The sequence below is a fragment of the Galbibacter kalidii genome (assembly GCF_026241135.1).
GTDB lineage: Bacteria > Bacteroidota > Bacteroidia > Flavobacteriales > Flavobacteriaceae > Galbibacter.
In genome coordinates, this window is the sequence record NZ_JAPFGA010000001.1 from 519,043 (window position 1) to 564,653 (window position 45,611).

The window sequence follows — 45,611 nt, forward strand, 5'->3', positions numbered from 1 at the left end:
TAGAACAAAAGGATATAAGAGAGCTGTTAAAAGCTCGCATTTATGGAAAAGTGATAGATAAGAATACCCGTGAACCACTTGCCGCAACAACAATCATTTTTTTTACTGATGAAGGTAAAGCAATAGAGATCCATACTGACAATGAAGGAAGGTATGACCAAGAGACCGATAGATATCAAATATACCGGTTAAGGGCAGAAAAGGAAAATTTCAGTACCGATGAGGCCATTTCCCAAAAAGATGTACCAGAACAGGAAATCAATTTCGAATTGCAAAGGGATAGATTCCCAATAACTGAGGGACTCGATCTTGCAGAATATTTAGGAATCAAGGACATTTACTTCGATTTTGATAAATGGAACATAAGACCTGATGCAGAAGTGGACTTACAGAAAGTATTAGTCGTATTGCAACAATTTCCGGATATGAAAATTTCAATACATTCTCATACAGACAGCAGGGGGAATGATGCCTATAACATGCAGCTGTCGGACAAACGGGCAAAAGCAACCATGCAATATTTAATCGATAAAGGAATAGCTCCTGAAAGATTATCTGCTAAAGGATATGGAGAGACTCAATTATTGAATGATTGTGGTAATGGGGTAAAATGTAGCAAGGAAGAACATCAGCTGAACAGAAGGAGTGAGTTTATAATTATTAAGTAGACGTTCTAGTTACTTTCATCCTTCTGGTTATACTCATTTTTTATATCTAAAAAATTCCTCGAGGCTCTGCCTCGGGGATAGCCGGTTTCAAGAAATTTTTTATTACTCCCAAAGGTTATTTATACTGCGATGAAAATACAGGAAGCCCCAGAAAAAATTAGTTGCCCATTATCTTCCTTAAAAAGCGGATGACCTATGAAATACGTGTCTAAATCAGTATCTTTATTGTCCTAAAAAGCTGGATAGTGGAAAACAAGGGCCTGATATTTATACCGGACATTAGCGGGTTTTCACGTTTTGTGAGCGAAATGGAAATTGAGCATAGCCGCCTCATTATAGGCGAACTATTGGAAATTCTGATCGATGCCAACCACACAGGTCTTACCGTTTCCGAAATCGAGGGCGATGCCATTTTATTCTATAAATTCGGAGAACGCCCGCCTTTGAAAGAAGTTTATGGGCAGGTAAAGGGAATGTTCGAAGCATTTCACAAAAATCTGATGACCTATGAAAATAGGCGTTATTGCCAATGTAAGGCCTGCATGTCCGCCATTGGACTTACCTTAAAAGTCATTACCCACTACGGGGAATTTACCGGATATAAGGTCAAGGATTTTAATAAGCTGATCGGCAAGGATATCATAGTGGCTCATCGGCTCCTTAAAAATGATATAGCAAACCACGAGTACTGGTTGGTTACGGCCGAGCTTGCAAAAAACAATCCTCTATCTGATCTGGACGAATGGATAGCATGGCGCGATAGTAAAAAGCTTACTGAAGAAGGTCCGATAGCGTTCCGCTATGCCCAACTAGGCCCCCTTAAAGAGCAACTTCCCCAAGACCCGATCCAAAAACTAGACCTGACCGAAAAAACCAAGGTACTCACATTTACAAGGGAATACAAAACAGATATCATTACCTTATTGCATGCCGCAGCGGATTTCAATTACCGGTCCCGTTGGATGCAGGGTGTAAAGAACGTGCAGGTCGAAAACCATTTTCTCCCCAGAATCGGTTTGCGATGTAAGATTATTTCAGACCGTGGGGAAGCTTTCACCTATGCTAACCATTATTCCTATCAAAAAGAAAGGATAGAATTCAGTGAAGTAGAAGAGGGAACGGAAACACTCTCACATTACACTTTGAAAAAACTAGGCGACCGGAAAACAAGACTGACCCTCGACTATTATATCAAAAAAAATCTGTTCTCGAAACTCATGTTCGATTTGAGAAATAAGGATAAGGTAAAGTCCACCATTACTAAGTCATTGCAAAATCTCGATGGGCTTGTCGGGAAAATAAGGGTACCGGAAAGCTCTGTAAGGATTTAAAATCTTCATTTTACCGGACAGGGAGTTCAGTCAAGTTTATGGTTAGAAACTATATATTCTTATTGTACTTGTTTCGGTATTCAACTGGGGTCAAACCCGTTATTTTCTTGAACACATTGCGGAATGCCTTGGTATCGGTATATCCCGCATCGAACATCACTTCAGTAATGTTCTTGCGGGTGGATTCAAAGCTGCGTTTGGCGGCCTCTACTTTTACCCGTTGATGGTATTGAATGACCGTGTTGTTGGTAGCCTGTTTAAAACGCCGTTCAAAACTCCTGCGACTTACGGCCACCATTTCGGCCAGTTCGTCCACAGTTATCTTTTCCTGATAATTTTCCTCTATGTATTCCTGTGCTTTTTTCACTTCTTCATCGTTATGACCTTTCTGTCCCGTAAACATCATAAAGGCAGACTGGCTTTCCCTGTCGATATCGATGGCAAAATATTTGGAGGCCAATATTGCCGTCTCCCTGTCCGTATATTTTTCCAGTATATAAAGCAATAGGTTCCACAATGAGTTCGCCCCACCACTGGAATAAATACCGTTTTCTTCGGTAATAACGCCTCCATCCACTACTTCCACTTCGGGAAACCGTTCCTTGAACTCGTTGTAGTAGGCCCAATGCGTAGAGCATTTTTTTCCGTCCAAAAGTCCGGTGGAAGCCAACAAAAAAGCACCTACACATAATGAGGCCACTTCCGCCCCGTTTTTATATTGATGGGCTATCCATGGAAGGGCGGCTTCGTTCAGCGTGATCGAATTTTCCATATCACCAAAAACAGGTGGCACGATGACAAGGTTGGCTTGTCCTGCATTTTCCAAAAGCACATCTGTTGAAATGGAATAGAACCCGTCTTGCACCCGTACCTCCTTTTGGCTACCTACCAATTGCACATTAAATAAGGCTTTCTTTCCAGCGGCCTGTAAAAATTGATTCGCCGTGGTAAATAGGTAACGGGGACCGGTTACACCTTCGGCGACTGCCGATTCGGGGACTAATATGGCTATGTTTTTCATACTTCAAATATAAAAAGTTTGGCGGGATCAACCCTCAGATTAGCCGTTATCATACCCGAATACTTTAAATTAATGTTCGCAAATTTGTACTGTAAACATTTAAAAACACATATCATGGAACGAATTACAGTAAAAAACACAGTAAACACATCTGCAAAAAAGGTATGGGATCTATGGTCGGGTCCAGAACATATTGTAAAGTGGAACACACCATCAGAAGACTGGCATACTCCCCATGCGGAAAATGATTTGAGGGTTGGTGGAGCATTTCTTTCAAGAATGGAGGCGAAGGACGGGAGTTTCGGTTTTGACTTTGGAGGCACTTATGATGAAATAGTACCACATAAACGAATTGCTTACACTCTTGGCGACGGGCGAAAAGTGGAAGTGGACTTTAAGGAACAGGATGGGCAAACGGAAATAGTCAGCACCTTCGACGCCGAAACCCAAAACCCCATTGAAATGCAGCGGGACGGTTGGCAGGCCATTCTGGACAATTTTAAAAAGTATGCAGAAGGCATTGACTAAAAAATAAATATTAACATAAAAAACAATAGCAAAATGAAAACTAACAAAATTATATTTTGGACGGCAACAATCATTATCTTCCTTTTTGAAGGTGTAATGCCGGCACTGACCTCTCAAACGGAACTTGCAAAAGAAGGCGTCCGCCATTTGGGTTACCCTGAATATTTTGGTACTGCCCTTGTAGTTTTTAAAGTACTCGGGGCTTTGATCCTGGTCATTCCAATTGTACCTAAATGGTTAAAGGAATGGGCATACGCGGGTTTTACTTTTAACTTCTTATTTGCTTGTATCAGTAATTGGGTCGTTGACGGGTTCGGATTTAATGCGATTTTTCCATTGATTATACTGGCAATTTTGTTGGTCTCCTACCGCTATTACCACAAAATCAATAAAGCCGTCAGTCCAGAGGTCGATGCGGTTAAAGTCGCACCATAAATTTAAACAGCCAAAAAGGTCAACCAACAAAAAATGTAGTGCAAGAAAACAATGACAGAAAGAACATGGGACAACTGATCATATACCTTACGTTTAATGGAAATTGCAAGGAAGCGATGGAATTTTATCAGGAATGCCTTGGTGGGGAATTGCATTTTCAGACGTTGGGAGAATCTCCTAAAACGGAAAAGCTGCCCGAGGGTATGAAAGTTTATATCGTACAGGCATCCCTAAAAAAAGATGATTTGATTCTGATGGGCACCGATATGGTGGATAAAGAAGTATTGCGGGGCAATTCGGTTTCTATTTTATTGGACTGTAACGATGAAGATGGGATCAAAACCTATTACAAAAACCTGAAAGCTGGTGGAAATACGACCCACCCCTTGCAGGAAACCCCTTGGGGAGAACTGTTTGGCGGGCTTACCGATAAATACGGGCACCATTGGCTGTTTCATTGCAAAAAAAGTTCCGCCCAATCGTTTAACAAAATTTGAAAACAAAAATCATAACGTTATGGACACTTTTAAAACAACACAGAAAATCACGCCATTTCTTTGGTTCGATGATAGAGCGGAAGAAGCGGTGAACTTTTATGTTTCCATTTTTCCAAATTCGTCAATTACTCAATTGAAAAAATGGCCGGAGAAAACACCATTTCCACCCGAATCTACCAAACCCGATACTGTACAACAAGCTGTATTCACCTTGGACGGATTACAGTTTTGTGCTTTCGACGCAGGTCCATTGTTTAAATTCAATCCCTCCATCTCTTTTTTTGCTGTCTTTGAAACCGATGCCGAAGTGGATACAGTATGGAACCGACTAATAGATGGCGGGCAAGCCTTGATGCCTCTTGACAGCTATGACTGGAGCGAGCGTTATGGTTGGGTCACCGACCGATTTGGGGTTTCATGGCAATTGATGAAAGGAAAATTGGAAGACGTGGGGCAGCGTATTTGTCCGCTCGTGATGTATTCCGGACAACAGCGTGGAAATGCTGAAGAGGCGATGAACCACTATATGTCCATTTTTAGGAACTCATCCTCGGATGGAATAGCAAAATACAATGCGGGCGACCCCGCTCCCGAAGGAATGGTCAAGCACGCTCAATGCCGGTTGACAGGTCAGACCTTTATGCTAATGGACAACGGTACCGAAAAGGATATGCCTTTCAGCGAGGCCATCTCGTTCTATGTAAATTGTAAGGACCAGAAGGAAGTAGATTATTTCTGGGATAAATTTACCGAAGAAGGCAGTGAATCTGTATGTGGTTGGCTCAAGGACAAGTTTGGGGTGTCTTGGCAAATTGTGCCCGAGTTCCTTACCGAAAAATTGGCTCTCGACGAACCTGAAAAGTGGCAAAAATTGTTTGAAGCCATCAACCGTATGAAAAAGTTGAATGTGGACGAATTGAAGGCAGCCTACGACAAGTAAAATAGTTTAAACTTTAAAAATGAAATTTACTGCAAAGGGATTATTAGCATGATCCTGACAGGTAATCCTGAGCAAGCATGAAAACCACACGCACTACGTGCGCTGGTTTTTTTGTTTTCCTCCACAAACAAATGGAAACAAGTTTCCTTTGTTTTGAAAAACAAAAAACCCGCACCTTTTTGGTGCGGGTTTTCTTTTGCGGAGAAAGAGGGATTCGAACCCCCGGAGGTGTGACCCTCAACAGTTTTCAAGACTGCCGCATTCGACCACTCTGCCATTTCTCCAGTAATTTTGGCCTTTTTAACGGAATTTCCCGCCAAAGCAATAGTATTTTGCGTAGGCGGGTGCAAATATAGAAACCTTTTTTTAATTCGAAAAGACGAAAACGGACTTTTTTTGACTAAAAAATATTTTTAGCTGTAAATCAGCACTATAATTTTTTTGAAAGCTAAGAATGTGAGGCATCAATAAATTTAAAATGTATTTTTGTGTAAAACAGATTGAAAATGAATATCATCAAAGCGTTAGAATGGCGCTATGCCACCAAAAAGTTTGATCCGAATAAAGCATTGCCTAAAAATAAACTGGAAATTTTAAAAAATGCATTCAATTTAACGGCAACTTCATACGGATTGCAGCCGGTTAAATTACTTATAATAAATGATAGGGCTTTACAATCGAAATTAAAAGAACACTCGTGGAATCAACCGCAGGTGGAAGACGCGTCCCATCTTTTGGTGTTTTGTGTAGAACAAAATATTGGAGCTGATTATATTAAAAAATATTTCGAAAGGGTAAAGAACATTAGGAATACGCCCGAAAAGGTTCTTGAACCTTTTCAGAATTTCCTGATTGAGGATTTTGAAAATAAAACTGCAGAGGAGATACAGCAGTGGGCAGAAAAGCAGGTTTATCTCGCAATGGGAAATTTACTCACGGTTTGTGCGGTGGAAAACATAGATGCCTGTCCAATGGAGGGATTCTCCTCGGAGACTTATGACAAACTTCTGAATTTAAATGAGAAACATTTAAGGTCGGTTTTGGTTATGCCGGTAGGCTACCGTGCAGAAGACGATATGTTTGCCGAATTTAAAAAAGTACGTAAACCGATGAGCGATAGCGTTGTGGAACTATCTTGATCTTTTCAGTTTGCCAAGAGGCAAATAACAAACATCAAAATAGCTTTATAAAACGCTTGCTTTTCCATAATTTTGTTTCTTTATTTAATCAATTACCTCAGGAATAAGCCTGTTTGCTGACAAAGAACAGGTTAGCGAGGTATTAAAATGGACAAACCTTAATTCATTTCGACGCAGGGCGTCGGGGAATTAAACCCACTTAGTGGGATTAAAAAATACTGATATGCCTGGATTTGAACTTTTTGGTGATTTAGAGAGAAAACATGTAAATGATGTCTTGGAAAGTGGCGTTTTGATGCGCTACGGATTTGATGGCATGCGAAACGGACATTGGAAGGCTGTGGAGTTGGAAAAAGCCATCTCTGAACGTATGCAAGTTAAACATACGCAATTAGTGAGCAGTGGGACTTCTGCATTGACTATAGCACTCGCGAGTGCCGGAATAGGGGCAGGGGACGAGGTAATCATGCCTACTTTTACCTTTGTTGCCAGTTTTGAATCCATTATCGCTTTGGGGGCTGTGCCCGTTTTAGTGGATATAGATGATACGCTTACACTTGATCCTGAAAAGGTGGAAGAGGCCATTACGCCAAAAACTAAAGTGGTGATGCCTGTACACATGTGTGGTTCTATGGCACAGCTGAAAGAACTGAAAGCCATTTGTGAGCAACACGATTTGTTGTTGTTGGAAGATGCTTGTCAGGCCATCGGTGGAAGTTATGACGGAAAACCATTGGGAAGTTATGGTGATTTAGGCTGTTTTTCTTTCGATTATGTAAAGACCATTACTTGTGGAGAAGGAGGGGCGATTATAACAAATAATGAGACTTATGCTACCCATGCCGATCATTATTCAGATCACGGACATGATCATGTGGGAAAAGACCGTGGTGCGGAAACCCATCCTTTTTTGGGTTATAATTTTAGGATTTCAGAATTGAATGCGGCGGTTGGTTTGGCTCAAATAAGCAGATTGGATGATTTTTTAGCTATTCAGAAGAAAAATTATACTATTTTAAGAGAGGCTTTAATTGATATTCAAGGAGTTACGATGAGACGTGTTCCCGATGAAGGAGAAGAAAACTATTCTTTTTTGACCTTCTTCCTTCCGGATGAAGAAACGGCAAGGAATACACATAAAGCATTAGGTAAAAACGGCGTTGATGGTTGTTTTTATTGGTTTGATAACAATTGGCACTATGTCAAAAAATGGGATCATCTAAAAAATAAAACCAGCTTAGGGAAACTCCCTGAGGAAGTACTTAACGGCCTACCGGATTACCATAGCAAAGATTTTAGTCAGTCAGATTACTGGTTGGGACGTGCTGTTTGTGTGCTCATTAAACTGGGATGGACTGAAGAAGAAACAAAAGCGAGAGCTACAAAAATAAAAGAAGTGGTTCAATCGGTAAAATCAATTACCTTGGGGTAAGTCCCGTGAAATTCCTTCAGGAATATTTCACAGGGATAAGCCCGATAATAAAACCGAGCTTAGAGGGCTAAAAGTTAAAAATTAAAGCTCCCCAAAACAGAGTCATCAAACAAATCACAATAATGGCAATGATGTTTAAAACAAAACCGGTCGTTGCCATTTGTTTTATAGTCAACTTTCCGGCACCGTAGATAATAGCGTTTGGAGGGGTGGCGATCGGAAAGATAAATGCCATAGATCCGGCCAAGGTCACGGGAATCATCAATAAAAGCGGATTGACATTCAATTCGTTGGCCAAACCTCCAACAATGGGCAACATCATTTCTGTGGTAGCAGCATTGCTGGTAAATTCGGTAAGAATGCTCATGGTTGCTGTGATAATAGCCATAAATTGGTTGGGTGTGGCTTCTACGGAAGTGATAATAACATTTCCGAGGTAGTTGGAGAGCCCACTTTCTACAAATCCACTTGCTAGTGCAAATCCGCCGCCAAACAATAGTACAATCTGCCATGGAATGCGAAGTGCGATATCCCAATTGGCCAAGGCTTTATTTTTTGTGGTGGACGGAATCATAAAAAGGAGAACTGCCATAAAAATGGCAATGCTTCCGTCGTTGATATATTCCGGTGTATTTAGCAGATTACTCCAACCGGGGACGACAAAATTTCCAATAGAAATATCAGCCCTAAAAATCCATAAAATGATGAGAGTGATGAAAAGCACTAAAACCCTTTTCTCTTCCGGGGTTATTTTTCCTAAAGATTTATATTGTTCAGTATAAAAATCAGGAGGAAGTTTTTGCAATGCGTTTTTGGGTTTGAACAGAAGATATAAATACCATAAGGTGATAGTGAATATGATAAAACTTATGGGTAGCGCAAAGACAAACCAATTCCCAAAACTGATAGAAGGATTTTCGGGAAACATAATTTCATAAATCCTAATAAACGAAAGGTTGGGAGGAGTGCCCACCAATGTGGATATACCACCTATGGAACATCCATAGGCAACCCCTAAAAGCAAACCGCTACTGTAATTCCCCATATCTTGTTCAGCATAAATGGTGTTTAAAGTTGTAATAACGGATAGGACAATGGGAAGCATCATCATGGCTGTTGCGGTATTGCTCATCCACATCGATAAAAAAGCAGAAGCAAACATAAAACCGAGAAGGATCCTAAAGGGACTTCCACCGAGAACTGACAGGATTTTGAGAGCGATACGCTGGTGCAGATTCCATTTTTCAATGGTAAGCGCCATGATAAATCCCCCGATATACAAGAAAATGATGTAGTTGATATAGCTTTCAGAAACCAGCTTTCCGTCTAAAATACCAAACAAAGGAAAGAGAATGAGTGGGAGCAAGGAGGTAGCTCCAATAGGAATGGCTTCGGTGATCCACCAAAAGGCCATAAGCAAACCAATAGCGGCAGTATAAGTGAGTTGTGGATTCTCGGGATCGAGATTGATAAACAGTACAAAGCCTATAAAAAACAGGATTCCGGCAATGATGAGTTTGTAGTTTACAGTGCCTGCTGTTTTATTTTGTGTCATATTGGGGATGTTTTACCACCCAAAATAACCTTAATAATTTACATATTCAACTATTTCCAGTCCGTAGCCAATAATTCCCACTCTTTTTGTTTGTGAGGAATTGGACATCAATTTTATTTTTGAAATATCGAGGTCGTGTAAAATTTGAGCTCCAATCCCAAAATCTTTGGCGTCCATGATGATTTTTGGAGCTTTTATTACTCCTTTCCCTTCAGCCTGCAATTTTTTCAGACCTGCCAATCGGTTCAGGAGATTTAAAGAATGACTTTCTTGATTGATAAAAACAATAGCGCCTGCCCCTTCCCGATTTAAAGACTTGAACATATCGTCCAGTTTTTTATCGGCGTTGTTGGTTAGGGTCCCTAAAATATCATTGTTGACCAAGGTAGAATTGATACGGGTCAATACCGGTTCGTCAACCTTCCATGTTCCTTTTGTAAGGGCGATGTGAATTTGATTATTTGTAGTCTGTTTATAAGCTCTTAATCTGAATTTTCCGAAGCGGGTTTCAACATCAAAATCTTCTTTTCTCTCGATCAGGCTATCGTGTTGCATTCTGTAGGCCACTAAATCTTCAATGGTAACGATCTTTAGATCTAACTTTTGGGCTACCTCATACAGTTCCGGAAGACGAGCCATGGAGCCATCTTCGTTCATGATCTCAACAATAACCCCGGCGGGTTTAAGTCCGGCCAGACGAGCAAAGTCAATCGCGGCTTCAGTGTGTCCTGTACGTCTTAACACTCCTCCTTCTTTGGCTACCAAAGGGAAAATATGTCCCGGTCGTGCCAATTCAAAGGATTTGGTGTTGGGATCGAGTAATGCTTTTACTGTTTTGGCTCTGTCCCCTGCAGAAATTCCGGTGGTTACACCTTTTCCCCTCAGATCGACCGATACGGTAAAGGCGGTTTCCATGGGGTCGGTATTGTTTCCTACCATGGGGTGTAAATCAAGTTCTTGACATCGCTTTTCAGTTAGTGGGGTACAGATCAATCCACGACCGTATTTTGCCATAAAATTGATCACTCCAGGAGTTACCATGTCTGCCGCAGCAACAAAATCGCCTTCATTTTCCCTGTTCTCATCATCTACAACAATGATAACTTTTCCTTTGCGGATATCGGCTATAGCCTCTTCTATGGTATTGAGTTTAATATCTGATGCAGCCATTGCTGTATTTGTATTCATTGCAAAATTTTATCAAAGATACTTAATTTGATGTTTTCGGTTCCTTTTTCTTAAAGAATCTGAAGAAACTTGATATTTTTTCTATAAAGTTGCTGGAATCAAACAGAGCCTTGTCTGCTGTAGCTCTTCGCGTTAAGAAAATTCCTAAGGGAAGCATAATAACTGTCGCCATCCATGCCCCGATAATAGGGTGTATACTTCCGTCTTCTGAATAGTTTTTGGCAAAAATACGAATGAAGTGATAGGTCAGAAAAAGACCGATGGCCAAAACCATGGGTAAGCCCAACCCTCCTTTTCTAATGATGGCACCCAGTGGTGCACCTACAAAAAACAGGATAAAGCAGGCAAATGGCAAGGAGTATTTTTGATGTAAAGAAAGAATGTGACTGTTGTAAAGCTTGATCCTTCTGTTGAGATCCCATTTTTTTCCTGCAAGGGTCGATTTGGTATTTCTTATGGTGTTTATCGCCATATCTACCAGTTGGTTTTTCCTGTAAACTTCAAACAGGTTGATGATACTGTCTATACTCCCCTTAAACACTACATCAGTTTTTTCTTTTTCTTTCTCCTGAGCAATCGTTTCTTTTATTTTTTCAGCTTTTACGGGAGGCGTTTTTTTGTTTTTGTTTACCCTTCTGGGGTTTAGGTTTAGGTTGGCAGCTCCTGATCTTTTATATACATTCTCTCCAAAATTGTTAAATATCTTTCTATGGTCTTCTTTTATAGAATCGATGGCATAATCAAGCTCTTTTACATTGAGCATTTTAAAGGTGTTTTTAACTTTTTGTTCTTCCAGATCAACATCATTTAGCTTAGAAAGATCCATATACATGGTATATTTCTCAAAATTGGCCTTTGCATATGGATAATTGTCGCGTTTGTCGCGGTCTTCGGTTTTTATGTCTTCGTAATAATTTCCGTCTATGAGCGCTAATTTCAGGATATTAGAAGCTTCACTACTGATCAATTCACCGTCTACAGATTTTATAACTTTGTTGTTCATGCCACCATCGGAAAGTTGATGGATAATGACATTGCTCAACTGTCGGTCATCTTCACCGTGTTTATCATCTACTTTCATGCTGATATCTTCCCCTACAGTACTAAAAACCCCTTCCGTAATAGCCATGGCTGGCTTTAGTTGGGCGATATTCCTTCGCAAGTTATACGATTTGTATTCAGCGGCAGGAATAATATTGTTGGCAAAAAAGAAAGTTCCTATACTTAAAAAGGTAATGAAGATGATAAGCCCTCGCATGGCTCGATACAGCGAAATGCCCGAGGCTTTCATGGCAGCAAATTCATAGTTCTCGGCCATAGCCCCAAACGTCATGATAGATGCCAGCAAAATTGTAAGTGGCAACACATTGGGGACAAGGTTAGGGGAGTAGTAGAATAAAAACTTCCCTACGATAACCAAATCGATGTCCTTTCCGGCAAATTCGTCTATAAAAAACCAAATCGCCTGAAAAATAAAAATGAACATCAGTATCACAAAAGAACTGATGAAATTATAGAGAAACCTCGATAAAATATACTTATCTAATATCTTCAAAGCTTAATTTCTTATGATATAATACCCTTCATCTTCATACTTGGCTTCATCAAAAATAAACAAGGATTTTGAAAGAGGTTGGTTTGTTTTAAAAGAATTAACAGTAATGGTCGTCTTTGTGCCATTTTTTCCAGTTTGAATCAGGTTATAGATGTGTTTGGTGTGAGCATCTATTCCTAATAAAATCTGTTTGATTTCTGAATTACTGTCAATAGGTGTCAATTCTACATATTGGATTTTTCGTCCTTTTACATTTTGTAGAATATCCATTTTGTAGTTGAATCCCTTCTGATAGAAAGTAAGCATTTTTGACGGAGTGATCACATCACCTTCATCATCAACTTCACTTTCAATAACAACCTCCTCATTTTCAGGAATCAGTGTATATGTTTTTTCTCCATCAAACATTTTGGTAGCGCCCATGTAATTAAAAAGGTATTTTTCTTTTTGGAGGGTCACATCCCCGCGGGTTTCTTGATGGATGTCTTCAGCATTATTGTCTAATGCATATTTAAAATCGATAAATATGTTGTCATAGCTTTTTACCTTGTTATAAACCTCGTCGAGCAAAGCTTTAGCCTTACTGTCGTTTTGGGCGTTTACTGATAAGGTAATTACTAACGATGCTATTAAAAATCCGATCTTTTTCATGTCTCTTTTCTTTATATTTTATTTAAAGTTCAAGGTATAATCCTTCGACTGTGCTCAGGATAACTGTTTAATGTTAGTTATTTTAAGTTTTTTCTGCTTAACCCGACTGTGTCATTCAGGTGGGTGTCTCGGCTGCCTTTGGCGACGGCTCGTAGACAGACTTGCTCCGAGGTAGTTGACTAAATTATATCAACTACTGATTAGCTTCATCACTCAACAACTGATCCAAAGCTACCATATCGGGCACTAAAACCTGTCTGGCTTTGCTGCCTTCAAATGGCCCTACGATTCCCGCAGCCTCCAATTGGTCGATGATTCGCCCGGCTCGGTTGTACCCCAGTTTCAGTTTTCGTTGCAATAAGGAGGCAGAACCCTGTTGTGCTGTAACGATCACTTCGGCGGCATCCCTGAACAGTGCGTCGCGTTCTGCTATATCTACATCAACTCCTGTGCCAGACTCTTCCCCTACATATTCCGGTAACAGATGTGCGTCAGGATATGCACGTTGTGATCCTATAAAATCGGTTATTTTGTCAATTTCAGGAGTGTCTACAAAGGCACATTGCAATCTTGTGAGATCGTTTCCTTGTGTGAAAAGCATATCTCCACGTCCAATAAGCTGATCAGCCCCCGGGGAATCCAAAATGGTTCTGGAATCAATTTTAGAAGTAACCCTAAAAGCAACCCTGGCCGGGAAATTGGCTTTGATAATACCGGTAATTACGTTTACTGAAGGCCTCTGTGTAGCGATAATCAAATGGATTCCGATAGCCCTTGCTAACTGTGCCAAACGGGCAATAGGCGTTTCCACTTCTTTACCGGCTGTCATAATAAGGTCGGCAAATTCATCAATAACCAATACGATATAAGGCAGGAATTGATGTCCGTCATTTGGATTCAGCTTTCGTGCTTTAAATTTAGCGTTATATTCTTTAAGGTTACGAACCATTGCTTTTTTCAACAGTTCATAACGGTTGTCCATTTCAATACAAAGAGAATTCAGGGTATTAATCACTTTGGTATTGTCTGTAATGATCGCATCTTCAGTATCTGGTAATTTCGCCAAATAATGACGCTCTATTTTGTTGTATAACGTAAGTTCTACCTTTTTGGGGTCTACCAGCACAAATTTCACCTCCGCCGGGTGTTTTTTGTATAGGAGGGAGGTCAGGATAGCGTTCAAACCAACCGATTTACCTTGCCCGGTGGCACCGGCCATCAACATGTGAGGCATTTTGGCAAGATCCACCACAAAAGTTTCATTACTGATGCTTTTCCCAAAAGCAATAGGCAATTCCATTTCAGCATTTTGAAACCTTTTGGAGGCGATAACCGATCGCATGGAAACAATGCTCGATTTTTTGTTGGGCACCTCAATACCTATGGTTCCTTTTCCGGGGATAGGGGCAATGATACGAATTCCCAAAGCCGCTAATGAAAGCGCAATATCATCCTCAAGGTTTTTGATCTTGGAAATTCTAATTCCGGCAGCAGGAACAATTTCATATAAAGTAATTGTTGGACCAATGGTAGCTTTTATTTGGGATATTTCGATCTTATAGTTTTTTAGCGTATCGACAATCCTGTTTTTGTTTTCTTCAAGTTCTTCTTGGTCGATGGTAATGCTTCCCGCTCCATAATCGTTTAAAAGTTCGAGGGTAGGGAATTTATAATTGCTCAAAGCCAATTTTGGGTCGAACTCACCAAAATCTTTTACCAGTTTGTTCGATAGCTTATCGGTATCGGTGACCTCTTTTTCTTCCTCTACCTTTTTAACCTCAATTTTCAGTTCACTATCTTCTTCTTTTCCTGTTTTTTTCAGGGTAGGGGCTTCTTCTTCCTCTTTGTTTAATTTGATTTCGAAGGAATTTTCTATATCGACATCAGAAGTGGTGTCAGCATCTGTATTTAAATTTGTTGTCGATTCCGGTTGAAGAGTGGTTGTACCGGTAACAGCTTCTTCTGTTTTTTCAGAAGAGCTTGTTTCAGTTTTCTCTTTTTTACTTGATCTAAAAGCGGCGTCGAATTCCTTTTGAGTGGATTGGAATAAGGATTTTATCTTTTGTGGAGTTATACCCAGACGGATTACCGAATAACTGATCAGAATAAACAACAACAATAAACCAATACCAATCTTACCGATATATGCACGAAGGAAATCGTTCATTTCAAAACCAACAACACCACCGAGAAGCGGAGCACTTTCTGCAAAAAAACCAAATAGAATGGCCAACCAAATACTTATGATGATTCCCCAAAACCATCTGTTAACCAATTTTTTAAACGGAAGGTTAAGGAAGAGGTGTAGCCCCGTTTGAAAGAGGAGTATCGGAAAAATAAAAGCCGCTATTCCAAAACCTCTGTAAATAAACAAATGACTGACAGATGCCCCGAATTTATTGAGCCAGTTCTTGGCTTCAGCTTGGCGATCTCCAAATTCTTTAAGTAAGCTTTGATCTTCTTGCCAAGTGGAAAAAAAAGAAATAAAAGCGATAACACAAGCAATACTTAGGAGCATTAACAAGCTTCCAAGAATGATTTTATGCTGATTGGAAATCTTGTTTTTCGGAAGTTTTTTAGAAGCAGATTTTTTATTTGTTTTGGTCTTTTTTTTGGCCATTGGCTACATTTACATTTAAAAGCAAAAATACAAATTACAAACGTACAGTTTCTATTTATATTTTTAAAATATTTTGGGAATGTAGATAATAGCCCCGATAATTATGGCGGCTACGGCAGCTATAAAAACAGCTCCGGCGGCAATGTCTTTTATAAAACCGATCCTGTGGTGGTGTTCAGGATGAATGAAATCGGCCATCTTTTCCACGGCCGTATTTAACCCCTCGATACTCATGACCAAAGCAATAGTTAGGATTTGTAATATCCATTCTGTGGAAGACAATTGGAAGTAGAAGCCGGCAATGGTCATTACAATAGCAATAATGGCTTGAATCTGTATACTTGTCTCCGTTTTTAAAAGCAGGTACGCCCCTTTTAAGGCGTACCCAATGCTTTTTATAGTGTTGTTGCGTTTCATTAAGCGTTTAGCGCTACCAAGGCGGATTTGTAGTCAGGTTCATCAACAATCTCTGCTACTTGTTCTGTGTGAATTACTTTTCCATTTTCATCCAAAACAATAATAACTCTACTTAAAAGCCCTTCCAAAGGTCCGTCGGTGAACTCAAGTCCGTAGTCCTTTCCGAATTGATGTGCCCTGAAATCGGATACGGGAATGACATTCTCCAGGCCTTCGGCTCCGCAAAATCTTCCCAAGGCAAAAGGGAGGTCTCTTGAGACACAAAGCACTTTTGTGTTTCCTAATTTTGAAGCTTCCTTATTGAAAGTCCGCACACTGGTAGCACAAGTCCCGGTGTCGACACTTGGAAAAATATTAAGAATTACCTTGCTGCCTTTATAATCTGATAAGGACGTAGCGGAGAGGTCTGTTTTTACTAATGAAAAATCGGGAGCTGTACTGCCTTTTTGAGGCAATTCCCCTGATGTATGGATTTGATTTCCTTTTAATGTTACTGTAGCCATAATGATTTTATTTTTTTTGGTGTGGAACTCTTTTAAATGAGTTTATAAAGGTATTAATAATTGAGGATATTTAAAGTATGACTTTTTACTTTTTCAGGTACTCATCAGGACGTTTATGGAGCCATTTTATCATAAGAAACTCTAAAAATCCCGCAATTTGAGTAATTTTCAGTTATAAAAATAGAGTAGTGTTGTGTCTGGAATCGATCTATATCTTCCCTTTCAATTGCTTGATCTTAATGTTGAAGGCAGCATAGAGCAATGTCATAAACGGACTTATATAATTGAAGAAGGCATATCCGATATATGCAGTAGTATCAACTCCTAAAACACCACTTTGATACGCACCACAGGTGTTCCATGGCACCAGAACCGAGGTGACTGTTCCAGAATCTTCCAGGGTTCTACTGAGGTTTTCCGGGGCCAAACCTTTGTCCTTATAGGCTTTGGCATACATTTTACCGGGAACGACAATGGCCAAATATTGGTCAGATGCCGTTACATTCAATGCTAAACAACTAGCTACGGTACTTGCGAAGAGTCCGAATACTGAATCGAAAGCAGTCAAAAGAGCTTTACTGATTTTTGCCAAGGCACCAATAGCATCCATGATGCCTCCAAAGACCATCGCGCAAAGAATGAGCCAAATGGTCCCTAACATTCCTGCCATTCCACCGGAGGAGAATAGGTCGTTTAGTTTTTCATTATTGGTTTCTACTACTGTGTCTACTGTTATGGCGTTCATCACTCCTTTATATCCTGAAATGAATGTCAAGTCTTGAGCGCCTGTGATACTTTTTACGATTTCAGGCTGGAAAAACAGAGCAAAAACGCCGCCCAATAAGGTTCCCACTAATAAAGCTAAGAGTGGCGGAGCCTTTTTAATAATCAGAAAAATAACCACCACCGGAACAATAAACAACCAGGGTGATATGTTGAATGATGCGTCGATTGTTGTGAGTAGCGAAGCTGTATCGGGAGTTGCCGAAGTGTCCAGATTTAAGCCTATGATAGTAAAAATAATAAGCGTAATGACAATTGTGGGAACGGTTGTATATGCCATATAGCGAATGTGCGTAAACAAGTCAGTTCCTGCCATGGCGGGCGCTAAGTTGGTGGTGTCACTTAGTGGAGACATTTTATCACCAAAATACGCCCCGGATATTACTGCACCGGCAGTCATCCCCAAAGAAATACCCAAAGCGTCGCCAATTCCTATCAAGGCGATACCTACGGTGGCAGAGGTGGTCCAACTGCTTCCTGTTGCAATGGAAATAATAGCACAAATGATTACACATGCCGCCAAAAAGAAAGTCGGATTCAAAATTTGGAGACCGTAATAAATCATGGAAGGAATCACGCCACTGATGAGCCAAGTGCCTGCCAAAGCTCCTACAAAGAGCAGGATAAGAATAGCTCCGGCAGTTGATTTAATGTTATTGGCCACTTCTTCCAGCATTTGCTCGTAAGATACCTTATTAAAAATACCTACGATAGCAGCCACAGCACCTCCAATCAAAAGGATAAACTGATTGGAGCCACTAAGGGCGTCATCGCCAAAAACAAAAACATTAAATGCCAAAAGGGCAACCAATATAAAAACGGGGATAAGAGCTTCCCAAATGTTGAGCTCTTTGTTTTGCTTAATCTTTTCGTCTTCCATTAAATATGTTTGATGTTGTAATGTTACGATTTTACGAATTGTTATGCAAGTTCTGCTTGCATACGCTAGTAGAAAATTTTATATATTAATTTTTAAATAGTTTAAAACCAGTATTTTGAATATTTTTATTTAAATTAATAATTTAATACTATATTATAACCTGATTAACAGCTTATCAGTTTACTATTTTTAGTTCTTGCATGCAAGATTTCATACGTTCATAGGTGCGTTCTATATCATTATCTATCCCAATAGAAAAACGAATCAAACCATCAGATAATCCCATTTGCTTTTGTTCTTCCTCAGGGATTTCAGAAGAAGTGGAACTGCCTGGAGCACTGAATAATGTTTTGTAAAAACCGAGACTTACAGCCAAATATCCAAGATTCTTTTCTTGCATCATTTCCATCAATTTATTGGCTTTGTCCAAGGAGCCTACATCGACGGTGAGCATACCTCCAAAACCATATTCTTGGTTCATTTGCTTTTTCATTGTTTTGTGTCCTGTGTGTGATTTCAGCCCGGGATAAACCACTTTCAATCCGTTTTTTTCAAAATTTTCAGCTAAATACATTGCATTTTCACTGTGTTTTTTTATTCTGATGTGCAGTGTACGCATATTTTTTAAAATGGAAGCAGCCCTTAAGCTGTCCATTGTGCTTCCCAAAAGCATTCCGGCACCGTCGTTAACATCTTTCAGACCTAAACAAAAATCAGTTGTCCCGCAAACAACACCACCTACGGCATCACTGCTTCCGTTTATAAATTTGGTCAAACTATGGATGACAATATCGGCTCCCAATGTTGCCGGAGCTACGCTAAGCGGGGAGAAGGTGTTGTCTACGACCAAAGGAAGATTGTGTTTTTTTGCAAGAGCGGCCAATGCTTTGATGTCGGTGATTTCCAAGAGCGGATTACTGATAGTTTCGCAATATAAGACCTTGGTGTTTTCTGTAATGACGGCTTCTACTTTTTCGATATTGGTGGTATCTACAAACGATGTTTTAATATTGAACTTTGGAAGAAAATTTTTCATAAAAGCATAGGTGCCCCCGTAAATTGTTCGGCTGGAAACAATATGGTCGCCTGCATTACACAACTGCATAATGACAGCAGAAATAGCTCCCATTCCGCTTGCGGTGACGTTAGCTGTTTCAGTCCCCTCAAGGGCCGCCATGGCTTCTCCGAGGTATAAATTTGAAGGGGAGGAGTGCCTGCTGTATAGGTAACAGCCTTCTGTGTTTCCTTCAAAGGTGTCAAACATCGTTTTGGCAGATAGAAAGGTGTAAGTGGATGAATCTGATATGGATGGGTTTACGCCTCCAAATTCGCCAAAATATTGTAGATCTTGTATGCGGTCTGCTGGATTGAATTTCATTGTAATTGATTTAGATTTATGTACTTTAAAATAAACATTATTAAGATTAAAAATCAATATATATGTAATAAATTAGTTTAATTTTCTATATGTTATTAATATTAAAGATATATGTTCTTATTTTTGCTAAAATGAATCTGGTAAAGCGAACAATATTCACTTTACAAAAAAACTGAGCAGATGAAACTAGATGCAACAGATAAATCCTTATTAGAATTACTTCAAGAAGATGCCAAACAGACCACAAAAGCACTGTCGGTACAGCTAAATCTTTCTAAAACTGCGGTTTACGAACGTATTAGAAAACTTGAAAAAGGAGGAGTAATAAAGGGATACACGGCATTATTGGATAAAAAGAAGATTAATAAATCCTTTGTTGTTTTCTGTCATGTCCGTTTAACACAACACTCCAAAGAACATGTCATCGGATTTGAAAATGAGGTGATTAAACTTCCTGAAGTTTTAGAATGTTATCACGTAAGTGGGGACTACGACTATATTTTAAAAGTGAACGTGGCTGATATGCCTGCCTATCGCGATTTTATGACTTCAAAACTGACCTCCTTAAAACACATAGGAAGTACCCATAGCATTTTTATGATCGAAGAAGTAAAAAACACCACTGTATTTAGCCTCTAAGATTAAAGACCTCCAAGTTTTTATAACATAAAGATCAGGGAAGGGTCATACTCTTAGATACTCCACGGATAAGATATAGTTATAACGTATTTATACCGTATATATGCCGTATATATATCGTATATATAGCGTGTTTGATATATACACCCCCTCTATTATAGCCCTGTTATGGTTTCACCCGTTACTTATATATACGTTTCATGTGGGTGAGTTGATGATAAACGTCTTATTTTAAGATTATTACTTCGACTTCGGACTCCTGACTTCCGACTTCGGGCTTCAGACTCCTGACTCCTGACTCCCCATCAAGTTATTATTATAACGTTCTTGTTGTGATGTCTTATGATTTTTAAAATGATAGGATGTTGCCGTCCCGTAAAACATTTGTATTTTTGTTTCTCCATATAATTAAAGTTAAAGTCATTCTAAAAACATAATATGAACTCATACGATGTAGCCGTAATAGGCTCGGGACCCGGAGGCTATGTTGCAGCCATTCGCTGTGCGCAACTGGGTATGAAAACAGCCATAATCGAAAAATATGATACCTTAGGGGGAACCTGCCTGAATGTAGGTTGTATTCCGTCGAAAGCACTTTTGGATTCTTCTCACCATTATGAAGATGCTGTAAGTCATTTTGAAGAACACGGAATCGAAATTCCGGGAGACGTAAAGATAAACCTTGAAAAAATGATTGCCCGTAAACAAGGGGTGGTCGATCAAACCACGAAGGGAATTGATTTTTTGATGGATAAGAACAAGATCGATGTTTACCACGGAATGGGAAGCTTTAAGGATGCTACACATATTGAAATCAAAAAAGATAAAAAAACAGAAGAGATAGAGGCTAAGCATACGATTATCGCTACAGGTTCTAAGCCTTCGGCTTTGCCTTTTATTGAAATTGATAAGGAACGTATTATCACTTCAACCGAAGCTTTAAAACTGAAAGAGGTTCCAAAACATCTTGTGATCATTGGTGGTGGTGTTATCGGTTTGGAATTAGGACAAGTGTACAGCCGATTGGGAGCTGAAGTTTCTGTAGTGGAGTTCATGGATAGGATTATTCCCGGTATGGATGGAGCCTTGTCTAAAGAACTTCAAAAATCGTTGAAAAAGAGAGGCATCAAGTTCTATACAAAACACAAAGTAAAAGAAGTAAGCCGAAAAGGGGATGTAGTGACCATCAAGGCTGACGACAAAAAAGAAAAAGAAGTATCTTTTGAAGCGGATTACTGTTTGGTAGCTGTAGGAAGACGTCCATATACAGATGGGTTGAACGCCAATAAAGCCGGTGTGAAACTCAACGATAGAGGGCAGGTGGAAGTGAACGATCATTTACAGACTAATGTCTCCAATATCTACGCCATTGGAGATGTGATCAAAGGAGCGATGTTGGCACACAAAGCCGAAGAAGAAGGCGTTTTGGTCGCTGAAACTTTAGCCGGTCAGAAACCGCATATCGATTACAATTTAATTCCCGGAGTAGTTTATACATGGCCCGAGGTGGCTGCCGTAGGAAAAACGGAAGAGCAACTAAAAGAAGCCGGGGTAAAATATAAATCAGGGCAATTCCCAATGAGAGCTTTAGGAAGGGCAAGAGCCAGTATGGATATCGATGGTTTTGTGAAAATTTTAGCTGATGCTGAAACAGATGAAGTATTAGGAATTCACATGATCGGAGCACGTACAGCCGATTTGATAGCTGAAGCTGTTACCGCAATGGAATTCAGGGCCAGCGCTGAAGATATTTCACGTATGAGTCATGCACACCCAACCTATGCTGAAGCTGTAAAAGAGGCTGCATTGGATGCTACCGATAGCAGACCACTGCATGCATAGATGAATTAGAATATCTATACAAACAAGAGACTGTCTAAAAAGCCCTAGGTATACCTGATTTGTCAGTCTGAGCTTGTCGAAGACCTATTGCTTTATAGTAAATTATGCTTCGACAGGCTCAGGATGACAGTTTGGTTTAGTTTTTTCTAGTATGTATTCAATTTAATCATGCCCTTTAAAAATCTATACTGATTGAGTATCTGGCATTGAAACTACGCTTAGCGTCCAGTTTTAAGATACCTTCTTTGGTTTCAAAATTTCCGTCGGTGTCTTCGTGATCGGTAATACCCAACCAAGGTTCGATACACACAAAATCACCATTGGTTTTGGCCCAAACGCCTACATAGTCAAAATCCTTGTAGCTTATGGTTAAAATTTTCCCCTTTGTTATGTGGTTTAGACTGATCTCTTTTGATTTCAGGTCTTTGAAAATAAGTGCATCATCTTTAAAAAGATCGTGTTTCAAAGGCAGCATATCAGTATTATTGAAAAAATCTTGTGTTTTTCCGTTTTGAAGTCCTTGATTGTTGATTAAATGCCGAATGGAATCTTCTTTCTTTTCAAATTTCAAAAAATAATCGTTGTAGTTTTCATTTTCCTGTAGCGGACATTTGAATGCAGGGTGCCCACCGAGGGAGAAAAACATGGGGTTTGCTCCGTGATTGATAATTTCATGATTGACGTTAAGGCTGTTATTGTCAAGAGAAAAAGTCAAATTGAATTCAAACTCAAAAGGATAATCCTTTAGGGTTTTCTTATCATATTTATACTGAAAAGTGATGCTGCTTTCTTTATGATCGGTAACAATTAGATTCTTGTTATGCCTTATAAATCCGTGTTTGGGAACACTGTATTTTTTGCCTTGGTAATAAAACTTATTTTTTTTAAGTGCGCCGATAATTGGAAAAAGCACTGGAGCATGACTTCCCCACACATCAGGATCAGCCTGCCAAATAAATTCCTGTCCATTTTGATTTGTGATACTGCAAAGTTCCGCCCCAATTTTAGTGATTTCTATTTTTAAAATGTTGTTTTTTATGCTAAGTTTTTCAGAATCTTTCATAGAATTTAATTAATTGATATGCACTTTTCAAAAGTATGAAAACCAGCTTATTTATTCGAAAAACTTCGGTATATTAGAATACTTGTTTAATCATTTTCTCAGAAAAAGCGGGGATTAATTTTTAAGTAATCATAAAATTTTAAACGTGTGAAAAAAGTTATTGCTTTCGCTGGAAGTAATTCTTCTACTTCTATCAACTACGAACTGGTTCAATATACGGTTACCTTAATCGACAATTTTGATATTCAACTGCTGAACATGGCTAATATGCCTTTTCCGATGTTTAGCGAAGACCTTGAAAAGGAAGAAGGATATAAAAATTCCTTGATCGAACTGAAAGAAGATATTGTAGAGTCGGAAGGGGTAATTATTAGTGTAAACGAGCACAATGGCAATCCTTCAGCTTATTTTAAAAACCTGATCGATTGGTTGTCGAGGGTTGATAGGAAGTTTTTAAATGAAAAACAGGTATTTTTAATGGGAACTTCCGGCGGCGGAAGAGGAGCCATAGGATCTATTACTGTTACCCAAAATATGCTACCGCGTTTCGGAGCTGTTGTTGATCATGTTTTTTCCCTGCCTTCTTTCAACGATAATTTCTCAAAAGAAGAATGCGCTATCACGAATGAAGAACTAAAAGCTCAACACAAAGAATTGTTGGAAGACTTTTTGAGCAAACTATAATTTTGAGAAGGCTGTGGGTTAGACAGCCTTCATTTTCTTTCTAATTTCGTCCAAACATAAATTACCTAAACTACCTTTGTGGGTGTGTTTGATATCCCTTTTCGGAACAAATTCACCTTTTTCGATCGCCATACCCATTTGTTTGTAGGCATCTCTAAAAGGAACTCCGCTCAATACCAAATCGTTTAATGTGTCTACACTGAAGAGGTAATCGTATTTTTTATCTTTTAAAATATCTTTCTTTATCTGGATGTTTTCGATGGAAAAGCTCATCATTTCCAAACAGGATTTTAACTCCTGAATGGCGGGTACAATAATCTCTTTTGTCAGCTGAAGGTCCCTGTGATAACCACTCGGTAAGTTGGTGGTCAACATCGCCAACTGATTGGGAACAGCTTGTATTTTGTTGCATTTCCCTCTGATGAGTTCAAACACGTCCGGGTTCTTTTTGTGTGGCATAATACTCGAACCGGTGGTAAGTTCGTTGGGAAACGAAATAAAATCAAAATTCTGACTCATATAGAGGCAAATGTCCATCGAGAATTTTGCCAATGTCGAGGCAATACTGCTGAGACCGAAGGCTGTGCTTTTTTCCGATTTTCCTCGGCTCATCTGTGCTGCAACGGCGTTGTATTTTAAAGTTTCAAATGATAATTCTGAAGTGGTGAAATCCCTATCAATAGGGAAAGAACTTCCGTATCCGGCGGCACTTCCCAGCGGATTTTGATCCACAATTTTTATGGCGGCATTGATAAAGTGAAGATCGTCTACCAAACTTTCGGCATAGGCCGAAAACCACAAACCGAAAGAAGAAGGCATGGCAATTTGCAAATGTGTATAACCGGGCAGTAATTCTTCTTTGTATTTATCTGCCAAGTCGATCAGGAGATCAAAAAGCGCCTTGGTGTTTTGTTTGATTTCAGATAATTCATTCTTCAGGTAAAGGTTTACAGCCACCAAAACCTGATCGTTTCGTGAACGGGCGGTGTGGATTTTCTTTCCGGTATCACCCAGTCTTTCCGTAAGCAGAAACTCAATTTTGGAATGTACATCCTCAAAATCATCTTCGATGGTAAATGTCCCTTCCTTTATAGATTTACCAATATTGGCGAGTTCTTTCACAAGTGCTTGCTCTTCTGTTTTGTCGATGAGTCCGATTTTGGACAACATTTTGGCATGTGCAGTCGAGGCAATAACATCGTATTTTGCGATTACAAGATCCAATTCCCTATCGGATCCCACGGTGAAAATATCTATTTTTTTATCTGTTGAAAAACCCTTTTCCCAAAGTTTCATAATGTTGTTGTATAGTTAATAAGCTGATCTGTGTGTAAAATTCAAGTTCGTCAATTCGATTTTTCATAATGAAATGAAGAATCCCGAAGCGTCGGGAGTATCGAAATTAAGAATTTTTAATCTTTAATATTCAATTACAATACCTTTTCCAGCAATTTGATGTACAGTTCGACCCCTTCTTTAATTTCATCTACATAAATAAACTCATTGGCTGAATGTGATCGTGTGGAATCCCCTGGGCCTAATTTTAAAGACGGACAACTCAGTGTTGCCTGGTCTGAAAGGGTAGGGGAACCATATGTGCTTCTCCCCAGCGCTATTCCGGCTTGTACCAAAGCATGTTCTTTGGGGATCGCCGATGAATTCAATCGCAACGACCTTGGTTTGAGCTCACACGGAGCCGAGGCTTTTAAAAGGTTGTATATTTCTTGGTTACTGTATTGGTCGTTTACGCGTACATCGACAACGAGATTGACTTCCGCAGGGACTACATTGTGCTGGTTACCGGCACTCATTTGTGTGACAGTCATTTTTACAGGCCCTAAAACCTCAGATACTTTTTTAAATTTGTAATCCTTGAACCACTGCAGGGTTTCGATGGTTTTGTAAATAGCGTTATCATCATTTGGGTGTGCAGCATGGCTAGGAGTCCCTTTTACCACGGCATCAAAAACTACCAAGCCTTTTTCAGCAATGGCAAGGTTCATCAAGGTAGGTTCACCTACAATGGCTACATCAACTTCCGGAAGGTGTTTTAAAACTGAATTAAGTCCATTGGGACCGGAATTTTCTTCTTCAGCAGAAGTAACGATAACAAGATTGTATTTTAAGCCTTTCTGATGGTAAAAATAGGTAAAAAGCGCTATGAGCGAGACCAAACACCCACCGGCATCATTACTCCCTAGGCCATACAATTTTCCGTCTTCGATATGTGCATCATAAGGGTCTTTTGTGTAGGCGGTGTTTGGTTTTACGGTGTCGTGGTGAGAGTTGAGCAACAACAAAGGCTTTCCTTCGGTATAATCTTCATTAAAAGCCCAAATATTGTTGTTTTCCCTTTGGAAAGGGATATCGTATTTTTTGAACCAAGCTTCGATAAGCAAGGCTGTTTTTTCCTCTTCCGTTGAAAATGATTGTGTACGGATAAGGGATTTTAAGAGTTCTATGGCTTCTTTGGTTAGTTGTTCTATTGTCATTTTTCTTAAAGTGTTATCGTTGTTTTTAATTGATCCGGATTTGCTATCATATCAATATTCCCGACAAAGACTTTTGAAACATTGTTTTTTACAGCGTTAAAACAATTGTGCAGTTTTGGCAGCATACCATCAGCGATGATGTTTTGTTCTAATAACTCCAAATAGCTTTTACTGTTGATATCGGTGATTACGGAATCTTTATCATCAATACTTCTCAAGACCCCTTTTTTCTCAAAGCAATAATACAATTCGGTTTCAAAATTATTGCTTAAAGCAATGGCAATTTCAGAAGCAATCGTATCGGCATTGGTGTTGAATAGTTGTCCGTTTCCGTCATGTGTGATCGCACAACATACAGGAGAGATTCCATTGTTGAGCAGCAAGGAAAACATCTTGGAGTTTACTTCGGTAACATCACCAACAAATCCAAAATCATACGTTTTTACAGGCCTCTTCATCGATTTGATGCTGTTTAGGTCAGCACCGGATAGCCCAACAGCGTTACAATCGAGCGCTTGTAACTTGGCAACAATGGTTTTGTTTACCAGTCCGCCATAAACCATAGTGATCACATTAAGGGTGTCTTTGTCCGTGATTCTGCGTCCGTCGACCATATGGGTTTCAATCCCCAGTTTAGCAGACATTTGGGTAGCCTTTTTTCCTCCGCCATGCACCAACACCTTAAGGCCTTCAATTTTACTGAAATTCTTCAATAAAGTGTCAAGGCTGTTCTCGTCTTCAATAAGGTTCCCGCCTATTTTTACAATGGATGTTTTCATGTGTTTAATTTTTTTTGCAATATCCAAAATGTGCAAAAAAATTGTTGCACACATGGAACCGCTTCACTCCAGCCTGCGGCAGGCAGGCTAACCCTCTCCAAAGGAGAGGGAACAAGGACTACAACTTCGGTCTTCTGACTCCCGACTTCTGACTTCAATCTTCAGTCTTCCAATATTTCTTTTAAAACCGCCTGGGCTGCATAAGTTCTGTTATTTGCCTGTTGGATTACGAGTGATTGATCACTGTCCAATATTTCATCAGCAACAATCATATTTCGTCTTACCGGTAAACAGTGCATAAATTTAGCCGCTTTAATTTTATCAAGGGTGAGCATCCAGCTTTCGTCGGTACTTTTTATTTGTCCGTAATCTTGATAAGAGCTCCAATTTTTGGCGTAAACGAAGTCGGCATCTTTCAAGGCTTCGTTTTGATTGTAAACGATTGGTGTATTCCCGGTGATCTTCGGATTCAGTTCGTAGCCTTCTGGATGTGTGATACAGAAATCCACATCGATCATTTGCATCATTTTGGCAAACGAATTGGGAACCGCATGAGGTAAAGCCCTTGGGTGCGGAGCCCAAGTAAGAACCACTTTAGGTCGCTCTTTTTGTTTGAATTCCTGAATGGTAATGGCATCAGTCAAGGCTTGCAATGGATGTGCAGTAGCACTTTCCATATTCACAACAGGGACCGAGGCATATTTTTGAAAGCTTCGTATGATTTGTTCTTCTTCATCCTTGACTTTATCGGTTAGAGAAGGAAAAGCCCTTAGGGCGATCACATCAACGTATTGTGAAATAACAGCAGCAGCTTCTTTGATATGTTCTGCTGTACCGGCATTCATCACGCTTCCATCTTCGAACTCAAGTCCCCAACCTTCTGAATTCAGATTCATGACCATGATATTCATCCCCAGGTTTTGAGCTGCTTTTTGTGTACTCAAACGGGTTCGCAAACTGGAATTAAAAAATAACATTCCGATACTTTTGTTCTTACCTAGTTGTTTGTGTGCAAAGGGATCGGATTTCAATTGTATGGCTTGTTGAATCAACTGATCAACATTGTTGATATCTTCTAGGTCGATATATTGTTTCATGTGTTGGTTTTTATTTTGGTAAATGGAATTTTGTTTTCGATGGCATTGATAATGAAATTCTCCTGCAATCCATTAACCACCCAGGTTTCTATATTGTTCGACATGGCTATTTCTATCGCCTCTATTTTAGATCGCATCCCTCCGGTGCCGTGTGATGATTTCGCATCGGCTACTTCTTTGATCAGATTTTCAAAACCGACAGTTTCCCGAATGGTCTCCGGTTGCTTGTTCAAAATTGACTGTTTGGTGTAAATGCCATTGGTATTGGTAGCGATAATAAGCAGATCGGCTTGAAGGAGTTCTGCAGTCATAGCAGCCAGTTTGTCATTATCCCCGAAACGGATTTCATCGGTGGCTACCGTATCGTTTTCATTGATGATCGGGATATAATCGTTCTGCAATAAAACGGAAATGGTGTTGATGATGTTTTCTTTGGATGTTTTGCTCTTAAAATCTGAGTAGGAGAGGAGGCATTGGGAAATGAGCAATCCTAATTCCCTGAAATTCTCCTGATAGATCCGCATCAAGTGTAACTGACCAATGGAGGCAAGTGCTTGTTTTACGGTGATTTCCTTTCCGTTACTTTCCAGATGAACAAATTGTTTGGCGGCAGCAACAGCGCCCGAACTCACAATAATAAATTCGTGTTGATCTTTAAGCATGGCAATCTGTCGGGCAATATCTTCTATTTTGCCACGGGAAATATGGTTGGTCTCCCTAGTGAGGGTATTCGAACCTATTTTTAATACTATTCTTTTTTTAGACAGTGGGTTCATTATCGGTTAGCCATACTGGCGTATAAAAATGCCCGAAAAGCAAAGCTTTCTTATTGAAAGAAGGTTTTTTATTTACTTTTCGGGCGTGTTTTATAGACTAATATTTAAAATTTTATCATTCAATTTTTGTAAAAGCCGTGTCTTTGTTGATGGAATTAAGGATGAAATTATCTTCCAATCCGTTAACGATCCATGTTTCAATATTGGCCTTATTTGCGATTTCCAACGCCACAACCTTTGAGCTCATTCCACCTGTTCCGTGTGTAGACTTGTCTTCATCTACCACTTCCTTTTTCAGGTCAGAAAAATTATCAACCTCCTCAATGGTCTCCGGATCTCCTTCTTTAAACGATTGCTTGGTATAGATTCCATTGGTATTGGTGGCAATAATCAATAAATCCACATCCAAAAGCGCAGCGGTCAAAGCCGCGAGTTTATCATTATCACCAAATTGGATCTCATCGGTAGCTACGGTATCGTTCTCATTGATAATGGGAATATAACCGTTGTCTACCAAGATGTTGATGGTGTTCACGATATTTCTTTTGGAGACATCTTTTTCAAAATCTGAATAAGAGAGTAGGCATTGTGAGGCTAATAAGCCTAATTCCCTAAAGCTCTCTTGAAAAATTCTGATCAAATGAGGTTGGCCTATAGAGGTTAAAGCCTGCTTTACATTGATGTCCTCGCTATAGGTGCTTTCGAGGTTAACAAATTGTTTTGCTACTACTTTGGCACCAGAACTTACGATCACAAATTCATAATTGTCTTGAAGTTCTGCGATTTGCCGACCGATATCTTCGATTTTACCCCGGGATATCTGATCGGATTCTTTTGTAAGCGTATTCGAACCTATTTTTAATAGGATTCTTTTTTTCTTCTTTTTTGGCTTACTCATTTTTTTGTTTTTATGTTTAAAATAGTTGTGTTCTTAAAAAATTACCGTATCTGTCCTGAACCGTGGATATACCATTTGTTGGTAACCAAATGTTCAAGTCCAATAGGGCCTCGTTGGTGTAATTTATCTGTACTGATGGCCAATTCACCACCAAGTCCTAATTGTCCACCATCCGTAAATCGGGTAGAGGCATTGTGATATACTGCAGCGGTATCTACGATGGTCATAAACAGATCTGCCATCTCTTTGTCTGTCGTGATGATAGAACTGGAGTGACCTCCCGAATAGGTGTTGATCTTGTTGATGGCTCCATCAATAGAATCAACAACACCGATCACTATCTTATAATCTAAAAACTCTTCATACCAGATATTGTCGTCTTTGATAACGGTTACATTATCAAGATCCCCCAATCCACTGTCTACATGAATATCTACGTTGTATTCTGCAAGTCCGTCCTGCAGTTTTTTAACGAAATCTTTGTAATTAGGGACATTAGTATCTATTAATACTTTATCCAATGCATTACAAGCCGATATTTTTGCTGTCTTGGCATTGACGATCACTTTGAGCGCCAGGTCAAGGTCGGCATCTTTGTGGACATAAACAAAGTTATTTCCTCTTCCACTTACAATAACCGGACAATTCGCGTTTTCTTTAACGAATTGAATAAGACGTTCTCCACCGCGAGGGACGATAAGGTCTATTTTTTGAGTCGGATTTTCAAGAAAAGCCTGTGTTTCCTGACGGTTGTATTTTAAGTATTCAACCCATTCGGTAGAAACACCGTGTTTTTTCATGGCACGATGCCACAGGTCAACGATCAAAAGGTTGGAGTTTAATGATTCTTTCCCACCTTTCAATAATATTTTATTTCCTGATTTGAAAGCAATTCCTGCTGCTTCGACAGTTACATCGGGCCTGGATTCATAAATAATCATGATGGTCCCGAAAGGAGCTGTTTTGTTGTAAACCTCCATTCCGTTGTTGTGTTGAAAGCGAAAACGCTCTTTACCCAACGGATCTTCCTGCGATGCCAATTCTTTAAGCGATGCGATCATCCCTTCAATTTTGGCATCATCAACCTTAAGGCGGTCTTCCATGGCAAGGTCGTCACCATTGTAGCCGTCAAGGTCTTTTTTATTCTCCATTATTATAGCATCCTTTTCCTGAAGAATCAGGTCTGCCATGGTCAACAATACATTATTTCTCTCTGAGATTGTTAGTAATTTATTCATTACAAATTGTGATTTTTCAAAACATCTGACAACGACTCAATAAAAGTGTCGACATGATCTTTTGTAATCGTTAAGGGCGGTAATATTCTTAATAAGTTCTTATTAGACGAGCCACCCGTAAATATTTTTTTCTCGTAAATAAGATCTTTTCTTATTCCTGACACGTTTTGCGCAAACTCCATACCAAGCATAAGACCTTTACCTTTAAGTCTTTGTAAACTCTTGATTTTCTTTACTTTTTGTTTAAAATAAGAAGAAATTTCGTTTACGTTCTCGATTAGTTTTTCATTTTCCAGTACCTCTAGTACAGCAATCGCAGCAGCGCATGCCATATGATTGCCCCCGAAGGTGGTGCCCAGCATTCCGTGTTTAGCTTCAAATTTTGGATGGATCAATACACCTCCTATTGGAAATCCATTTGCCATTCCTTTAGCAACTGTAATTATGTCAGGTTCTATGTCATGATGTTGAAAAGCAAAAAATTTCCCACTTCTTCCGTAACCGGATTGAATTTCGTCAAGAATCAGAACAGCATTGTGCTTTTTGCACAATTTCTCTACACCTTGTAAAAATTCTGTTGTGGGTTCGTCTAAGCCACCAACACCTTGTATAGGTTCAATTATAACCGCACAAACGTCACCGGCTGCTAATTCATAATCTAAAGAGTGAAGTTGGTTAAAAGGAAGGAATGTGGTGACGCTGTGCTGGTTATTAATAGGTGCGTTGATCGCCCTATTGTCTGTTGCTGCTACTGCTGCTGATGTTCTTCCGTGAAAAGCATTTTTAAAAGCGATCACTCGTGACTTTCCGGTCTTGAATGATGCCAGTTTTAATGCATTTTCGTTTGCTTCTGCTCCGGAATTGCAAAGAAATAGATTGTACTTCTCACAATTAGAAAGCCTTCCTAACTTTTCTGCCAATTCCACCTGAAGTGGATTTTGAACGGCATTGGAGTAGAAGCCAAGTTTGTTTACCTGTTCAGTGATGCGCTCTACATAAGTAGGATGTGCATGACCAATAGAAATAACGGCGTGCCCTCCGTAGAGGTCTAAATATTCTTGTCCGCTATTATCGTAAACATAAACGTCTTTTCCTTTTACAGGAGTAACGTTATATAAAGGGTAAACATCAAACAGGTTCATTTATTGTTACTTTAATAGTTTTATAACTTATAAACAGATAGCGAATAGATTTATAACTTTTTTACTATGCATGTTCACTATCTCTAATATTTTTAGTTTATGTTACTAATTCTTCCATAGGCAGCCATGATACCTTTGATCACAGCAGAGCTGAGTCCGTTGTGCTCCATGGCGTTCAATCCTTCAATAGTACATCCCATAGGGGTGGTTACATTATCCACCTCAACCTCAGTATGGGTGCCGTCTTCAATAAGTGAAGCAGCTCCAATGGCCACTTGAGCTGAAATTTGTTGTGCTTCGTGTGGGTGAAAGCCCATTTGTACACCTCCTTGGGTTAAGGCGCGTAAAAAACGAAGGAAAAAAGCAGTACTACTGGCACCAAGTACGGTAGCTGCCTGCATCATGCGTTCTTCTATAACCATGGTTTTTCCAATGGTTCCAAACATTTTTTCTACATATTTTACATCTTCATGATCGAGGTCGTTTGCACAAACAAAAGACATTGACTGCTGTTTTACTGCAGCGGTATTTGGCATGGCTCTTATCACTTTGTTAGCTGGAACTATTTCGTTGATCTCATCTATGGAAACACCTGTAACCGTTGAGATCAATATTTGGTCATCTTTTAAATGGTCTTTGATTTCGTTCAATACCAGTTTCAAAATCCTTGGCTGAATACAAAGGATGACCCACTTAGATTCTTTTACGGCCTTGATGTTGTCTGATGTAATGGAAACACCGGCCTGTTTTTTAATAATTTCAAGATTTTCTTCTGATTTGTCTGCTACTAAGATGTTCTTTGGACCAAACAAATCGCTGGATGCGAGACCTGTGATGATCGATTTTCCTAAATTTCCTGATCCAATAACTGTAACTTTCATTTCTTTTGTTTTTAGTTTTTTAGAAATAACTTCCTTTTAATTTTAATCCGTCACTTTCCTCAAAACCGAAAAGTAGGTTCATGTTTTGTACTGCCTGTCCTGAGGCGCCTTTTATTAAATTATCTATGACACTGGTGATAAGCAGCACGTCTTCGTGCTTGTGAAGATGAATAAAACAATGGTTGGTATTGATAACCTGTTTTAGGTGAACTTCCTTATTCGATATATGAGTGAACGGGTCAGTAACATAATAATCTTTGTATAAATTCCAAGTTTCTTCCAGACTATTTTCAAATTTCATGTAAGATGTTACAAAAATCCCTTTGGTGAAATTTCCGCGTTGCGGCAGCATGAAAATGTTTGGTTGACTGTTCTGGAGTTGTTCAATACTCTGATTGATCTCTCCCAAATGTTGGTGCGTAAAGGGCTTGTACCAGGATATGTTGTTGTTTCTCCAGCTGAAATGTGATGTTGCTGAAGGGGAAACCCCTGCACCGGTACTTCCCGTAATGGCGTTGATGTGTATATCGTCGCTCAATAATTTTTCTTTGGCCAATGGAAGTAATGCCAATTGAATTCCTGTGGCAAAACATCCCGGATTGGCAATGTTTTTTGCATTGGCAATGGCTTCTTTTTGCAGTTCGGGCAGACCGTAAACAAATGTTCTCCCGTTGTGCGTAGCATCTTTTTGTAATCGGAAATCGTTGCTCAGGTCGATGATCTTGGTGTGATCGGCAAATTGATGTTTGTCGAGAAACGATGTTGAATTCCCATGTCCCAAACACAAAAAGAGTACGTCAACTTCAGGATTGATGTTGTCTGTAAATTTCAAGTCGGTAGTGCCCAGAAGGTCTTCATGCGCTTCCGTAACGGACTTTCCGCTTTTTGTAGTACTATACACAAAATCGATCTCAGCCTTTGGATGATTCACCAATATTCTGATGAGTTCCCCGCCGGTATATCCAGATCCTCCTATAATCCCTACTTTGATCATGACTTAACCTTGTTTACAGATTGATGTATTTTCGCTGCATTGGCGTTGATTTTGATGAAACCTTTGGCTTCTTCAGCGGTCCATCCTTTGTTCATTTCTCCATAACTTCCAAACTTTGCACTCATCAAATCGTGTTCCGATTGGATACCGTCCACGGCAAATCGATATGGATATAAACTTACCCAAACATCCCCGCTGACATTCTTTTGGGAGTCGGTCATAAAAACTTCAATATTTCGCATCACCTCATCGAGGTAATTTCCTTCGTGAAGCAACATTCCATACCAGTTGGAAAGGTAATCTTTGTGTTGTTGTTGCCACTTGGTCAATACGTGTTTTTCCAAAGTATGGTGTGCCTTGATGATCACCATGGGAGCAGCAGCTTCAAAACCTACCCGGCCTTTTATTCCGATAATGGTATCACCTACATGAATATCCCTTCCGATAGCAAAAGAAGAAGCGATTTCTTCCAATTTTTCAATAAGCTTGACGGTTTTGCCTTTTTTTCCGTCGATGGCGGTCAATTCCCCTTTAGTAAATGTCAGTTTTACTTTTTGAGACCCCATATTTTCCAATTGACTGGGGTAGGCTTCATTAGGCAACGGCTGATGAGATGTTAAGGTTTCGTCACCACCTACACTGGTGCCCCAAAGTCCTTTGTTGATGGAATATTTGGCTTTTTCCCAAGACATATTGATGCCCTTCCCCTGAAGATAATCTATTTCTTCCTGTCTGGAAAGTTTATTGTCCCTTATGGGTGTAATGATTTCTATTTCCGGCGCTAAAATCTGAAAAATCATATCGAAACGCACTTGGTCGTTTCCTGCGCCCGTACTTCCGTGGGCTATATATTTTGCTTTGTTTTCTTTGGCGTAATTTACAATTTCAATGGCCTGTACAATTCTTTCGGCACTAACCGATAGGGGATAGGTGTTGTTTTTCAAAACATTTCCGTAGATAAGGTATTTTACAACCTTGTCGTAAAAGGTTTGTACGGCATCGATCGATGTATAGCTGGTCGCACCCAAAGCGATTGCTTTTTCTTCAATATGTTTAATTTCCTCTTTGGAAAAACCTCCGGTGTTAACACTTACGGCGTGTACTTCATATCCGCTTTCCGATAAAAATTTGGCGCAATAAGAAGTGTCCAATCCGCCGCTATATGCTAAAACTAATTTCTTCATTTATCTTGCTTTTTTTTCTCCTTTTTCAAGAAAAGGCTTTGTTTAATGTTTTTAAGTCTGGTGAATACTTTTGAGTCGTATTTATGTTTGTGTTTATGTTTTTTTACTGCCGGATCATAAAGCATTCCTGTACAAAGGCACATTTTACCTTCGTTTCTAGTCAGGATATCAAAATTTTTACAAGTCTTACAACCATTCCAAAAGCTGGGGTCGTCTGTCAATTCTGAAAAGGTAACCGGTTCGTAGCCCAAATCATAATTGATTTTCATTACGGGCAATCCAGTTGTGATTCCGAAGATTTTTGCATCGGGGAATTTTTCTCTGCTGTGCTGAAAAACTTTCTTTTTGATCTTTCTCCCCAATCCTTGACCTCTGAAATCGGGGTGTACGATCAATCCCGAATTGGCCACATATTTTCCATGTCCCCATGTTTCGATGTAGCAGAATCCGGCAAATTTATCCCCTTCCAAAGCAATTACGGCGTTGCCGTTTTGGATCTTGGTTGTGATATACTCAGGGGTTCTTTTGGCAATACCTGTTCCACGCTGCTTGGCAGATTCATCAATGGTATGACATATTTCCTGAGCATATTGAATATGCTGATCGTTTGCAATAATTATTTGCATTCAATTACCTAATTAAAAATTAATGATTTTGAAATTTGTTTTTGAGAGGGGAGTTGGACACACCTAACTCCATAAAGTTTATCGCACCCTTACGGGCGACGACGGCGTGGGAAGCGAACGTTGCGAACAGGAATCACAACATAAGCAGGGCTTGCCGTAGCAAACAATGCTTTAATTGTAGTGATTATATTTTTCAGTTCTTTTTGCATTTCGCAATGATTTGTTCGTTGTGTTAATATTACAGTGCAATATTATAAATAAATATTAGATTAAAAGCACTATTCTTTGTTAAATTTGTAACAACAATTAAAAGGCTTTCAACTTAATGAATCGAACAATTAAGCAATTTAACACAGATGCTGATGAATTATTTAAAAATAAGCTTTTGTTTTGGTCTACCGCTTTTGATGAGATTGTTTGGTTAGATAGCAATGATTATGAGCAGACTCACAGTAGTTATGATGCTGTTTTGGCGCTGGATGCGTTTACTTCCCTTAAAACAGATTACTACAGTGCTTTCGACGACCTCAAAGAATATCAATCTACGATAAAAGACTGGATCTTCGGTTATCTTACTTACGATCTAAAAAATGATGTTGAAAACCTGACTTCCAAAAATTTTGACGGCTTGCAGTTTCCGGATCTGTATTTCTTTCAGCCAAAAAAAATAATTCTTTTAAAGAAGGACCAAATCGAATTTCATTATATAGGAATGGTCGATGATGAAATTGACAGTGATTTTGAGGAAATATCAAACACAAATGTGGAAGTCGAGACTGATGATAATACTGAAAACGACATAAAAATAAAACTTCGCATCCATAAAGACGCCTATTTTGAAAAGGTGAATACCATGTTGAACCATATTCATCGCGGCGATATCTACGAAGCCAATTTTTGTCAGGAGTTTTATGCAGAAAACGTGGAGCTCGATACGATAAGAACCTTCAAAAACCTCAATTCTATTTCCAAACCTCCATTTGCCACTTTCTTGAAACACGATGATAAGTATTTGCTTTCGGCTTCGCCGGAACGCTTTTTAAGGAAAGAAGGAAACGAGATCATCTCCCAACCCATCAAGGGAACAGCCAAAAGGGCAGCTACCGAAGCAGAAGATAAAAAACTGATCACACAATTGGAAAACGATCCCAAGGAAAGGTCAGAAAATGTAATGATTGTCGATTTGGTACGGAACGACCTTTCCAGAATCGCCCTAAAAGGCAGTGTAGAGGTAGAGGAGTTGTGCAAAATTTACACCTTTCTACAAGTGCATCAAATGATCTCGACCGTAAGGGCAGAAGTAGTGCCGGAGGCCAACCCGGTAGATATTATTAAAGCGGCTTTTCCTATGGGGAGCATGACGGGGGCGCCAAAAATATCGGCCATGAAAATCATTGAAAAACTAGAAGAAACCAAACGCGGACTCTACAGCGGGGCGGTGGGATATTTTGATCCTGAAGGCAATTTTGACTTCAATGTGATTATTAGAAGTATTTTATACAATTATAATAAAAGATATGTATCTTTCTCCGTCGGAAGTGCTATTACCGCTAAATCAGTACCTGAAAATGAGTACGAAGAATGCCTTGTGAAAGCGAAGGCTATGCGGGAGGTACTTGAAAAATAATAACCTAAAATGAAGAAATTATTATTCTTGTTGCTTTTGGTAGCAAGCTGTGGCGTAAAAAAGCAAAACAACAATCCCGTATTTTCGGGTTGGTATGCCGATCCCGAAGGCATTGTTTTTGACGATCAGTATTGGATATTCCCTACCTATTCCGCTCCCTATGACGAACAAGTGTTCCTGGATGCTTTTTCATCACCAGATCTGGTTAACTGGACTAAACACGAACGAATTATTGATACAGCCGAAGTAAAATGGGCAAAGCGTGCGATGTGGGCGCCGTCGATTATTGAAAAGGACGATAAATATTACCTTTTCTTTGGAGCAAACGATATCCAGAGTGATGAGGAATTGGGTGGTATTGGTGTAGCTGTATCCGACACTCCCGGAGGTCCTTACAAAGATTTGCTTGGGAAACCGCTGATTGATAAATTTCACAACAGAGCGCAACCCATCGACCAATTTGTGTTTCACGACCAGGACGGACAGTATTATTTGATCTACGGTGGATGGAAACACTGCAACATTGCCAAATTGAACGATGATTTTACCGGTTTTGTGCCCTATGAAGACGGTACGATTTTTAAGGAAATCACCCCGAAAGGCTATGTAGAAGGACCGTTTATGTTCATCAGGGACGGAAAATATTACTTTATGTGGTCTGAAGGCGGCTGGACAGGCCCCGATTACAGTGTGGCCTATGCCATTGCAGATTCGCCTATGGGACCATTTAAAAGGATCGACAAAATATTACAGCAAGATCCGGAGATTGCCACAGGTGCCGGACACCATTCCGTAATAAAAGTCCCGAATGAAGACACGTATTATATTGTGTATCACAGAAGACCATTAACAGAAACCGACGGAAATTCCCGTGAAACCTGTATCGATATCATGGAATTTGACGAAAACGGACATATCCTCCCGGTAAAAATCACCAACGAAGGGGTAGAGGCGCATGATTTGGGAGAGTAATGAACTTATCATTAAAACTGATGATAAAGAAAATTTAACAGAACTAAAAAATATAACTAAAATAACAGAAAATTAAAGAAATGAACCAAAGATATATCGACTATGCCAACTATAATATTTGGGCAAATAACAGATTAATAAATAATTTATTGGAGCAAGATGACGAACTTTTAAACAAGGAATTAGTTGGAAGTTTTCCAACAATTCGTGCCACGGTTTCACATATTTGGTTTGCAGAAACAGGTTGGCTCTTTCGTCTACAAGGAGAGGGATGGAAAACATCAAGCGTTACAAACTTTACCGGAACCAATAAAGAACTATTTAAAGAATGGCAAGCGACTTCTGAGCGATTCAAAAAATTTGTAGAAAAAGTTGATTTGAAAAAAGAAATTCAATTTGAACATAAAGGAGAAAATTTTTCAATTCCATCACGAGAAATAGTTCAGACAGTTTTTAATCACGGAAGTTATCACCGCGGACAGGTGGTAATGATGATGCGACAATTGGGAGTTTCAAAAATATCACAAACAGATTATATTGAATGGGCTCGAGAAAAAGAAAGAGGTAATATCTAGAATCATAAAAAACTAGGATAATTACACAAAGTAATGGCATCCACCCTAAAAGCAGAGGAAAAATATGAAAGATTTAAAACCAAAAACAGTTGATGAATATATAAATGCAGCTCCGGAAGAATCCCGAAAAATTATGCAAGAGCTCAAAAAAATAATAGAATCCACTATACCAAATGCGGAAGGAGGAATAAGTTGGAATGTTCCTATTTATAAATACAATGGAATCCTAGCCGGATTTGATGTAGCCAAGAAGCATGTAAGTTTTGGTATTGACTCATTAAAAGATGAGGATCGAAGAATACTCGAAGAAAAAGGATATAAAACCGGAAAGAAAACAATTCAGATTAGATTTGAACAGAATGTACCGGCAGTAGAAATAAAACGGTTGATTATGGAACAAGCTAAACTGAACGAAGTTTAATTAAAAATCCTTCAAATGATAAAAATCACAGTAACACCTGATTGTGGAAATGCACCAAAAAGGGAATTTTTAAAAGAGATAAATATTGCCTTTGCAAAAGGAAATTCGGATTTTATAATCGAGAGTGTAACAGACAAAATTGTTTGGGAAATTATTGGTGATAAAATAATTGAAGGGAAAGAAAAGTTTACGGATGAATTGGAAAAGATGAAAGCTGAAAAAGCATCCGAATTGATACTCGAACGGGTTTTAACCCATGGAAGAGAAGGGGCTGTAAGCGGAATTATGAAAATGGCGAACGGGGAAAAATATGCGTTTTCAGATTTTTATGAGTTTAGCGGAGCGAAAGGGGCAAAAGTCAAAACCATTATTTCATATGTGATCAGAATTTAAGACTGCGGAAAAAGCAATTACCAATGACCATGAGAAAAACTTTACTACTCATTTCATCAATACTTATAGCTACGGCTTGTAATGAAAACTCTAAAAAAGAAAAGTCAGAAAAAATATCGCAAAGGACATCAACGCAAACCATTGACGTAAAAAAAGAAACCCAAAAACTATTTGATAGCTATGCTCCCGAAATTGAGAAATCCAATGGATATGTAATTGACAACAGTAAACTTCTAATCGGGGATTTGAATGACGACGGACATGAGGATGCTTTGGTTTTTTTCGTTTTGACCCCGGTGGGAGGAGGAAATATGATTATGGGAACCCAAATGGCTGTTTATCTGAATAGAGGTGATAAAATGGAAGTCGTGGCAGGTTACGATCCCCAAAAAATATTCAAACCGATTGAAATAATGAATAATGAGATTCACTTGATTGAATATGAATATGCCAATGAAGATGCCCCAAACAGACCGTCAATTGAAAATCATAAGTGTTTGATTTTAAACGGAAATAAACTTATGGAATCTGGCTTATGAATAAAACAAACATTAAAAAAAATATTGAATTTTTACCGACAAATGGAATACTGGTTTTTTGATGTCAATTTTTTCTATTTTTATAAATATACTTCCTTGAGTTTATAAACAAGTTATGGCAAGCCAAGAAATAAAAGCATTTGTAGCGTATTTAGAAATTGAATTTAAAAACAACGCCAATCCCAATATAGCTTCTGAACAAAAGAGCTATATGAAAAATCAGTTTGAGTTTTATGGAATAAAGGCACCAGAAAGAAGAAAAATCCAAAAACCTTTTTTTGCAAACGAATATTTGCCACCAAAAGAAAATTCAGCTAAGATTATAAAGTTGCTATGGGATAAACCACAGCGGGAATATCAGTACTTTGCACAAGAATTTGCATTTAAATATTTAAAAGAACTTGAAAATAAAGATATTGAGCTATTTGAGTTTTTGGTACTCCATAAATCGTGGTGGGATACGGTAGATTTTATTGCAGTCAATTTAATCGGATATTATTTCAAGAAATTTCCTGAACAAAGAACTACATATGTCCGTAAATGGATTGAATCGGAAAACATTTGGTTACAAAGATCTGCGTTGCTATTTCAATTAAAATACAAAGAGAAGTTAGACACGGAAATACTAAAGTTTACCATTGAATCTTTGTTGGGATCAAAAGAATTTTTCATAAACAAAGCCATTGGTTGGATATTGAGGGAGTACGGTAAAACGAATCCACAATGGGTACAAGAATATGTAAATGAGTTACCACTAGCAAATTTAAGTAAAAGGGAAGCGCTAAAAATCTTGAATAAGAGAAGCTCTCATAACTGACTTTACAGAGCTGTGGTCAAACCGGACAGCTATATTGTAAATTGTGCATCTAATAAAAAATGGGCAATTCCGAAGAAAAATTTATTCCAACTGATTTTTACGCAGAATTTAAAGAATAAAACTTGCCTCAGATAGTGTGAGCGTGGCACTTGTGCCCCTCGTTTTTTAGGATATTGAGAAAAGAGAGTCGTTTGGTGAAAGTTGTTGCGACAGCACACTTTCCTCAGTCGTAGCTCTAATTTTATAACTTCCAACACACGTACAGCCCATTTTTTTCCAATTTTCCACATTGATTTATATTCTTTTTAAAATTTATTGTTTTTCAATAAATAATTATTGATATTTACTATATAATTAAATTTGAATCAAAATGAAAGCCAAACAAATTTTAAAACTCCTTAAAGTGGTAACATGGATTGTTTTTATAGCGTTGTGCATAAAAACAGGAGCTATGATTATTTCTTTTTTTATAAGTCTATTTGTTCATCCGGAAGTAGCTAGCAATTTGTATTCGGGAACAGACTTGTCTGAAATTTACGATTATGGAAAATGGTATTATATCGCTATGGCATCATTGGTTATAGTACTGTCAGGGTTGAAATCCTATTTGTTTTACTGGGTGATCAAAATGTTTTCAAAGATCAATTTAGCGAAACCGTTTAACCAAAATGTAGCCAATTTGATTACAAAAATCAGTTATGTGGCCTTTGAAATAGGGATATTGGGCATAATTTCAAATGGCTATGCTAAAGGGTTGATGAAGAAAGGCCTTCATTTTTCATACGATGGTAATGGTGCCGAATTTTTGTTCTTGGCGGGAATCGTATATGTTATTGCCCAGATTTTCAATAGAGGATTGGAAATTCAATCAGAAAATGAATTAACGGTTTGAGATATGGCTATAATTGTGAATTTAGATGTGATGATGGCCAAAAGAAAGATGTCATTAAATGAACTCTCCGAAAAAGTCGATATTACACTGTCCAACTTATCCATACTTAAAACGGGAAAAGCAAAAGCTGTTCGTTTTAGCACATTGGAAGCTATTTGCAAAGCATTGGATTGTCAACCCGGAGACCTGTTGGAATTTAAGAATGAAACCAGTCAACACTAGTCAGGGAGGTGCAACGTACAGAATGAATTCCATGTCTCTCCAATCACCAAAACCATAGAGCAGTTGACAAGCAGAAAAATTCCATTTACAAAAAATAACGGCCAAGAAATAGCATTTTTCATTACAAATTCCGATTTTTAACTATTGAACTCATTTTAAATGAGTCTATTATAAACGATCCCAAATCAGTGATATGGAACACCAAGGTTTCGACTTTTTTTATCGCAATACAAAGCTGTTTGGCCAACATTGGCGTGAGGAAAACCCCAAGGCGGTCGTGGTTCTCGTCCATGGAATGGGGGAACACAGTGGACGTTATACCGGTTCGTTGATTCCCGAGCTGGTCTACGCAGGTTATGCCGTGATCAGTTTTGATCATTTCGGCCACGGTCATACAGAAGGAAAACGTGGACATTGTCCAAGCTATAATGCGGTTTTGAAAACCGTTGAGATGGTTTTTGAGGAAAAAGAGGAAGTATATGGCGACCTGCCTACATTTTTGTACGGACACAGTATGGGAGGTAATGTAGTGTTGAACTATGCCATGCGTTATGATCCCAATATTAAAGGTATTATTGCTACGAGTCCGCTATTGCGTATGGCCTTCGATCCGCCAAAATGGAAAATGACATTGGGAAAATTCTTTTATCGAACCTTACCTTTTATCACCTTGCCAAGTGGTGTGGAACCAAAATACATTTCCAGGAACGAAAAAGAAATCATTAAATACAAAGAAGACCCCTTAGTACACAACAGGATAAGTCCGAATTATGTTTTTCCTTTTATAAAATGGGGGGAATGGGTGATAAGCAACCCTAAGGAACTTAAACATCCGTTGTTGTTGCTCCACGGAACTGGCGATTATATCACCAGTCATTGGGCAAGCAAAGCTTTCGGAAAACAATCAGATTTGATCGATGTGAAACTCTACAAAGGCGGGTATCACGAATTACACAACGATCTTGATAAAAAAGATGTATTTGAAACCGTGACCAATTGGATGGATGATCAACTTTCTGAGTCAAAGGTTAGTGAGCAGTAGGCAGTCTTTTTTAAAAATCAAATCCCAAGCCCCAAATCCCAATTTGTGAAAATAATCTGGAGGGTTCTGAAACCCCAAACCATTGGTGAAAAAACAGACGTTTGGTGTCTAAACAATAAGTTTGTGTATTCAAACACCCCTTTCTCCGCCCTTGGCGGATTCATTCCCCTCCCTGCCTTTGCCTGCAGGCAGGTTCGTCTGAAGAGGGGAGCTATTGACTTCCGACTTCCACCCCCAAACTTTTATACATCGGGGTTTTAAACTCATTTTGCAGCCAATTGGAGAAAGTTTAAATGAGTTCTGTAACTTTGTGTTTTAAACCGAAACAACCCATGCAAATAAACCTTGTAAGCGATACAACGACCAAGCCTACTAAAGAAATGTTGAAAGTGATGATGAATGCTGAGGTAGGTGATGATGTTTTTAAAACCGACCCGAGCGTAAACGCATTGGAAGAAAAAGTAGCCAAAATGTTTGGCAAGGAAGCAGCTTTGTTCTTCCCCAGTGGTACTATGGCCAATCAGACGGCGATTAAAGTGCATACCCAGCCTGGCGAACAACTAATAGCTGATAAAGATGCTCATTTTTTTAATTATGAAGGCGGAGGTGTGAGTTTTAACAGTGGAGTTTCGTGTAAGCTTTTGGACGGGAATAATGGGAGATTTACAGCCGATGAGGTGATGAGGGCGATCAATCCACCTGATTTTTACCACAGTCCGCTGACTTCTTTAGTATGTATTGAAAACACAACCAATAGAGGAGGAGGGACTTGTTGGGATTTTAACGATATTGTGAAGATACGCAAGGTATGCGATGAAAATTCCTTAGGTTTCCATTTGGACGGTGCACGTTTATGGAATGCCCTGGTGGCCAAAAATGAAACCCCGGAACAATATGGAAGGGTGTTTGATACGATTTCTGTTTGTTTAAGTAAAGGACTCGGTTGTCCGGTAGGTTCTGTATTGATTGGCAGTAAAGCGTTTATTGAAAAAGCCTTGCGCGTACGCAAAGTTTTGGGCGGCGGGATGCGTCAGGTCGGTTATTTGGCGGCTGCAGGTATCTATGCCTTGGATTACCATATAGATCGCTTGAAAGAAGATCATAAAAAAGCAAAGGAAATCGCCGATGTGTTAGCGAAGGTTGCGTATATAAAAGACATCGACCCCGTAGAAACCAATATTTTGATTTTTTATTTGAATGAAGATGTGGATATTGCTGAATTTATGAATGCGCTTCACAAAGAGGGTATACACATCATTAATATGGGGCAAGGAAAATTGCGTATCGTAACCCATTTGGATTACAATGATGCCATGCATAAAAAGGTGCTGAAGATTTTAAGATCACTTCAAGTGAAGAAAAGGGCATAACCTGATTTTCAAATTCCAATCATCAAGCACCAAATCCCAATTTGTGAAAATAATCTGGCCCCTCCCTTTATCTGAAGGGAGGTGGATTCAGTTTTGCAATAGCAGAACTGAATACGGAGGGTTTTGAAATCCCAAACCATAGGAAAGAACAAAAGGTTTGGTGTTTAAACCAAGAGCTTTGGTTTGTCAAAAAACATACTCCTGACTCCTGTCTTCAATCAACCGTCAAATCCTTGATAACAGCTTTGGCAGCATTGTTTTTTACTGAATTGATCCCGTTTTGCATACCAGCTTCAGAACTGTACATCTGACTACTGCCCACTACTTGTCCGTTTCCTGATTTCAAATTGAAATAGAATTTCCCGTTGGAAGCCGTTTTTCTTTCATATCTACTGGAATCTTGAGCGTTGTCAATAACAGATTGTACCCCGTTTTGTGCACTACTTTTAGCTTCGTATGCCTGACTAGCTAAAATAATCTGACCGTTTTCAGCTTTTAGATGAAAATAAAATTTATCGTTTTTATCACTTGTAAATATTTCGAACATAGAGGAAATGGTTTCTCTGAATCGTTAATAAACAGAATTAATTGAGTTTGTATCTAAAGGTATAAACTTTTTACGATTATTTAATGCTCTAGAATTTGATAATTAACAAAGTAATACTTAATTTTATGTTAAAATTACCCCATTTATCACCGAGACTGATACCTCCTTATCTTAATTATTAACAAATTTTAATAGAAACATTATGAAAAGAATTACGGTATTATTTTTCTTGGTATCGGTCTGTGGTGTTTATGGCCAAGACCTTCCGGAAAACCCAGAGCCGGGAAAATGTTATGTACGTTGTACAACCCCCGATGTCTATGTCAATGAAGACGTAC

The 45,611-nt window shown here is 39.0% G+C and carries 46 protein-coding genes, 1 tRNA gene and 1 pseudogene (1 of these 48 running past the window's edge); 23 read left to right on the forward strand and 25 right to left on the reverse strand.

The features are described 5' to 3' along the window. Both OOZ15_RS01965 and OOZ15_RS01970 read left to right on the forward strand, forming a co-directional pair. A protein-coding gene (locus OOZ15_RS01965) for an OmpA family protein (protein WP_265954028.1) crosses the window boundary here: on the forward strand, positions 1-668 show its end. 1,261 nt of this gene lie to the left of the window's left edge; the window shows 668 of its 1,929 coding nt (coding positions 1,262-1,929); its start codon lies off the left edge, out of view; it ends in the stop codon at positions 666-668. A gap of 245 nt (positions 669-913) precedes the next feature. Then, on the forward strand, positions 914-1,999 hold the full coding sequence (locus OOZ15_RS01970; RefSeq protein WP_265954029.1) for a DUF2652 domain-containing protein: 1,086 nt from the start codon (positions 914-916) through the stop codon (positions 1,997-1,999). 49 nt (positions 2,000-2,048) lie between these two features. Here the strand turns inward: OOZ15_RS01970 and OOZ15_RS01975 are convergent, their stop codons facing one another. Then, positions 2,049-3,020: a GlxA family transcriptional regulator gene (locus OOZ15_RS01975; protein ID WP_265954030.1), complete on the reverse strand. Its 972-nt coding sequence runs from the start codon at positions 3,018-3,020 to the stop codon at positions 2,049-2,051. A gap of 114 nt (positions 3,021-3,134) precedes the next feature. On the opposite strand from OOZ15_RS01975, the gene OOZ15_RS01980 reads away from it, so the two are divergent. From OOZ15_RS01980 to OOZ15_RS01995, 4 genes are read left to right on the forward strand one after another with little or no spacing between them, the layout of a single operon-like run. After that, on the forward strand, positions 3,135-3,548 hold the full coding sequence (locus OOZ15_RS01980; RefSeq protein ID WP_265954031.1) for an SRPBCC family protein: 414 nt from the start codon (positions 3,135-3,137) through the stop codon (positions 3,546-3,548). A gap of 33 nt (positions 3,549-3,581) precedes the next feature. After that, complete coding sequence (locus OOZ15_RS01985; RefSeq protein ID WP_265954032.1) at positions 3,582-3,983, forward strand: DoxX family protein; 402 nt, start codon at positions 3,582-3,584, stop codon at positions 3,981-3,983. Positions 3,984-4,021: 38 nt separating this feature from the next. Continuing rightward, positions 4,022-4,480: a VOC family protein gene (locus OOZ15_RS01990; protein ID WP_265954033.1), complete on the forward strand. Its 459-nt coding sequence runs from the start codon at positions 4,022-4,024 to the stop codon at positions 4,478-4,480. A 19-nt stretch (positions 4,481-4,499) separates the two neighbouring features. Continuing rightward, positions 4,500-5,420, forward strand: coding sequence for a VOC family protein (locus OOZ15_RS01995; protein ID WP_265954034.1), 921 nt, complete (start codon positions 4,500-4,502; stop codon positions 5,418-5,420). 199 nt (positions 5,421-5,619) lie between these two features. Here OOZ15_RS01995 and OOZ15_RS02000 read toward each other — a convergent pair. Then, positions 5,620-5,704, reverse strand: a tRNA-Ser gene (locus OOZ15_RS02000). 222 nt (positions 5,705-5,926) lie between these two features. Here OOZ15_RS02000 and OOZ15_RS02005 point away from each other — a divergent pair. Together OOZ15_RS02005 and OOZ15_RS02010 are read left to right on the forward strand one after the other, a co-directional pair. Further along, positions 5,927-6,559 carry an NAD(P)H-dependent oxidoreductase gene (locus tag OOZ15_RS02005; protein WP_265954035.1) on the forward strand — a complete coding sequence of 211 codons (633 nt, stop codon included), beginning with the start codon at positions 5,927-5,929 and terminating at the stop codon, positions 6,557-6,559. Between the two features lie 223 nt (positions 6,560-6,782). Next, the gene (locus OOZ15_RS02010) at positions 6,783-7,991 is read left to right on the forward strand and encodes a DegT/DnrJ/EryC1/StrS family aminotransferase (RefSeq protein WP_265954036.1); all 1,209 of its coding nucleotides are present in this window, start codon (positions 6,783-6,785) and stop codon (positions 7,989-7,991) included. 67 nt (positions 7,992-8,058) lie between these two features. On the opposite strand, the gene OOZ15_RS02015 is transcribed toward OOZ15_RS02010, so the two are convergent. The 9 genes from OOZ15_RS02015 to OOZ15_RS02055 form a co-directional block, all read right to left on the reverse strand. After that, positions 8,059-9,546, reverse strand: coding sequence for an SLC13 family permease (locus tag OOZ15_RS02015; RefSeq protein ID WP_265954037.1), 1,488 nt, complete (start codon positions 9,544-9,546; stop codon positions 8,059-8,061). A gap of 30 nt (positions 9,547-9,576) precedes the next feature. Continuing rightward, entirely contained in the window at positions 9,577-10,734 is a 1,158-nt protein-coding gene (gene ribB / locus OOZ15_RS02020; protein WP_265954038.1) for a 3,4-dihydroxy-2-butanone-4-phosphate synthase, read from the reverse strand. A 22-nt stretch (positions 10,735-10,756) separates the two neighbouring features. After that, a complete protein-coding gene (locus OOZ15_RS02025) occupies positions 10,757-12,220 on the reverse strand; it encodes an LptF/LptG family permease (protein ID WP_416337303.1) in 1,464 nt (487 codons plus the stop codon). Between the two features lie 72 nt (positions 12,221-12,292). Beyond that, positions 12,293-12,940 carry an outer membrane lipoprotein periplasmic chaperone LolA1 gene (lolA1, locus tag OOZ15_RS02030; protein ID WP_265954040.1) on the reverse strand — a complete coding sequence of 216 codons (648 nt, stop codon included), beginning with the start codon at positions 12,938-12,940 and terminating at the stop codon, positions 12,293-12,295. Between the two features lie 193 nt (positions 12,941-13,133). Beyond that, complete coding sequence (locus tag OOZ15_RS02035; RefSeq protein WP_265954041.1) at positions 13,134-15,560, reverse strand: DNA translocase FtsK; 2,427 nt, start codon at positions 15,558-15,560, stop codon at positions 13,134-13,136. Positions 15,561-15,623: 63 nt separating this feature from the next. After that, complete coding sequence (locus OOZ15_RS02040) at positions 15,624-15,977, reverse strand: diacylglycerol kinase (protein ID WP_265954042.1); 354 nt, start codon at positions 15,975-15,977, stop codon at positions 15,624-15,626. Continuing rightward, positions 15,977-16,480 carry a thiol peroxidase gene (tpx, locus tag OOZ15_RS02045; protein ID WP_265954043.1) on the reverse strand — a complete coding sequence of 168 codons (504 nt, stop codon included), beginning with the start codon at positions 16,478-16,480 and terminating at the stop codon, positions 15,977-15,979. Before tpx ends, OOZ15_RS02040 begins: the two co-directional genes overlap by 1 nt. A 208-nt stretch (positions 16,481-16,688) precedes the next feature. Then, positions 16,689-18,143 (reverse strand): Na+/H+ antiporter NhaC, encoded by a 1,455-nt coding sequence (gene nhaC / locus OOZ15_RS02050; RefSeq protein WP_265954044.1) that lies wholly within the window; start codon positions 18,141-18,143, stop codon positions 16,689-16,691. 175 nt (positions 18,144-18,318) lie between these two features. Then, on the reverse strand, positions 18,319-19,521 hold the full coding sequence (locus OOZ15_RS02055) for an aminotransferase class I/II-fold pyridoxal phosphate-dependent enzyme (RefSeq protein ID WP_265954045.1): 1,203 nt from the start codon (positions 19,519-19,521) through the stop codon (positions 18,319-18,321). A 180-nt stretch (positions 19,522-19,701) separates the two neighbouring features. On the opposite strand from OOZ15_RS02055, the gene OOZ15_RS02060 reads away from it, so the two are divergent. Both OOZ15_RS02060 and lpdA read left to right on the forward strand, forming a co-directional pair. Then, complete coding sequence (locus OOZ15_RS02060) at positions 19,702-20,160, forward strand: Lrp/AsnC family transcriptional regulator (protein WP_265954046.1); 459 nt, start codon at positions 19,702-19,704, stop codon at positions 20,158-20,160. A gap of 438 nt (positions 20,161-20,598) precedes the next feature. Further along, positions 20,599-22,002, forward strand: a complete 1,404-nt coding sequence (gene lpdA, locus OOZ15_RS02065) for a dihydrolipoyl dehydrogenase (RefSeq protein ID WP_265954047.1) — start codon at positions 20,599-20,601, stop codon at positions 22,000-22,002. A 175-nt stretch (positions 22,003-22,177) separates the two neighbouring features. Here lpdA and OOZ15_RS02070 read toward each other — a convergent pair whose 3' ends face one another. Then, positions 22,178-23,065, reverse strand: a complete 888-nt coding sequence (locus OOZ15_RS02070; protein WP_265954048.1) for an aldose 1-epimerase family protein — start codon at positions 23,063-23,065, stop codon at positions 22,178-22,180. Positions 23,066-23,212: 147 nt separating this feature from the next. On the opposite strand from OOZ15_RS02070, the gene OOZ15_RS02075 reads away from it, so the two are divergent. Beyond that, the gene (locus tag OOZ15_RS02075) at positions 23,213-23,749 is read left to right on the forward strand and encodes an NADPH-dependent FMN reductase (RefSeq protein WP_265954049.1); all 537 of its coding nucleotides are present in this window, start codon (positions 23,213-23,215) and stop codon (positions 23,747-23,749) included. Positions 23,750-23,767: 18 nt separating this feature from the next. Here OOZ15_RS02075 and argH read toward each other — a convergent pair whose 3' ends face one another. The 12 genes from argH to OOZ15_RS02135 all read right to left on the reverse strand — a co-directional run bounded on the left by argH (position 23,768) and on the right by OOZ15_RS02135 (position 35,856). Further along, positions 23,768-25,045 (reverse strand): argininosuccinate lyase, encoded by a 1,278-nt coding sequence (gene argH, locus OOZ15_RS02080; RefSeq protein ID WP_265954050.1) that lies wholly within the window; start codon positions 25,043-25,045, stop codon positions 23,768-23,770. Positions 25,046-25,179: 134 nt separating this feature from the next. Further along, positions 25,180-26,241: a M20 family metallo-hydrolase gene (locus OOZ15_RS02085; protein ID WP_265954051.1), complete on the reverse strand. Its 1,062-nt coding sequence runs from the start codon at positions 26,239-26,241 to the stop codon at positions 25,180-25,182. Between the two features lie 5 nt (positions 26,242-26,246). Then, positions 26,247-27,020 carry an acetylglutamate kinase gene (gene argB, locus OOZ15_RS02090; protein WP_265954052.1) on the reverse strand — a complete coding sequence of 258 codons (774 nt, stop codon included), beginning with the start codon at positions 27,018-27,020 and terminating at the stop codon, positions 26,247-26,249. Between the two features lie 161 nt (positions 27,021-27,181). After that, positions 27,182-28,117, reverse strand: coding sequence for an N-acetylornithine carbamoyltransferase (locus OOZ15_RS02095; RefSeq protein WP_265954053.1), 936 nt, complete (start codon positions 28,115-28,117; stop codon positions 27,182-27,184). Continuing rightward, positions 28,114-28,884, reverse strand: a complete 771-nt coding sequence (gene proB / locus OOZ15_RS02100) for a glutamate 5-kinase (RefSeq protein ID WP_265954081.1) — start codon at positions 28,882-28,884, stop codon at positions 28,114-28,116. Before proB (OOZ15_RS02100) ends, OOZ15_RS02095 begins: the two co-directional genes overlap by 4 nt. A gap of 124 nt (positions 28,885-29,008) precedes the next feature. Then, positions 29,009-29,791, reverse strand: coding sequence for a glutamate 5-kinase (proB, locus tag OOZ15_RS02105; RefSeq protein WP_265954054.1), 783 nt, complete (start codon positions 29,789-29,791; stop codon positions 29,009-29,011). Between the two features lie 41 nt (positions 29,792-29,832). After that, on the reverse strand, positions 29,833-31,029 hold the full coding sequence (locus OOZ15_RS02110) for a glutamate-5-semialdehyde dehydrogenase (RefSeq protein ID WP_265954055.1): 1,197 nt from the start codon (positions 31,027-31,029) through the stop codon (positions 29,833-29,835). Beyond that, a complete protein-coding gene (locus tag OOZ15_RS02115) occupies positions 31,029-32,171 on the reverse strand; it encodes an aspartate aminotransferase family protein (RefSeq protein WP_265954056.1) in 1,143 nt (380 codons plus the stop codon). The genes OOZ15_RS02110 and OOZ15_RS02115 overlap by 1 nt, the downstream gene beginning before the upstream one ends. Before the next feature lie 92 nt (positions 32,172-32,263). Next, on the reverse strand, positions 32,264-33,052 hold the full coding sequence (gene proC, locus OOZ15_RS02120) for a pyrroline-5-carboxylate reductase (RefSeq protein ID WP_265954057.1): 789 nt from the start codon (positions 33,050-33,052) through the stop codon (positions 32,264-32,266). A 19-nt stretch (positions 33,053-33,071) separates the two neighbouring features. Further along, complete coding sequence (argC, locus tag OOZ15_RS02125) at positions 33,072-34,046, reverse strand: N-acetyl-gamma-glutamyl-phosphate reductase (RefSeq protein ID WP_265954058.1); 975 nt, start codon at positions 34,044-34,046, stop codon at positions 33,072-33,074. Then, complete coding sequence (argG, locus tag OOZ15_RS02130) at positions 34,043-35,230, reverse strand: argininosuccinate synthase (protein WP_265954059.1); 1,188 nt, start codon at positions 35,228-35,230, stop codon at positions 34,043-34,045. The genes argC and argG overlap by 4 nt, the downstream gene beginning before the upstream one ends. After that, on the reverse strand, positions 35,227-35,856 hold the full coding sequence (locus OOZ15_RS02135) for a GNAT family N-acetyltransferase (protein WP_265954060.1): 630 nt from the start codon (positions 35,854-35,856) through the stop codon (positions 35,227-35,229). Before OOZ15_RS02135 ends, argG begins: the two co-directional genes overlap by 4 nt. A gap of 325 nt (positions 35,857-36,181) precedes the next feature. On the opposite strand from OOZ15_RS02135, the gene pabB reads away from it, so the two are divergent. The 11 genes from pabB (at position 36,182) to OOZ15_RS02190 (ending at position 44,726) form a co-directional block, all read left to right on the forward strand. After that, a complete protein-coding gene (gene pabB / locus OOZ15_RS02140; RefSeq protein WP_265954061.1) occupies positions 36,182-37,483 on the forward strand; it encodes an aminodeoxychorismate synthase component I in 1,302 nt (433 codons plus the stop codon). A 9-nt stretch (positions 37,484-37,492) separates the two neighbouring features. Further along, positions 37,493-38,455 (forward strand): glycoside hydrolase family 43 protein, encoded by a 963-nt coding sequence (locus OOZ15_RS02145; RefSeq protein ID WP_265954062.1) that lies wholly within the window; start codon positions 37,493-37,495, stop codon positions 38,453-38,455. 80 nt (positions 38,456-38,535) lie between these two features. Further along, positions 38,536-39,030, forward strand: coding sequence for a DinB family protein (locus tag OOZ15_RS02150; protein WP_265954063.1), 495 nt, complete (start codon positions 38,536-38,538; stop codon positions 39,028-39,030). Positions 39,031-39,094: 64 nt separating this feature from the next. Then, positions 39,095-39,451, forward strand: a complete 357-nt coding sequence (locus OOZ15_RS02155) for an iron chaperone (protein ID WP_265954064.1) — start codon at positions 39,095-39,097, stop codon at positions 39,449-39,451. A 15-nt stretch (positions 39,452-39,466) separates the two neighbouring features. After that, a complete protein-coding gene (locus OOZ15_RS02160) occupies positions 39,467-39,844 on the forward strand; it encodes a nuclear transport factor 2-like protein (protein ID WP_265954065.1) in 378 nt (125 codons plus the stop codon). A 23-nt stretch (positions 39,845-39,867) separates the two neighbouring features. Further along, positions 39,868-40,383: a hypothetical protein gene (locus tag OOZ15_RS02165; protein WP_265954066.1), complete on the forward strand. Its 516-nt coding sequence runs from the start codon at positions 39,868-39,870 to the stop codon at positions 40,381-40,383. Positions 40,384-40,498: 115 nt separating this feature from the next. Beyond that, on the forward strand, positions 40,499-41,200 hold the full coding sequence (locus OOZ15_RS02170) for a DNA alkylation repair protein (RefSeq protein WP_265954067.1): 702 nt from the start codon (positions 40,499-40,501) through the stop codon (positions 41,198-41,200). Between the two features lie 370 nt (positions 41,201-41,570). Next, complete coding sequence (locus OOZ15_RS02175; RefSeq protein ID WP_265954068.1) at positions 41,571-42,092, forward strand: DUF2975 domain-containing protein; 522 nt, start codon at positions 41,571-41,573, stop codon at positions 42,090-42,092. Positions 42,093-42,095: 3 nt separating this feature from the next. Next, complete coding sequence (locus OOZ15_RS02180; protein WP_265954069.1) at positions 42,096-42,314, forward strand: helix-turn-helix domain-containing protein; 219 nt, start codon at positions 42,096-42,098, stop codon at positions 42,312-42,314. Positions 42,315-42,507: 193 nt separating this feature from the next. Continuing rightward, positions 42,508-43,356 carry an alpha/beta hydrolase gene (locus tag OOZ15_RS02185; RefSeq protein ID WP_265954070.1) on the forward strand — a complete coding sequence of 283 codons (849 nt, stop codon included), beginning with the start codon at positions 42,508-42,510 and terminating at the stop codon, positions 43,354-43,356. A gap of 332 nt (positions 43,357-43,688) precedes the next feature. Then, complete coding sequence (locus OOZ15_RS02190) at positions 43,689-44,726, forward strand: threonine aldolase family protein (RefSeq protein ID WP_265954071.1); 1,038 nt, start codon at positions 43,689-43,691, stop codon at positions 44,724-44,726. Between the two features lie 214 nt (positions 44,727-44,940). On the opposite strand, the gene OOZ15_RS02195 is transcribed toward OOZ15_RS02190, so the two are convergent. Further along, a complete protein-coding gene (locus OOZ15_RS02195) occupies positions 44,941-45,273 on the reverse strand; it encodes a YegP family protein (RefSeq protein WP_265954072.1) in 333 nt (110 codons plus the stop codon). Between the two features lie 202 nt (positions 45,274-45,475). On the opposite strand from OOZ15_RS02195, the pseudogene OOZ15_RS20230 reads away from it, so the two are divergent. Beyond that, a pseudogene (locus OOZ15_RS20230) lies at positions 45,476-45,611 on the forward strand (OmpA family protein); the annotation flags it as partial.

Bases quoted from the DNA above. Each gene is read 5' to 3' on its own strand.
- OOZ15_RS02110 (WP_265954055.1), bottom strand. From the start codon at position 31,029: ATGAATAAATTACTAACAATCTCAGAGAGAAATAATGTATTGTTGACC.
- nhaC (WP_265954044.1), bottom strand. From the start codon at position 18,143: ATGGAAGACGAAAAGATTAAGCAAAACAAAGAGCTCAACATTTGGGAA.
- OOZ15_RS02175 (WP_265954068.1), top strand. From the start codon at position 41,571: ATGAAAGCCAAACAAATTTTAAAACTCCTTAAAGTGGTAACATGGATT.
- OOZ15_RS02170 (WP_265954067.1), top strand. From the start codon at position 40,499: ATGGCAAGCCAAGAAATAAAAGCATTTGTAGCGTATTTAGAAATTGAA.
- proB (WP_265954054.1), bottom strand. From the start codon at position 29,791: ATGAGTAAGCCAAAAAAGAAGAAAAAAAGAATCCTATTAAAAATAGGT.
- argC (WP_265954058.1), bottom strand. From the start codon at position 34,046: ATGATCAAAGTAGGGATTATAGGAGGATCTGGATATACCGGCGGGGAA.
- lolA1 (WP_265954040.1), bottom strand. From the start codon at position 12,940: ATGAAAAAGATCGGATTTTTAATAGCATCGTTAGTAATTACCTTATCA.
- OOZ15_RS02015 (WP_265954037.1), bottom strand. From the start codon at position 9,546: ATGACACAAAATAAAACAGCAGGCACTGTAAACTACAAACTCATCATT.
- OOZ15_RS02150 (WP_265954063.1), top strand. From the start codon at position 38,536: ATGAACCAAAGATATATCGACTATGCCAACTATAATATTTGGGCAAAT.
- OOZ15_RS02185 (WP_265954070.1), top strand. From the start codon at position 42,508: ATGGAACACCAAGGTTTCGACTTTTTTTATCGCAATACAAAGCTGTTT.
- ribB (WP_265954038.1), bottom strand. From the start codon at position 10,734: ATGAATACAAATACAGCAATGGCTGCATCAGATATTAAACTCAATACC.
- OOZ15_RS02010 (WP_265954036.1), top strand. From the start codon at position 6,783: ATGCCTGGATTTGAACTTTTTGGTGATTTAGAGAGAAAACATGTAAAT.
- proC (WP_265954057.1), bottom strand. From the start codon at position 33,052: ATGAAAGTTACAGTTATTGGATCAGGAAATTTAGGAAAATCGATCATC.
- OOZ15_RS02180 (WP_265954069.1), top strand. From the start codon at position 42,096: ATGGCTATAATTGTGAATTTAGATGTGATGATGGCCAAAAGAAAGATG.
- OOZ15_RS02095 (WP_265954053.1), bottom strand. From the start codon at position 28,117: ATGAAACAATATATCGACCTAGAAGATATCAACAATGTTGATCAGTTG.
- OOZ15_RS02035 (WP_265954041.1), bottom strand. From the start codon at position 15,560: ATGGCCAAAAAAAAGACCAAAACAAATAAAAAATCTGCTTCTAAAAAA.
- OOZ15_RS02060 (WP_265954046.1), top strand. From the start codon at position 19,702: ATGAAACTAGATGCAACAGATAAATCCTTATTAGAATTACTTCAAGAA.
- OOZ15_RS02135 (WP_265954060.1), bottom strand. From the start codon at position 35,856: ATGCAAATAATTATTGCAAACGATCAGCATATTCAATATGCTCAGGAA.
- argG (WP_265954059.1), bottom strand. From the start codon at position 35,230: ATGAAGAAATTAGTTTTAGCATATAGCGGCGGATTGGACACTTCTTAT.
- OOZ15_RS01995 (WP_265954034.1), top strand. From the start codon at position 4,500: ATGGACACTTTTAAAACAACACAGAAAATCACGCCATTTCTTTGGTTC.
- OOZ15_RS02145 (WP_265954062.1), top strand. From the start codon at position 37,493: ATGAAGAAATTATTATTCTTGTTGCTTTTGGTAGCAAGCTGTGGCGTA.
- lpdA (WP_265954047.1), top strand. From the start codon at position 20,599: ATGAACTCATACGATGTAGCCGTAATAGGCTCGGGACCCGGAGGCTAT.
- OOZ15_RS02040 (WP_265954042.1), bottom strand. From the start codon at position 15,977: ATGAAACGCAACAACACTATAAAAAGCATTGGGTACGCCTTAAAAGGG.
- argH (WP_265954050.1), bottom strand. From the start codon at position 25,045: ATGAAACTTTGGGAAAAGGGTTTTTCAACAGATAAAAAAATAGATATT.
- OOZ15_RS02070 (WP_265954048.1), bottom strand. From the start codon at position 23,065: ATGAAAGATTCTGAAAAACTTAGCATAAAAAACAACATTTTAAAAATA.
- OOZ15_RS02055 (WP_265954045.1), bottom strand. From the start codon at position 19,521: ATGAAATTCAATCCAGCAGACCGCATACAAGATCTACAATATTTTGGC.
- argB (WP_265954052.1), bottom strand. From the start codon at position 27,020: ATGAAAACATCCATTGTAAAAATAGGCGGGAACCTTATTGAAGACGAG.
- OOZ15_RS02085 (WP_265954051.1), bottom strand. From the start codon at position 26,241: ATGACAATAGAACAACTAACCAAAGAAGCCATAGAACTCTTAAAATCC.
- OOZ15_RS02195 (WP_265954072.1), bottom strand. From the start codon at position 45,273: ATGTTCGAAATATTTACAAGTGATAAAAACGATAAATTTTATTTTCAT.
- OOZ15_RS02160 (WP_265954065.1), top strand. From the start codon at position 39,467: ATGATAAAAATCACAGTAACACCTGATTGTGGAAATGCACCAAAAAGG.
- OOZ15_RS02115 (WP_265954056.1), bottom strand. From the start codon at position 32,171: ATGAACCTGTTTGATGTTTACCCTTTATATAACGTTACTCCTGTAAAA.
- OOZ15_RS02190 (WP_265954071.1), top strand. From the start codon at position 43,689: ATGCAAATAAACCTTGTAAGCGATACAACGACCAAGCCTACTAAAGAA.
- OOZ15_RS02155 (WP_265954064.1), top strand. From the start codon at position 39,095: ATGAAAGATTTAAAACCAAAAACAGTTGATGAATATATAAATGCAGCT.
- OOZ15_RS02005 (WP_265954035.1), top strand. From the start codon at position 5,927: ATGAATATCATCAAAGCGTTAGAATGGCGCTATGCCACCAAAAAGTTT.
- pabB (WP_265954061.1), top strand. From the start codon at position 36,182: ATGAATCGAACAATTAAGCAATTTAACACAGATGCTGATGAATTATTT.
- OOZ15_RS02165 (WP_265954066.1), top strand. From the start codon at position 39,868: ATGACCATGAGAAAAACTTTACTACTCATTTCATCAATACTTATAGCT.
- OOZ15_RS01985 (WP_265954032.1), top strand. From the start codon at position 3,582: ATGAAAACTAACAAAATTATATTTTGGACGGCAACAATCATTATCTTC.
- OOZ15_RS02025 (WP_416337303.1), bottom strand. From the start codon at position 12,220: ATGTTCATTTTTATTTTTCAGGCGATTTGGTTTTTTATAGACGAATTT.
- tpx (WP_265954043.1), bottom strand. From the start codon at position 16,480: ATGGCTACAGTAACATTAAAAGGAAATCAAATCCATACATCAGGGGAA.
- OOZ15_RS01975 (WP_265954030.1), bottom strand. From the start codon at position 3,020: ATGAAAAACATAGCCATATTAGTCCCCGAATCGGCAGTCGCCGAAGGT.
- OOZ15_RS01980 (WP_265954031.1), top strand. From the start codon at position 3,135: ATGGAACGAATTACAGTAAAAAACACAGTAAACACATCTGCAAAAAAG.